Consider the following 57078-nt stretch of genomic DNA (forward strand, 5'->3'; position numbering starts at 1 on the left):
TGGGCGCGCATCACACCCTCGCCGCGACCGGCTACTTCGAGGAACATGAGGCGCCCTGGTTGTTCCGGCGGGTACACGCCGACGTGACCCGGATCGCCGAGTTCCCTCGCACGGCCGGAGACGTCGCCGACATCCTGGTGGAGTCGGGTGCCGGGCTGCCCACACCGCGCGCCGGGAACGAACTCCGGACCCGGCTCGCCCAACTTCTCGACCGGTACCCGGGCGGGCCGCGTACCGGCGACGCGCTGGACGACGATCCGGAACTGGTACGCGCGCTGGCCGAGGGCGGCTACCTCGAACTCGGCGTGGCCGATCAGGTCGTGCTGCAGGAGGAGATCGGGTACCGGCGGCTGCCCGCCAACGCCGCGCTGGCCGCCACCACCATGCTCGGCAACGCCATCGAGCGGCACGGCACCGCGGAGCAGAAGGCAGCGTTCCTGCCGCTGATCCGGCGCGGGCAGTTGCGGTTCTGCCTCGGGTACAGCGAGCCGGAGGCGGGCTCGGATCTGGCCTCGCTGCGTACCCTCGCCCGCCGCGATCCGGCCGGCGACGGCTGGATCATCGACGGGCAGAAGGTCTGGACCACCGGCGCGCACCTGGCCAACTACGTCTGGCTGGCCACCCGTACCGATCCGGAGGCCAACCCGCCGCACGCCGGCATCACCGTGTTCCTGGTACCGATGGACACGCCCGGCATCAGCCTCGTGAAGCACCGGGCCCTGTCCGGCGAGATTTCCTGCACGGTCACCTACCAGGACGTACGGGTGCCAGACACCGCCCGGGTCGGCGCGGTGAACGGTGGCTGGCCGGTGATCACCGATGCCCTCGCCGGTGAACGCGTCGTGATGGGCGGCATCGCCGCGTCCCTGCACCGCCAGCTCGATGACCTGATCGCCGCCGCCCGGGTGGATCCGGTCGCGGTCCTCGGGTCGCCGGGCAGCGCCGCCCGTGAGCGCTTGTCCGGGCTGGCGGTGCGGGTACAGGCGACGCGGGCGCTGGTCGGCGCGGCGGTGGAGGCGATCGAAGCCGGCGGCGGTACCCGCCTGGAAGCACCGATGGCCGCCGTACTCGGGGGCGAACTCGCCGAGGACTTCGGCGAGGCGGCATTGGAGATCCTCGGGCCGGCCGCGGCCCTGTCCGGGGCCTTCGAGTACGGGCTGCGATTGTCGATCATGTACGTGGTCGGCGGCGGGACGAACGACGTCCAGTGCGGCCTGATCGCCCGGGGCCTCGGCCTGCCCCGCTCGCGGTGACCTGCCCGACCGGTCTGGCTCGGCACGTCTGGCGCCGCGCGACGACCCAGACCAGTCGCCGACCGGGTCGGGTGCGACCACCCGGAGCGAGCGGGGCCATCCGCGAGCGGGCGGGATTGCCAGCGGAGCGGGATTACCGGCCGAGCGCGCCCAGCGCCTCCGCGATGCTCTCCGCCAACGGGATGGTCCGGCGGCCGATCAGCCGCGACAGGTCGCCGGGCCCACCGGACAGCGCCCCCCGGCTGATGGCGGCGTCCACGTCCACCAGAATGTCGGCGAGATCCTCGGGAGCACCGGCGCCGGTGAGGATGGCCTTGTGCTCGCTCGGCGAGACCGACTGGTGCACGATCCGCTTGCCGGTCTGCCGCGAAAGCTCCTCGGCGAACTCCCCGAACGTCCACTCGGTGTCGCCGCTCAGCTCGTACGCCTTGTTCAGGTGGCCGTCGTGGTTGAGCACCACCGAGGCCGCGGCGGCGTAGTCGACCCGCGGCGCGGTGGCCAGCCGGGCATCCGGGCTCACGCTGTTGACGATGGCACCGCGCTCGATGATGCCGGTGAGGCCGCCGGTGAACATCGAGGCGTCCGTGTACCAGTTGTTGCGCAGGAACGTGTACGTCAGCCCGGTCTCGCGGATCCGCTGCTCCGTTTCGCGGTGCTCGTCCGCGAGGCGGAAGTTCGCCTTCGGACCGCCGAACACGCCGGTGTACGCCAACTGTGCGACGCCCACCTCCCGGGCCGCGTCGATGACCGCGGCGTGCTGCGGCATGCGCCGGCCCACCTCGGTACCGGAGATGAGCAGCACCCGGTCCTTCGGCCCGAACGCGCCCGCCAACGTCTCGGGCCGGTCATAGTCCGCGACGTGTAGCTGAATGCCCTTCGCCACCAGATCCGCGGCCCTCTCCGCGCTGCGCGCGACGGCCCTGATCTGGTCCGCCGGCACCTTGGCGTCGAGCAGGTCCGCGATGATCATCCGGCCGAGCTGGCCGGTCGCTCCGGTGATGACGATGCTCATGTAATCGCTTCTTCCCAGTTTTGTGTCGTTTGCGCGAGTACTGCGGGTCTAACCCTAGGACTCGTACATGACTTGTAGTAAGTACCCACTTGTAAGTAAGGTACTGGTGTGGATGTAAGGGAACGAAAGCCGCTGGGAGACAGGCAGCCGCGCGGAGCGCAGCCGCCAAGAACTCAGCCGCCTAGAGCAGTCGGGCCGCTGTCGAGCCCGGACGTCAACCGTGCCGGGTGCCCCTCCCGGGCGGTGCTCGAACACGTGACCAGCCGGTGGGGCGTGCTGGTGCTCGCCGCGCTGCTGGAGCGGTCCTACCGGTTCAGCGAGCTGCGCCGGCATGTCAGCGGCGTGAGCGAGAAGATGCTCGCGCAGACCCTGCAGACCCTGGAGCGCGACGGCTTCGTCCACCGCGACGCCAAGCCCGTCATCCCACCGCGCGTCGACTACTCGCTCACCCCGATGGGGCACGACGTCGCGGGTCAGGTGTGGGCGTTGACCCGGTGGGTCGAGGGTCGGCTGGACGACGTCTTCGAGGCCCGTGCGGCCTATGACGACCGGGGGACCGGCACGCGGGAGGACTGACCTTCACCGGTAACGCTCGCCGAACCTGGTCGGGCAGAGCCGGGTCGGCCAGGACCAGATCGGGCAGGACCGGGGCAGGTGGGGCTAGGGCAGGTGGCCCAGGAACGGCACCATGTCGCGCAGGAAATCCTCGGTCGCGTGAATGTCCGAGAGCACCATCAGCGCGACGAGGCCGAGCAGCGCCATGATGACGGCGTGCCGGGGGCGGGCCGGCGGTGCCTGGAGCGCGGCGACCCGATCACCGATCCCGGTGCCGGAATAGGCGAACGCGGCCGGCGGGGCCGGCGCGTCCGCGGTGGCCAGCGCGGCGCGGGCCAGGGAGGTGGCCGCCAGCCGGCGGTCCCCGACGGTACGGGCGGCGATCTCGTCGGCCCAGCGCTCACACAGGTACCGGCTGGTCGCGCCGAGCGGGAACAGCAAGGGATTCAGGATGGCCGCCGCGCGTACGACGCCGGTGTGCCAATGGTGGCCGGCCGCCAGGTGGGCCTGCTCGTGGGCGATCAGCACCCGCCGCTCGGACACGCTCAGCGCGGCGAGCATGCCGCTACTGACCACGATGTGGCCGCCCCGGCCCGGTACCGCGAATGCCTGGGGCACCGGATCGGCGAGCACCACCAGTCCGGACTCCCGCGGCGCGCACAGCTGCCGCAGACCCCGGTGGATCGCGCGCCGGGCGCGCAGCTCGACGACGAGCCGCACGCAGCCGGCGATCAGCAGCCCGAGCGCCGCGAGACCGACGAGGTCGTTGACCGGATTCAGACCGGTTACGCCGAGCGCCGGGTATCTGTCCGGCAGGACATCATCGAGCAGGGTGGCCGACAGTAGCGCGAGGGACCAGACCGCGCCCGCGGCGCACAGGGCCGACCCGACGGTCAGCGTCCAGGCCCCGATGGCCGGCGGCAGGCGGCGGGCGGCGAGCGCCGGCCAGCCGACCGCGAACATCAGCGAGGCGAGCAGGGGAAGGTAGACCGCTACTCTCATCCGGTTCTCATCCGGGCGAATCTTCGCTCAGCGCCGCGCGCAGCGCCCGCTCGTCGGCCGGGCTCAGCGAGCTGACGAACTGGTGCAGGATCGCGGTGCGGTCGCCGCCCCGCTCCAGTACCGCGTGCATCTGCGTGGCGGCCCACTCGGCGGCGCCCTGGGCCGGCGCGTATGCCGGGTGGCCGCCCACTGTGGTCCGGACCACCAGGCCCTTCTCCCGCAGCCGGGTCAGGATCGTGTGCACCGTGTTGTATGCCAGGTCACCGCCCAGCATGCCGTGCAGTTGTGTCGGGGTCAGTGGCGCGCCGTCGGCCCACAGCGCTCCGAGCACCTCGGCTTCCAGCTCACCGGCGCCACGGCGCGGGGCCGGTGAGCCCTCCGCCGATCCGTGCGCGGTCAATCCCGCTGGTGCCGATTTCGGCGGTGTCGATTCGGCGCCGGCCCCTCGGCCGCCGGCCACTTTCGGCATCCCCTGCTCCTTCCCGAACCTCGGCCCCAGCCTACGGCAGGCCGCCGCCGCCCCGCCGTCGCCGAACGGTCCGCGATCCCGTCCGGCCGGCTGTCCGGCCGTGCCGCCACGAGCCGGCCGCCCCGCCACGCCACCTTGAGGCGGTTGTCCGGGCGCGCCGCCACCGGCCGGTCGGTTCCTGGCGCGGGCGCGCCGGCTCGTCCCGGCCGGCGCCGGGCCGGATCAGGCCGGCAGCCACCAGTTCGATCACGACCAGGACCGCGATCGTCTCGATCGCGAGCAGGCCGATCAGTACCAGCAACTGGGTCACCCCCGCCTGGACCGGGCTGGCGCCGCCGAGCAGTACTCCGACGAACGCGCCCGGCAGGGTGACCAGCCCAACCGTACGGGTCTGGTCGATAGCGGGCAGCAGAGCCTGGGCGGCTGCCGGGCGTACCACGTCCCGGCGCGCCACCCGGCCGGGGAAGCCTAGAGCGAGGCGGGCCTCGTATTCGCCGCGCCGCTGGCGCAGGTCGTCGAGTGCCCGGCGGCCACCCAGGCCGCTCGCGGTCATCGCGCCGCCGATCAGGATGCCGGCGATCGGCAGTACGGCGACCGGTCGGGTGGCCACCAGCCCGGTGCCGAGCAGCAGCCCCAGCACCGGCAGCACGCCGGCCGCGATCGCGAGGCCGGCCCAGCCGCCGCTGCGGTCCCGGGTCATCCGGCGGGCGGCGGTGAGCGACGCGATGACGTACATGATCACAACGAACGCGGCGGTCAGGCCGGCCGACCGCAGTACCGCCACGATGATCACCGAGACGGCGGTGAGCTGTACGGCGGCCCGCACCGACGCGGTGACCACCTGCCGTGTCAATCCGAGCCGGCCCAGACCGGCCACCAGGCCGGTCGCCAGTACCAGCACGCCGAGCACGGCGACCAGCAGCGGCCAGGACGCCGTGACCGTTCCGTTCACGCGGGATTCGCGGTCAGCGCAGCCCGAGCCAGGCCAGGCTGACGGCTCCGGCGGCGGCGCAGTAGATGGCGAACGGGGTCAGGGTACGGGTCTCGAAGTACCGGGTCAGGAACCGCACAGCCAGGTACGCGCAGACGAACGAGGCCACGCTGCCGGCCAGTACCTGACCGTGGATCCCCTTGCCGAGCGGCCCGAACAGGTCTGGAACCTTGAGCGCGCCGGCGGCCAGGATGACCGGGGTGGCGAGCAGGAACGCGAAGCGCGCGGAGTCCTCGTGGGAGAGCCCGGAGCGCAGGCCGGCGGCCATCGTCACGCCCGAGCGACTGATCCCGGGCAGCAGCGCGAGGATCTGCGCGGCCCCGATCAGCGTGGTCTGGATGAACGAGCGGGCCGCCACCCGGGCGTCGGAGGCGACCGGGTCGGTCGCGCCGGTCGGTGCGTCGTCCGCCGGGGGCGCCGACGATGAGGCGGAAGACGACGGGGCGGAAGACGACGAGGCGAAGCCGGCGGCGGTACCGGACCGGTCCGCAGACCAGTCTGGTTCGGCGCGTCTGATCGCCGCGCGACGACTCAGACCAGTCTCCAGCGCGGGTGCCGGCGGCAGGGTGGTCGCGGCGGCACGGCGGCGCAGCCGCTCGGCGCCGTACAGGATGCCGCCGTTGACGATCAAGAAGATCGCCGCCGGTACCGGCCGGCCCAGCACCGTCCGGAACGTGTGCTCCAGCGCGAGTCCGGCTATCCCGACCGGGATGGTGGCGAGGATGATCATCCAGGCCAGGCGCTCGTCGGCGGTGTGCACCCGCCGGTACCGGATCGAGGTGACGAACCCGGTGACGATCCGTACCCAGTCCCGCCAGAAGTACAGCACCAGAGCCAGTGCCGTGGCCACGTGCAGCCCCACGATGAACGCCAGGTACGGCGACTCGGGGGCGGAGACGTTGAGATCGGCGGCCCAACCCCCGCCGACCAGGGCGGGGAGGAGCACACTGTGCCCGAGACTGGATACCGGAAACAGTTCGGCGGCGCCCTGCAGCGCGCCCACCACGATCGCCTCCGCGAAGGTCAGGTGACCACTCACCGGACTGCCCCCTCTGATCCCTCTGGGTACGGTTCTGCCGAGTGCTACCGCCCGCCGCACCATAACCCTACAACTTGTAGGGAGGGCGCCTGGCCTCAGCGAATCCACAGCAACCGGACCTCTACGGGACCGGATTCCGACAGAGCGGACACCCGGGCACAATGTGACCCAGCCGATGAAAACTGGGTATCCGGCGGTCCTTGCGGGTAAGACTGGGGTCATGACCACCGATCCGACCCCACCGCAGAGTCATCTCGACCTTCTCGACCGACCGCTGTTCGCGCACCTCGCCACGGTGCGCCCGGACGGCGCCCCGCAGAGCAACGTGATGTGGTTCGCCTGGGATGGGCAGCGGATCCGCATGACGCACACCAAGCGCCGGCAGAAGTTCCAGAACCTCACCGCCGAGCCGCGGCTGTCGCTGTCTATCGCCGACCCGGACGACCCGTACCGGTTCCTCGAGGTGCGCGGGGTCGTCGAGAGCATCGAGGACGACGACGAGAAGGCGTCGTTCTACCGGTCGCTGCAGGAGCGGTACCACAACATGTACGACATCACCGACGCCCCGCAGCGGGTGATCGTCACGATCCGCCCGGAGGTCTTCGTGACGGTCAACGGGGGCACCGCCACGCGCCAGCGCTGAGCGGAATCCGGCCGGCGGCTCGGCGACGCGGAATCCGGCTGACGCGCCTCAGTCCGACCCGGCCACCGGGCCGCATCCCGCCGCCGGCGGCTCAGCCGTACGCCAGGCGGTTCGCCGCCCGGATCGCCGCCGCGTACACCGCGCCGAACCGGTCCCGGGCCAGCGCCGCCCGGGCCGCGTTCGCACCCGGGCCGCCGTGCACACCCGGGCCGGGATGCGCCGAGGCGCTCGCCAGGTACAGCCGGTCGACCGGCGTGTCGGCCCGGCCCAGCCCCGGTACCGGGCGCAGGAACAGCTGCTGGGACACCGCCGCCGTACCGCCGCCCAACGCGCCCCCGACGAGGTTCGGGTTCTCCGCCTCCAGGTCCTCCGGCCCGGCCACGTGTCGGGCCAGCACCGTGCCGCCGAACCCGGGTGCGTAGCGCTCCAACTGCGCCTCCATCCGCGCGACCACGTCGTTCACGGCGCTGGCCGGCCAGGACTCCCGGTGCGGCACGTGGGTGTAGGTCCACAGCGATTCGGTACCGGCGGGGGAGCGGCTGGGGTCGCACGTCGACAGCTGGCCACAGATCATGAACGGCTCCTCCGGTACCGAACCCGCCCCGAGGTCCGCCGCGTACCGGTGCAGTCCCGCCAGGTCCGCGCCGAGGTGCACGGTGCCCGCCGACGCCACCGCCGGATCCCGCCACGGCACCGGCCCGGACAGCGCCCAGTCCACCTTGACCGTGGCGGCGTCCATCCGGATCCGGTGCGCGTCGGCGAGCAGCCGGTCGGGCAGCGCGTCCGGCGGCACCAGGTCGAGGTAGAGCGCCCCGGCCGCGACGTCGGCGAGCACCGCCCGCCGCGCCCGGTACCAGTGGCCGTCGCGGGTACCCACGCCCAGCGCCCGGCCGTGCCCCACCACGATCCGCTCCGCGTGCGCGCCGCAGTGCACCTCGCCACCCCGGCCGCGCAGCCGGTGCACCAGCGCCGCGGTCAGCGCCTGCGCGCCGCCGCGCGGCACCGGGAAGCCGTACTGCTGGCCCAGCATGGCCAGCAGCCACCCGTACCCGCCGCCGGCCGCGTCGGCCGGCCCGACATCGGTGTGCAGCGCGCAGCCGGCCAGCAGCAGCCGTGCCCCGTCGCCGGTGAACTCCTCGGCGCCCAACTGCCCGACGGGCAGCACGAACCGGCGGGCCAGCCGCAGCGCCCGTGCGGTACCGGTCCGGCGCACCAGCGCCCCGGCCGCCCGTACCGGCGGGAACGGCGTGAACATCACGCGCAGCACGTCGGCCGCCACCCGCTGCCAGTCCCGGTACAGGTCGAGCCACCGCTGGCCGTCGCCGGCGGCGAACCGGTCGACCGACTCGGCGGTACGGGTCGGGTCCCGGGACAGCACCGCCGCGGGTCGGTCGGCGCAGACGTGGGCCAGCACCGCCGGGGCGTGCTCCCAGCGCAGCCCGTGCTCCGCGAGGCCCAGCCGGGCGATCGGGGACGGACCCGTCGCGAACGGGTAGAAGGCGCTACAGACGTCGTTGCGGAAGCCGGGCGCGGTCAGTTCGGCGGTGCGCACGCCGCCCCCTTCGGTGGCGGCGGACTCCAGTACCAGCACGTCCCAGCCGGCGTCGGCGAGCAGGTTCGCGGCGACCAGGCCGTTGGGTCCCGAGCCGATCACCACCGCGTCAACGCTGTCCGCCACTCTCCGATCATCCCGAATATCCGTGGCGAGCGCGCGGGGACCGATACCAAGATCTGACTCCGGTCCCGCGTAATTCGCGGTTCGGCGGGGACCATAGCCGCGTGCGGCGGCAGATGCTGGACCAGTCGGTCGCGCCGATTCTCGACGCGCTCGCCGAGCACCGCGAGCGCGCCGACGCCTCGTTCACGCCGCCCGGGCACCGGCAGGGTCGGGGTATCGACGAGCGGGTGATCGAGCTGCTCGGCCTCGACGTGTTCCTGGCCGAGGCGGTCGCCCTGGGCGGCCTCGACGACCGGCCGCCCGGACAGCGGGCGCTCGGTCTCGCCGAGGCGCTGATGGCCGAGGCCGTCGGTGCCCGGCACGCGCTGTTCTCCACGTGCGGCAGTTCGCTGTCCGTCAAGAGCGCCATGCTGGCCGTCGCCGGACCCGGCGACCGGCTGATCGTCGACCGCAACACACACAAGTCCGTGATCTACGGGATCATCCTCGCCGGCATCGAGCCGATCTGGATCGGGCCGGGCTGGGACGCCGACGCCCAGCTGCCGCACCCGCCCGGTGTCGCCGCGATCGGGCGGGCGCTGGACCGGGAGCCGGCGGCCAAGGGCGTGCTGCTGGTCAGCCCGACCGGGTACGGCACCTGTGCCGACCTGGCCGCGATCGCGCGGCTGTGCCACGAGCGGGACCGGGTACTCGTGGTCGACGAGGCGTGGGGCGCGCACCTGCCGTTCCACCCAGACCTGCCGCGCTGCGCCATGCACGCCGGCGCGGACCTCGCGGTCACCAGCGGGTACAAGATGGGCGGCGGGCTGGAGCAGGGGTCGGTCTACCAGTTGCGGGGCGACCGGATCGATCCGGCCGTCCTGAAGCTGCGCGCGGACCTGCTCGGTACCGGCAGCCCGTCGCCCGCCATCCACGCGGCGCTCGACGGCTGGCGGCGGCAGATGGTCGAGCGCGGGCGCGAACTGCTGGGCCACGCGCTGCGCCTGTCCCGGCAGGCGCGGGCCGGGCTGGACGAGCTGCCGGAGTTGGCGGTCGCCGGCCGCGATCTGGTCGGGCCCGGCCGGTCGGCCGACTTCGATCCGCTCCAGGTCGTCGTCGACGTCTCCGGCGCCGGGGTGGGCGGTGCGGATGCCGCCGGCTGGCTGCGCGAGCAGGCCGGGGTCGAGGTCGGGGCGGTCGACCACCGGCGGATCGTGGCACGGCTGACGTACGCGGACAGCGAACAGACCGTACGCCAGTTGCTGGCCGGGTTGCGCCGGCTGGTCAACGCGCGTTCGGCACTGCCCGCCGCGGTGCCGGTGGACCTGCCCGACCCCGCCGAGCTGGAGCCCGAGGTGGTGATGCTGCCGAGGGACGCGTTCTTCGGCAATTCCGCGATGGTACCGGCGAGCCAGGCGACCGGCCGGGTGGCGGCGGAGACCATCACGCCGTACCCACCGGGCATACCGGCGGTGGTTCCGGGTGAGCGGATCAGCGAGGCGGTACTGGATTACCTGCGCGCCGGGGTGGCCACGTCGGCGATGCGGATACCGGACGCGGCCGACCCGACCCTGGAGACGATGAAGGTGGTGTGCGCCTGAGCGTTACCGCCTAAGGGGCGCGGCGGGTCCGCTGCGGTACCACCGTGTACCGCGGATCGCGGGCCGAGGCGAGGCCGGCCTCGAACACGGCGAACCGGACGCACATCGAGCCGGCCAGCAGCGCCGCCCCGCACATCGCCGCGGCCGCCCGGTTGTCCCGCCCGAGCAGCAGCCCACCGAGCGCGCCCGCGACGGCCAGCCCGCGTGCCGCCCGCATCAGCCGCCCGGCCCGCCCGCGCTGGTAGGTCTCCGCGACCATGCCGAGCCGCTGGCGCATCAGCTTGCTGGCACAGACGTCGACGAGCACGCCGAACGCCGCGGTGCGCCGGGCCGGGCCGGCCTGGGCGACCGGTGCGCCGAGCATGCCGAGCCCACCGGCCGCGGCCGCCGCCGACCCGGCGAACAGGAACGGCAACTCCCGGTGCCCGTCCTGCCACGCCGGTATGGCGGTGTCGCCGATCAGCACGCTGGTGTACTCGACGACGACCGGCCCGAGCAACCCGGCGGTACCCGTCGCCAGCGCGCCCAGCCGTGTCGCCCGGCCGGTCAGCGCGCTGGCCGCCGCCACCACGGTCACCGGCGCGTACCCGGACAGCAGCCAGGATCCGATGCTCATCGGCGACGTCGGCTTGAGTACCCGCAGCATGTTCACGAAGCGGCCGGGCCGGCCCAGGTCGTGGACCAGCGCGGCGAGTGAGCCGCCGATCGCGACCGCCGCGCCGACCTTCGAGGTGCGCGCCAGCGCCGGCAGCCCGGCGGCGTGCGCACCAGCGGCGAGCACCGAGGACGCTCCGGCCAGGCCGCCCAGGAAGAAGTAGCTCGCGATGTCGACCGGCGCCCAGTTCGGCGCGTGCAGGATCGGCTGTCCGTAGTAGGACGCGAAGGCCGGCACCGTGGCGTCGCCGAGGCCGGTCCCCGGCCGCCCGCCGGTGAAGCGCCGCCGGGCGCCCCGCTCCGGCCGCCCGCCGTCGGAGTGCGCGCCGTCGAAGTGCCCGCCATTCGAGTGCCCGCCGTCGGAGTGTGCCCGGTCGCGGTCTGCCCGGTCGGGGTGCCCGCCGTCGGGGTGCGCACCCGCCTGGTCCGGTCCGGGGCTGGGAAGGCCACCGCCGTCGGGGTACCGGCTCATCCGGGCCGTCCCCGGGCGATGAAGCTGGCCGCCACGCCGGTGAGCAGGGTCAGCCCGGCCGTCGCCGCGTACTTCCACATCGACGGCAGGCGGCTGGTGCCCACCACCGGATCGGGGGGCAGCCCGTACACCTCGGGCTCGTCGAGCAGCAGGAAGAACGCGCCGTCGCCACCCACCCCGTCGTCCGGGTCGTGGCCGTACAGCCGCGCCCCGCTCACTCCGGCGGCATGCAGGGCATCGACCCGGGCGGCGGCCCGGGTGCGCAACTCGTCCAGGTCGCCGAACTGGATCGAGTCGGTCGGGCATGCCTTGGCGCAGGCCGGTTCCAGGCCGGTCGTCAACCGGTCGTAGCACAGCGTGCACTTCCACGCCCGGCCGTCGCCCTGCCGCTGGTCGATGACCCCGTACGGGCAGGCCGGAACGCAGTACCCGCAGCCGTTGCAGACGTCCTCCTGCACGACCACCGTGCCGAACTCGGTACGCAGCAACGAGCCGGTCGGGCAGACGTCCAGGCATGCCGCGTGGGTGCAGTGCTTGCACACGTCCGAGGACATCAACCAGCGCAGCTGTTCCCCCTGCGGGGCGTCCGGTACCCGCTGCTCGATGAACGCCACGTGCCGCCAGCTGTTCGCGTCGAGCTTGACCGTGTTGTCGAACGACATCCCGGTCAGCCGCAGCCCGTCCTCGGGTATCGCGTTCCATTCCTTGCACGCCACCTCGCAGGCTTTGCAGCCGATGCACACCGAGGTGTCGGTGAAGAATCCCTTGCGTGGCGGGTGCTGGTGATACCCGGCTTCGCTGGCCGGATCCCCGTCCCGGATCGGCAGCCGCAGCCCGGCGATGAGTTGCGCGGTCATGCCGTCAGACCTCCGTCCCGGTCTGTTCGGTGATGCCGGCCCGCCGGCGGTACTCCTCGACCAGCCGGAGCCGGTCCGCGCCGCGTGGCCGGCGACCCGGCCGGATGTCCGCGGTGAACGCCTTGTCCTCCTGGATGTGCACGTTGGGATCCAACGCGATCGGGGCGAGTTCGTTGGCCGCGTCGCCGGTGCTGTACCCGTTCGGTCCCCAGTGGAACGGCAGGCCGATCTGGTGCACCGTGCGGCCGCCCACCCGCAGCGGCGGCATCCGGTCGGTGACGATGACCCGCGCCTCGATGGCGTTGCGCGCCGTGACGATGGTGGCCCAGCCCAGGTGTCGCAGGTCGCGTTCGGCCGCGAGTTCGGGGGAGACCTCGCAGAAGAACTCCGGCTGCAGCTCGCAGAGGTAGGGCTGCCACCGGCTCATCCCGCCCGCGGTGAAGTGTTCGGTCAGCCGGTACGTGGTGACCACGTACGGGTACACCTCCGCGCCGGGCTCGTCGCCGCTCGGCGCGAACAGGTTGTCCGGGAACCGGGCGGCCGCGCGGCGCACCGGGTTGCGGGAGTGCTCCGGGTACAGCTCGTTGGGAAATGGCGACTCCTCCGGCTCGTAGTGCGCCGGCAGCGGGCCGTCGACCAGGCCGGCCGGCGCGTACAGCCAGCCCTTCCCGTCCGACTGCATGATGAACGGGTCCACACCGGACAGTGCCTCGACCCCGTGCGACCGCGGATCCGGCCGGTAGGAGGGCGCCCGGGTCGGCGGGAAGTCCGGCACGTCGTGCCCGCGCCAGCGCCCGCTCTCCTCGTCCCACCAGACCAGCGTCTTGCGGTCGCTCCACGGCTTGCCGTTTGGGTCGGCCGAGGCGCGGTTGTAGAGCGTGCGCCGGTTGGCCGGCCAGGACCAGGCCCACTCGCCGCCGACCCAGCTCTGCTGCGTCCACGGCTTGCGCCGGGCGGCCTGGTTGACCCCGTCCCGGTAGATGCCGCAGTAGATCCAGCAACCGCAGGTGGTCGAGCCGTCGTCGGTGAGCTGGTCGTAGCTGGACAGCGGAGAACCGTCGGCCCCCCGTCCGTTGATTTCGGCCAGTACCGCCTCGGCGTCCGGCTCGTCGTGCGGGCCGGACACCGGGTAGTCCCAGGTGAGGTCGAGCACCGGACGGTCCATCGGCTCGGTCGAGCCGGCCAGCTTTTCCCGGATCCTGCGCCCGAGGTGGTATATGAACCACAGGTCGCTGCGCGCCTCACCGGCCGCGTCCACCGCCTGATCGTGCCACTGCACCATCCGGTTGGCGTTGGTGAAGCTGCCCGCCTTCTCGGTGTGCGCGGCGGCGGGGAAGAAGAACACCTCGGTCCGGTTGTCCTGTGTGGACAGTTCGCCGGACTCGATCTCCGGGCCGTCCTTCCACCAGGTCGCGCTCTCGATCAGGTTGAAGTCGCGGACCACCAGCCAGTCCAGGTTGGCCATGCCCAGCCGCTGTACCCGGGTGTTGGCCGAGCCGACCGCCGGGTTCTCGCCCAGCAGGAAGTAGCCCTTGCACACCCCGTCGCGCTGGGCCAGCGCCGTGTCGTAGGTGCTGTGGCCGCCGGTGATCCGGGGCAGGTAGTCGAAACACCAGTCGTTGTCCGCGGTGGCCGCGTCGCCGAAGTACGCCTTGAGCAGGCTCACCAGGTACGCCTTCATGTTGGCCCAGTAGCCCTTGTCCGAGCCGTTGCGTGCCAAATAGCTGCGCAGGTCCTCGTGGACGTGCGCGTGCGGCATCGGCAGGTACCCGGGAAGCAGGTCGAACAGCGTCGGGATGTCGCTGGAGCCCTGGATGCTGGCGTGCCCGCGCAGTGCCATGATGCCGCCGCCCGGCCGGCCGATGTTGCCCAGCAGGAGCTGAAGCACCGAGGCCGCCCGGATGTACTGCACCCCCACGGTGTGCTGGGTCCACCCCACCGCGTACGCGAACGCCGTCGTCCGCTCCCGCCCCGAGTTCGCGGTCAGCGTCGCGCACACCCGGCCGAACAACTCCTGCGGGATGCCGCAGACGCGCTCGACCATCTCGGCGGTGTACCGCGAGTAGTGCCGGCGCAGGATCTGGAACACGCAACGCGGATCCTGGAGAGTGTTGTCGGCCCTCGGCTCGCCACGCAGTGCCGGCCCGAGATTGCCGTGAGCCTCGGGCTGGGCCGCCTCCGCGACCGTCTGCCCGTTGCCGTCGGTGCCGTCGAACTTGTGTTCCCGCTGGCCGATCGCCGCCGAGGCGACGACGCCCGCGTAGGTCCAGCCGTCCCACTCGTAGTGCGGGTGGTCGTCGCGCAGGCCGGAGAACACCCCGGCCAGGTCCTCGGTGTCGCGGAACTCGTCGTCGACGATGGTGCCGGCGTTGGTGTAGTTGAGGACGTACTCCTCGAAGTACGCGCCAGTCTCCAGCACGTGATGGATGAGCCCGCCGAGGAACGCGATGTCGGTACCGGCCCGGATCGGCACGAACAGGTCGGCCAGGGCGCTGGTCCGGCTGAACCGGGGATCCACGTGGATGACCGTGGCACCGCGCGCCTTCGCCTCCATCACCCACTGGAAGCCGACCGGGTGCGCCTCGGCGAAGTTCGAGCCCTCGATGACGATGCAGTCGGAGTTCTGGAGATCCTGCATGTACGTCGTGGATCCGCCCCGACCGAACGAGGTCCCCAAGCCGGCCACCGTCGAGCTGTGGCACACCCGGGCCTGGTTCTCCACCTGGACCACGCCCAGCGCGGTGAACAGCTTCTTGATGAGGTAGTTCTCCTCGTTGTCCAGCGTCGCGCCGCCCAGGCTCGCGATGCCCAGCGTGCGCCGGGTCCGTGCCCCCTCCTGGTCCCACTCCCAGGTGTCCCGGCGGGTCTGGACCACCCGGTCGGCCACCATGTCCATCGCGGTCGCCAGGTCCAGCGGTTCCCAGTCCGTGCCGTACGGCCGGCGGTACAGCACGTCGTACCGGCGGCCCGCTCCGGTGGTGAGCTGGAGGCTCGCCGCACCCTTGGGACACAGCCGGCCCCGGCTGATCACCGAGTCCGGGTTGCCCTCGATCTGGACCACCCGCCCGTCGCGGACGTAGACGTTCTGCGCGCAGCCCACCCCGCAGTACGGGCAGATCGATGGCACCACCCGGTCCGCGGTCGCGGTACGGGGGGTCAGCGCGTCCGTACCGGCGGACCTCGTGGCCGAGCCGCGGGCGAACGGGTCGGCGCCGGTCAGTTGCCGGTACACCGGCCACCTGCGAAGCCACGCCGAGACGCCCACGCTTCACCTCCCGACCGCCCTGCCGGCCGCCTGCGCAGCCTCTTCCCAGGCCCCGGGCTGACAAACGTGCCGCGCGGGCCGGGTTTGCCGGCGCGCACCCGAGGGTAGGACGGCGGTCATGGCTGATCCACGCCCCGCCGGCGGCCGCATTCCACGGATTGTCATCGTCGGGGCCGGCTTTGCCGGCTACCATGCGGCCCGTTCCCTGCTCCGGCGCGCCCGAGGCCGAGCCGAGATCGTCTTGGTGAACCCGACCGACTACTTTCTGTACCTTCCCCTGCTCCCCGAAGTGGCCACCGGAATCCTGGAGCCGCCGCACGCGTCCGTGTCGCTGCCCGGCACCCTGCCCGGGGTACGGCTGGTCCTCGGCGAGGCGATCGCGGTGGACGTCGACCGTCGCCGGGTCAGCTACGTCAACCCGGACGGCGGCCACGGGCAGCTCGGCTACGACCGGTTGGTGCTGGCGGCCGGCAGCGTCAACCGGCTGCTGCCGATTCCCGGGGTGGCCGAGCACGCGCACGGGTTCCGTGGCCTGCCCGAGGCGATGTACCTGCGGGACCACATGACCAGGCAGCTCGAGCTCGCCTCCGCCGCCAGCGATCCGGAGGAACGCCGGGCGCGCAGCACCTTCGTCGTGGTGGGTGCGGGGTACACCGGCGTCGAGGTGTGCGCGCACGGGCAGCTCTACACCGAAATCATGGCGTACCGGGCGCCGCAGATCGGTGAGCTGAAGCCGCACTGGATCCTGATCGACGTCGCGTCCCGGGTGCTGCCCGAACTCGACCAGCGGCTGTCCGTCACCGCCGACCGGGTGCTGCGCGGGCGCGGAGTCGACGTGCGCACCGGCACCTCGGTCCAGGAGGCGACGCCGACCGGGGTCAAGCTCTCCGACGGCGAATTCGTCGGTACCCACTCGCTGATCTGGTGTGTGGGCGTGCGGCCCGACCCGTTCGTGGACTCGCTCGGGTTGGAGACCCGCAAGGGCCGGCTCGTCGTCGACGAGTACCTGACCGTCCCCGGACACCCGGAGATCTACGCGTGTGGCGATGCCGCCGCGGTACCGGACCTCACCCGGCCCGGCGAAATCACCCCGATGACCGCGCAGCACGCCCAGCGCCAGGGCAAGACCGTGGCGCACAACGTGGCGGCCTCGTACGGCCAGGGCCGGCGGCGCCAGTACAAGCACCGGGATCTCGGCTTCGTGGTCGACCTGGGTGACTCCGCGGCGGCGGCGAATCCGCTGGGCATCCCGATGTCCGGTTTGCCGGCGAAGGCGGTCACCCGGGGGTACCACCTGTTGGCGATGCCCTCCAACCGGACCCGGATCGCGGTGGACTGGGCGCTGGACGCGGTACTGCGCCGGCAGATCGTCCAGGTCGGCCTGGTCCGGTCGGTCAGCGTCCCGCTGGACACCGCGACTCCGGAGCTTCCCGCCCGCCGGTAGCCTTGGCCGGTGGGCAGGCGTGGCGCGGCGGGGATCAGTGAGCAGGTCGACTTCGGTACGGCCGAACTGGTACCCGACGGCGACCGGCCCGGCGGCTGGACACTCCTCATCGATGGCGTTCAACACTCCTACGTGGACGCTGAGGATCCCCGGTACCTGGAATTCGAGTACGTGCGCCGGCTCGCCTCCGTCGTCGATGTCGCCGCGCTGCCCGGCAAGCCGCTGCGCGTACTGCACCTGGGCGGCGGAGCGCTGACCCTGCCCCGGTACGTGGCCGCCACCCGGCCCGGTTCCGTGCAGCGTGCGGTGGAGCGGGACGGTGCGCTGACCGCCCTGGTACGCCGGGTGCTTCCCCTGCCGCGCGGCGCCGACCTGCGGGTACGGGTGGCCGACGCGCGTGAGGCCGTGGAAGGCTCCGGCCCGGCCCGGCACGACCTGGTGGTGGCCGACGTGTACGGGGGGACGCAGATGCCGGCCCGGTTCGCGTCCGTGGAATTCGCCGAAGCGGTGTGCCGAGTGCTCCGCCCCGGCGGCTGGTACGCGGTGAACCTGGCCGACGCCGCGCCCCTGGCGTTCAGCCGCGGCCAGGTCGCCACCCTACGCGCGGTGTTCGACGACGTGTGCCTGATGGCCGAGCCCGGTGTGCTGCGCGGTCGCCGGTTCGGCAACCTGGTGCTGGTCGCCGGCGCCGGGCTGCCGGTCGCCGCGCTGGCGCGCTCGGCGGCCACCGAAGCGTTTCCGGCCCGGTTGCTGCACGGGGCCGACCTGGACAGGTTCTCCTCGGGCGCCCAACCGGTCACCGACGCGACCGCGGTGGCCTCCCCGGCTCCGCCCCGGGACCTGTTCGGCTGAGTCGCTGGTTCGATCCTCCGGTGATCGGCGGGACAGGGCCTACAGTCGAAGTCGTGAACAACCCGGAACCCGGACCGCAGACCACCCCGTACGACGCCGGAGTGGCCACCGTTCTCGACCCAGCCAGCGTTCTGCTCCCCGGGCACGATGTGCCACTGGGCCGTTACTCGACCGTACGGCGGCTGTTGCCCCAACGCAGCCTCCGCATGGTCGGAGCGTGGTGCTTCGTCGACCACTTCGGCCCCGACGACGTCGCCGGCCGGCCCGGCATGAGCATCGGGCCGCACCCGCACACCGGGCTTCAGACCGTCACGTGGCTCGTCGACGGCGAAGTCATGCACCGTGACAGCCTCGGCAGCGTGGCCCGCATCACGCCCGGGGCGATGAACCTGATGTCCGCCGGCCGAGGCATCGCCCACTCCGAGGAGTCGCCGACCGAGCACCCGCCGGTCATCCACGGGCTCCAACTCTGGGTGGCGCTGCCCGAATCCGCGCGGCACGGCGAGCCCCGCTTCGACCACTATCCCGAACTGCCGGTGCTCACCGGTGACGGGGTGCGCACCACCGTCGTCGCCGGAGAACTGGGCGGACAGCGGTCACCCGCGCTGGTCCACACGCCGCTCGTCGGGGCGGAGATCGTGCTGGACGCGGGTGCGGGCATGCGGTTGTCGCTGGAGAGTGGCTTCGAGTACGCGGTACTCGCCATGAACGGCACCGCGCAGGTCGCCGACGCCGAACTGTCTCCGGGAATCCTGCTGTACCTCGGGCGTGGCCGCACGCACCTGGACCTCAACGGCCGCGACGGTGCCCGGCTTTTCCTGCTCGGTGGCGAGCCGTTCGACGAGCCGTTGGTGATGTGGTGGAACTTCGTGGGTCGTTCGCACGAGGAGATCCTGCAGGCCCGCGAGGACTGGCAGGCGCAACGCCGGTTCGGTGAGGTGCACGGGTTCGGCGGCCCTCGCTTGCTGGCTCCGGAGATGCCGACCACTCGGCTGAAGGCGCGGACTCGGGACGGCGGGATCCTCTAGCCCCCGGCGGTTCTGCTGTCGGCGGACGACTGGTCTGGGTCGCCGCGCGGCGTCAGACGCGCCGAGCCAGACCAGTCGGAGAGGGCCCCATCGGACCCGCGACCGCTCGACCGTTACTGGACCGGGTTCCAGCCGTCGCTGCCGGCGAGGTACCGCTGAGGCGTGTACGTCGCCGCCTGCGAATCGGCCAGTTGCGGCCGGTTGCTGTTGACCGACGCGCCCGTTCCGGTGTCGTGGTACTCGGAGAACCGGGCGTCCTTCCACGAGAAGCCGGACATGTCCGTCCAGGGTGCGTCCTTGATGTGCGCGCCCAGTGTCGACTCGCGGTACAGCACCTGACCGATCGCGTTCGGGTCACCGCTCGGGTGCCAGGGCCGGCCCAGGTACACCGACTTGACCGCGGCCGGGCTGGTCAGTGTGCAGCGGTAGAACAGGAACCCGTACGGGTTGCCGATGTCCGTCGACGCGGCGGTCACGTACCCGTTGTTGCTCGACGATCCTCGGTTGAGCGAGTTGATCTGGCAGCCGTTGAAGACAGCGGTGCCCCGGCCGAAGATGAAGTCCACGTCGCCCTCGACATAGCAGGCGTGCAGGTAGACCCGCCCGCGTGTGGTGGTGGCCGCGCTGTTCAGGTACAGCGTGTCCTGGTTGCCGAGGAATCGTACGTTGTCGAACGTCAACCGGTCGGTACTCGTCAGCACGGCGACGGCCTGCTGGCTGGTGATCTCCGGGTGGCCGGCTTCGTTGAACGAGTTGGAGAACGTGAGGTTCGACGCGGTGAAGTCGTGGCCCGCGATGGTGACCGAGGCGCTGCCCGAGGTGCCGTACGTGCCGCCGCCCGGCTTGGGGGTGCCGCTGGCGTTGTCGTACGTGATGACGACGGCACTGGCGCTACTGCCGGCGCCGACGAACGAGATGTACGGCTTGTTCGACGGGATGTTGACGATTTCCCGGTACGTGCCGGCCTTGATGGTGATGGTGTAGCGGCTGGCGTTGTTCGCCGGTACCGCGTTCACGGCGGCCTGCACGGTGGTGTAGTTGCCGCTGCCGTCCTTGGCGACGACGGACGATGACGCGGCGGCTGCGGCGTGGCCGAAACCGATGAGGGCCGTGGCGGCGACGAGGGCCGTGGCGGCGATGGCAGCGGCTCTTCTGGGGGCGGCCGTTGCGGGGAGTTGTCGGTGTGCGGTGAGTGGGTTCATGTCTGACCTCGGGGGAGCGGGGTGGCCGGGAGTCGTGCGTGTGCGCGCATTGGCGGCGTCGGCGTTGCGCGCGCAGGCGCCGCGCCGCGTCGGCGCGCCAGTCGGAAAGCGGTTTCCGCTAGCTGAAGATAGCGGTATACATCGATATCCGTCAACGTCGTTCGCTATCTGAAGTGGTCTTGGTTGGGGGTCGGGTTGTGTCGGTGGGTCGGTTTAGGGTTCGTACATGCGTGCCAATTCCTGGGTTTCTATGGGCGGGAGTTGGGCTGTGCGGCAGGCGTTCCGGCTTGGTGGGGTGACCGGAGTGTCGTGACGGACAGAAGGACGCGCACGTGCTACCTCGTGTGGAAGTCGACCAAGATCTTCTACCCGAGGAGACACACGTGCGCGTCACTGCTGCGTTCAACCGTCTGTTGGGCTTTTCCGGAACGGTCGTGGAAAAGGTGGTGTTCAGCGCCGCCCAGATCCTGGTCAGCGTGCGGCTACGGTCCCGGCGACTGCGCCGCCCCTGCGGGCGCACCAGCCCGGCAACCTATGACCGGTCGCCACGCTGCTGCGTACCTGACCGCGCTGATCACCTTCCTAGACACCCTCGGCAAGGCTGGCCGCGAACGGATCCGGGCCATCAGCATGGACACGACCCGCATCTACCGGGAAGCCGCCCGAACCCACCTACCCCAAGCGGCGATCTGCTACGACCCCTTTCACCTGATCAATGGGCCGGGGAAGCCCTCGATCAGGTCCACCTAGCCACCCCACGCGACGGCACCCCGATCCAGGTCGACGGGCTGTCCCCAGCCAAGACCTGGCAGAAAGTCCGCGCCACCCTCCGCGCCGCCGCCGAGAACCTCGACACCACCGGCAAGGCCGTCATCGACCAACTACGCATCAAGCGAAAGCAGCTTCCGGGCCTGGAAGCTCAAGGAGAACCTCCGCGGCCTCTACCAAGGACTGACGGTGAAGGCCGCCGCCCGGCACCTGGACAAGTGGTGCCGCGCCGCCACCCGCTCCAACATCAACGCCTTCATGACCCTGGCTCGGCGCATCCGCCACCACTTCGACGGCATCATCGCCGCCATCACCCACCGGCTATCCAACTCCCGCATCGAAGGAATCAACGCCGGCGTCCGCCTCATCCAACGCTGCGCCAACGGCTACGCCAGCCTCGACAACCTCATCGAAATGATCTACATGTGCCACGGCGGCGTCCAGACCCGGCTGCCAACCCACCCATAGAAGCTCAGGGAGTGACTGCCCGGCCCTCAACTCCTCATGCAATGCGCGGGTCGACCGGTGTATCGAACGGCCGGAACCCGAATGCCTCTGGGGTCACGTCGGTACGCCGTCCGAAGGCGCGTAACACGGCCGCGGTGTCAGGGTTCGCGAATGACGCGGCTTCGTCGAAAATCTCGGCCGGAGCCAGCCCCAGTTGACGCGCGACGTGGTGATGTGGAGCGACCGTGACCATCAAATCCCGCGGATCGGCATTCGTATCCTCAAGCGCAATCGCGATGAGGCCGACCCTCAGTCGTGCCGGCGAGCTCTCGCGCAGGGCGACAGCGACGGACCGGGCGCCAAAACGGCCAAGGACAACGCGCTGACGGTGACCGAGCTCCGCGCGAAACCGCGCTCGCTGAGAGCTGGACGCACCAGCCAACGACGCGCATAGTGCGACCACCTCGCTCTCGGCCGGCCACGCTTCGGTCGCCGCTCCGGCGTGACGATGCGACGAAACGTCGTGGGCTACCGCAGCGGCAGCGTCGTTCATGAGCCTGTGCAATGAGTTCGCTTCCATGCCACCTCAGTCCAGGCCGGAACCGTCAGGTCGACGATGTCATAGCTGACCTTGTCGCACCAGGTCCCGTTCGTAGGTCTGACCCGTACTCTTTGAATCACCTAACGGCTGCCAGCGCGGGCGGTCCTGTCTCCAACACAACACTCCGGTCACCCCACCAAGCCGGAACGCCTGCCGCGCAGCCCAACTCCCGCCCAAAGAAACTGAGGAATTGGCGATGTGCCGCTTCCACCACACCCTGGTCCACGAAGGCCGCTGGCGCATCCATCTCGACGACCGCACCGGAAGCGTGACCGCGACCCGCCCCAACGGCACTCCCTACGAAATCCGGGACCACCGCACCGGACCCGGGCCCGGGCTCGGACCCAGCCCACCCACCTGAACCAACCCGCACCCCCCGCCCGGCGCCGTCAGGCCGACCCCGTCAGGCTGACCCCGTCAAGCCGACCCCGTCAAGCCGACCTCGCCGACCCCGTCAGGCCGACCCCTTCAAGCCGACCCCGCCGACGTCGTCAGGCCGACCCCGCTCGCCGACGATGTCCGCTCGCTGTCGAAGCGGCTGGCATCATCGGACGATGGTGATGCGGCAGGAGACGGTCGCACCGTGGTCCGGCATCGAACTCGTCCGGCCACTGGCCGGCGGTGCCCGCAACGAGGTGGTTCTCGCCGAGCGCGGCGGACAACGGTTCGTGGTACGGCGATCCACGCGGGCGCACCCGGCCCTGGAGTGGGAGCTGGACCTGTTGTCCTACCTGTCGAACCATGGCATCGGCGTGCCCACGCTGGTTCCCACCGATGACGGGCGACGCCACGTCGGCGGTGTGCTGGTCAACGAATTCGTCGACGGGCACCCACCGGCCGGTGAGGGCGACTGGCGGGACATCGTCCGGGTGCTGACCGCCGTACATGACCTCACGAGGGGCTGGCCCCAGCGTCCGGGATTCGCCTCCGCCCGTGAGCTGTCCGTGTCCGGTCGCGGCGGAGACGTACGCCTGGACGCGATGCCACCCGAGGCGGTACGCGCGGTACGCGCCGCCTGGCAACCGATCCTCACCGGTACGGAGTGTGTCAACCACGGAGACGTGGGAGCCGGCAACGCACTGATCAACGACGGCGGGGCGGTCCTCCTGGACTGGGACGAAGCACGGGTCGACGTCCCCTGGTTCGACTTCGCGTTGCTCCCGGAAGACGTACCCACCGGTGCTCCGGTCGACCGCGAGACGCTGGTGACGGCGGGAGTCGCGTGGGAGGCCGCCACCTGCTGGGTGGCCGAGCCGGAGTACGGCGCCCGCCGCTTGGAGGAACTCCGTCAGCGGTCGGGCTGACTCAGCTCCGTCTCCAGCGGGGTGCGGAATCGTGGCGTGATCCGGACGTCGCCGAGCCATGCCCCGGTCGCCGCCGCCGCCGCGTCGATCGCGGCGCGCGCCTCCCTGCCGACGTCCTCCAGCAGGCGTACCGCGATTTCTCCGTCCCCGCGCTGTGCCCAGCCGCCGACCACGTGGCCGTCCCACCACACGGTCGGACCGGCATTGCCGTTGCGGTCGAAGAGCACGGGCCGGTGTTCCCCCACGTACCAGTCCCGACCGGCCCAGCCCATCACGGTCGGATCGAGCGCGGGAAGCAGGACGGCCGACGGAGGTGCCACCGGTACCTCATCCGCGTCCTCCGCGAGTACCAGACCGGAAACCCCGTCCAGATCCACCTCGACGGTGTCCAGCCCGGCAAGCGCCCGCTTGACCTCGCCCATCGTCCAGCCCGTCCACCATTTGAGGTCGTCGGCGGTCCCCGGCCCGTACCCCGTGAGCCAGCGCCGGGCCAGCTCCACTCGGGCGTCGGCGGGCGACCACTCCGGCATCCCGGCGGGCACCCAGCGTTCGATCGGGGACCAGCTGTACTGGGTGCTGAGCCACGATCCGCGCGGACGGCCCCGGACGATCCGCCCCTGGGCGGCGAGGACGAGCAGGAGGCGACTGGTGATGTTGAAGGCGCCACCGTACGACTTGTCCGGAGAGACCACGACCTGGGTACGCAGCCGCGGCTCGTCCCGCGACAGCGTGGCCGCCGTCGCCTCGCCCCGGGCGGCCAGAGCCTTGACGGTGGCGTCCTCAACCTCGGCGAGCCAGGCTTCCGGATCCTCGGCGACGCCCGCCTCGGTGAGCAATCCGAGCAGCAGCTTGCGCTGCCGTGCCGCGATCGCCGGCATCGTCGACTCCTGCACGACCGCGACCAGATCGGTGGGCACCACGAAAACGGTGCGGCGCATGCCGAGCATGCGCATGAGTGTCCGATCCTCGTAGAGAGCACGCTCGATATCGGCTGGCGCGATCTGCGCTGGCTCCCGCACGGCCGGCTTCCGTACTGCCGGCTTCCGCGCGGCCGGCTTCCGTACGGCCGGCACCCGCATCGCCGGCGACCTCGCGGCCAGAGACAGAAACACCGTGGCCGGGTCGGTGCTGTGCAGCGCGACCAGATCCTCCGCGACCCGCGCGGCGAACGCGGCGCCGTCCCAGGCCGGCGCACCCGCCGCCTTGCCAGCCGAGCCCGCCGCAAGACCAGCCGCACCAGCCGGGCCTGCCGCAAGACCAGCCGTGCCGGTCCCGGCCTCCGCGCCCGCCAGATGGTGCCGCCACGCCAACCTCGCCCGGCGCTGCTCGACCGGTACCTGAGCCTTCACGCCACCTACTGTATGAGCCAGTCGATGGGGGTGGCGCCTTGCGGGGCGTACCGGATCACCTGCGGGCGCCTGCCGGCCGGAACCGCGAACACCACCCAGCCCCGCAGGCATTGGCCCGGCGCCAGGCTGCGCGGACTGATCGGGTACGCCGGCTGGGGGAATTGTGCGGCGGTGGCCCGAGTCGGAATGAGCGCCGTGCCGTCGGGGTAACTCAGCGACCAAGGCGCGTTACTGACCGTGGCCTGGAACACGGAACCCGTCTCGGCGCAGGTCTGGACGTCGGCGGCGGCCCATTCGTCGCCCGACCGGTCCGGAGGAACCGCGCCGGCGGTCGGCTGTTCGTAGGAGAACACGGTCACGGAGACGAAGCCGCTGCTCGACTGCGCGCTCTCGCCGAGGGCGTGGCCCTGAGGGGCCAGGCCCGGCACCATGCTCGGCTGGTCTGTCGCGACGGGGCCGGTCACTCCGGCGGAATCGGAGCCGCTCGCGCCGCTGCTGCAGCCGCAGAGGGCGAACGCGTTGAGGCACGCGACGAATCCGGTCAACAGCGCGGCGTATCGCCTCGCGTACCCTCTGTTGGCCGCAGGTCGTCCCGCCATGGCTAGATAATGCCTGTTCCCCCGTCGTGGTCAATGGCGGGTCGGATGAACGGTGGTCAGAACATTCGGACACGTCCGTGGCGGGCCGGGTGGCCCGCCACGGAACGCGTGCGTCAGGCGGGCTTCAGCGAGAAGTCCGCCGTCGTTGTGACACCCTTAGTGATCTTTATTGTGCGTACCTGCGGCTGGAACCCGTCCTTGGCGACGATCAACTGGAGCGGGTTGTTGCGAACGTCGAGCCACAACGCGTACTGGCCGTTCTTGTCGGTCTTCAGCGTGTAGCTCGTCGCCCAGGTATCGATCTGGACGGTCGCCCCGGCGATCGGTGCCCCGGTCGCCGACGTGACGGTACCGGCGATCTTCCCCCACGTCTTCGGGGGATTGACCGTCATCGTGACGTCCACGGGCGCCAGCGTGTACGGCGTGTCCGAGTCGAACGCCAGCTTCGCGGTGAACGTACCCGGCTGGGTGATGTCCGGGACACCGGCGTTCAGCGTCACGGTCACCGTCGCGCTCGCGCCCGCCGCCAGCGTCAGGCTGGTCGGGTTCGCCGACAGCCAACTGACATCGGACGCGCCGCTGGCACAGTCGACGAACCCGGGCAGTACCTCGGACTTGGCCACCGGCGGCACGAACTGCCCGCCGGGGTTACCGCCGATCTTGTAGAAGCCGCAGGCGCTGCCGCCGCGGTAGAGCGAGTTGTTCGAGTTCGGCAGCGCGGCCCACTGCCCGGTGGCCGGGTCGTAGGCGTATCCCTGGTTGGTCACCGTCGCGCTGTCGTCGGTGACGCCGCCGGAGACGAGCAGCTTCCCGCCGGCCGTCGTGGTGCCCGAGCCCCACAGGTCGATCGGCAGATCGGCGATCGGGGACCAGGAGTCGCCTGCCGGGTCGTACACGTACGCGTGCTTGATGCTCGCGTCGTCGGTGGTACCGCCGGCACAGTACACCTTGCCGGAGATGCCACCGCAGGACTCCCACGCGGTCGCCTCCGGGTAGGCGGCGGCACTGGCCCACGAGTTGGTCGCCGTGTCGTACACCTCGACATCGGTGTTGCCGCAGGCGTTCGCGCTGCAGCCGCCCACCTGGTACAGCTTGGTGCCGAGCACCGCGCTACCCGCGGCCGAGTACGGCTTGGGGTTGTTCGCCCCGGTCGACCAGGCGTTCGTGGCCGGATCGTAGATCTCCACCTTGGCGTCCGGGGCACCGCTGATGCCCCAGCCTCCGGCGGCGATCAGCTTGCCGTTGATGAACCCGCCACCCGGGTGCTCCCGGGTGTCCGTCGCGCTGGCCAACTTGGTCCAGCTACCGGTGTCCGGGTCGTACGCGTACAGGTCGGCCAGGTCATCGCCACCGTTGTAGCCGAACGCGGAGTAGAGCTTGCCGTCGAAGAGGCCGACCAGGTTGTCCTGGATGGTGACCGGGTAGTCGGCGATCGACGTCCACGGCGCGGCCGCCGGCGATGCGTCGGCCGGTGCCTTGCCGGCCGCCTTCATCCCCTTGACGGCCGCGGCCATGGATCCCCGGCTCACCGTGGTGTGAACCAGGTTCAGCGGCGCCCCGCCCTGAGTCAGCAGCTGGAATCCGCCGGCCTGTTCGCTGATGTTCAGCGTGGCGGGCTGACCGCCGGTGTTCTTCACGGTCAGCGTCGCGGTGGCCGAACCCTGCCACGGCAGGGTCTTGTCGATGCTGGCCGGGGTCACCTTGAGCTGGCCCGCGGTCAGCGCGAAGTTCGCCTTCGTGGTGAAGTTGGCGGCCACGTTCACCGACTTGGTCAGCGAGGTGTAGCTCTTCTTCGCCGCGGTGAACTTGTGCGCCCCGGTGACCGGGGAGTACAGCCAGTAGAAGCCGTCGCCCAGGTTCGGGTCATCCGGGGTGGCCGCGCTGGTACCGTGCGCCGCCGCCGAGTCCGAAGTGGACACAGTGGCACCGAGGATGCCGGCCTTGGTGTTGGCGTCGGTCACCTGGCCGAGCACCAGGCCACCGTGCACCGGGTCGCAGCTGCGCGCACCCAGGAACACGTCGTCGACCTCCCACCAGTACGCCCATGTACCGGCGTAGTGGAACCGCACCTGCACCGCGGACTTCCCGGCGGCCTGAGGCAGCGGGATGTCCACGTGCGCCGGCCCGGTGACCGAGTCGTTGGTGTGGTGCCAGAGGTTGGTCCAGGTCGCACCGCCGTCCACGGTGACATCGACGTTGGCGTACCCGTTGGTGAACGACTTGTAGTCGGTGTCGAAGCTGACGTCGGGAGCGCCGGACGCGGAGCCGGAGAAGTCCGTCACGGGCGTGGTCAGCGTGGTGTCCTCGGCCTTACCCGAGCCGAGGTAGTCACTGTCCACAATGGCGAAGTGCCCGGTGCCGCCGGTGTTGTTTCCTCGCGGCTCGGGATCGTCGAACTCCCAGCCACCGTTGGCGGTCGCGTTGCTCACCGTCCAGCCGGCCGGAGTCGACGTGGTGTCGAACGTCTGGGTGGTACCGGTGAACGAAGGCTGGTACCCGGGCGCGTTGCAGCTTGCCGAGTCGACGGGTACCGCGACGTTGGCGACCACGTCACCGGCGCCGACCGTCACGTCGTGCGTGACACCGGAGTACCCGGGATAGTTCGCTGTCACGTTGAGGTGGTAGGTCTGCCCCTGCGGCAACTGGATGCTGTAGTGCCCGGTGTACGGATCGGTGAACACCGGCCCACCGGGCACGCCGTCCACGGTGATCTTCGCGTACAGCGGCCAGCCGTGGCCCGAGCCGTCGGTGACGGTACCAGTGACCGTCGAGCTGGGGATCGCGGTCAGCGACACGTTCTCGGTGACGGTCGCGCCGTCGGCGACCGCGACGCCGGTCACGGTCGAGGTGCTGTAGCCGTAGGCGGACACGGTCAGGGTGTAGCTGCCAACCGGCACGACGATGTCGTAGTGGCCCGCCGCGTCGGTCGACGCGGTGCCTGCCGACGTGGACACCGCCGCGCCCGCGACGGGTGCGCCGGTTGCCGCGTCGGTGACTGTGCCGACGATGTCGCCGTGTGGCGTGGTGGCGAACGCCGTGATGCCCTTGGGGGTACCGAGTCCGGTCGGCCCGTCGTAACCCGCCCCGGCGGTGCACAGGTACGTCGGACTACAGGTGCCGTTGGAACCGGTCGTCACGTCGTTGAGCGCGCTGGGCGTCAGGTACGGGTAGGAGTTCGGGTAGCTGCCCGCCACCGGGGTCCCGGCAACCGCGTACACGCCCGCGATGATGGGCGACGCCGCACTGGTACCGCCGAAGATGTCCCAACCGCTGTCGCCGTAGGTGTCGTACACCGCGACCCCGGTCTCCGGGTCGGACACCGCGGACACGTCGGCCTCGGTGCGCTTGGCGCACCCGGTGTCGTGCTGGAACGCGGGCTTCGGCTCGTACAGCGAGCAACCGCTGCCCGGGCCACCGTGCGAGTTGTGCCACACGGTCTCGGACCAGCCCCGTGCGCTGGAGTCGCGGACCAGCGAGGTGCCGCCGACCGCGGTCACGTACGGCGACGCGGCCGGGTACGACACGCCGTAGTCGTCGTCACCCGTGCTGGCCACCACGGCCACACCCGGGTGGTTGTAGTGCGGGTCCATCACCGTCGGGTCGGACGGGTCCTCACCGCTGCCCGGGGTGCTGGTGTAGCCCGTACCGTAGCTGTTCGACACGTACTTCGCGCCCAGCGCGACCGCCTCGTCGACACCGTCGGCGAGGTTGATGTCCTGGTTGTCGTCGGCCTCGACGAGCAGGATGTGCGCGGCCGGCGCGACGGCGGAGACCATGTCGAGGTCGAGCGTGATCTCACCGCCCCAACCGATGTCGCCGGGCGGGTAGTTGGTGCCGCCACGCTGATCGACCTTACGGAAACAGCCATTGGCGGTCGTGCATGCCGGCAAACCGTACTGCGCGCGGTATACAGCCAGGTCGGCTTCGGCGTTCGGGTTGTCGAACGCGTCCACGATGGCGACAGTCGCGCCGGCTCCACCGCCAGCCGGCAACTGGTAGGCGCTGGCCAGATCGGCCGGACCGAAACCGTCCGGTGTCACCGCCGGCTGGATCCCCTTGGCGTGCTTGGCATCCAGGCGCCGCATCGCGAAGCAGGTGGCCTCGCCCTTCTCCGGAGCCGGGCACAGCGCCTGGACGTTCGGCTTGGTGGACTTACCCGTGCCGCCGCCCGCCGCGGCCTGACCGGCACCGGGAAGCCCGAACACCGCGATGGCCAGCGCTGCCGCTGCGGCGAGCACTCCTCTCCTGACTCGGGAACGTTTCCTCATCTGCGAAAGTGAATTCAGATTCCGGGGATTGTGCATCAAGGTCCTCCAGCCTCGTTGCACTGAGCCGACTCTTGGCCAGGGTCGACAGCGAGTACTACATGCATCGCTGTCATTACCCTGCGAACAGATACGCAATGGTGTCAATGAATGTCGTGGGCACAATTACGTCAAGACCGCGACGCGCCCGGAAATCTTCCGGCGGTTCGTGGGTGCTTCAGACATTGCGGACGGGACATCGTCAGACGCTCGCTCCACCTGACCGCCGACCGGGCCGGGTCGAACCGGCGGACGCCCGGCCGCGTGGTGGAGTAAGAATGACGGAGTACCCAGCCAGAAAGGATCGCTCATGTCCCTGGAGCGTGGCACCGCACCAGACCCGTACGACATCCTCCCGCCCAAACCGACCTTCACCTTGAGCAGTAACGACATAGCCGATGGGCAGCCGATGGATCCGCGGTTCGCCCACCAGAGCGTCGGCGGCGAAAACGTGAGCCCGCAGCTCGCCTGGTCCGGCTTTCCGGCTGAGACCCAGGGCTTCGTGGTGACCTGTTACGACCCGGACGCCCCGACCGGAAGCGGATTCTGGCACTGGATCCTCGTCGGCCTGTCGGCCGGTACGGTCGAGCTGCCGTCCGGTGCCGGTGCGGCCGGCATGCTGCCGCCGGGCGCCTTCCACGTACGCAACGACTACGGCACGCAGGAGTACGGCGGCGCGGCCCCGCCGGCCGGCGACGTGGTGCACCGTTACGTGTTCACGGTGCACGCGCTCGACGTCGCCGACCTCGGCCTCAACGACTCGGTGAGCCCGGCGTACGTCGGCTTCAACCTGGCGTTCCACACCTTGGCCCGGGGCATCCTGCGGCCGACGTTCCAGGTGAAGTAACCGCTCCGCCGCGGCGTGGCTTCGCTGGCGTGGCTTCGCTCAACGCCGTTCACTGCACGGCCTGAAGCGACAGGGCCCGAAGCGACAGGGCCCAAAGCGACAGAGCCTGAAGCGGCGCGGCATGAAGCGACACGGCATGAGGCAATGCCGACCGGCGGTCCGGCCGCTGCCAAACCGGACCGCCGGTGGCGGCTTCATCGGAAACCCTGACGCACGGCGCCGCTGGACCACGGCATCGGTCAGGAACGCAGCGCCGGCAGCAACTCCTTCTCCGCGAAGTCGAGGAACGCCCCCTGGCTCTCGCCGCCCACCTGAGTCAGCGCGACGTGCGTGAAGCCCGAGTCGATGTACTTCCGCACAGCCGCCACGTGCTGGTCTAGGTCCGGGCCACACGGGATCGTCAGCGCCACCTGGTCCTCGGTCACCGCGCTGCTGGCCTTCGCCATCGAGACCGGACTCGGCAGCTCCGACATGACCGGCCAGCCCAGCCCGAGGTACGCGAACTGCTGGTGCGCGGTGCGCCGGCAGCGACTCTCGTCCTGTCCGTAGCAGATCGTCACCTGCCCGTACCGGGGCCGGCGGACACCGCCCCGCGCCTCGAACTCCTGCACCAGGTCCGCCCTCGGTTCGGCGGCAATCATCGCGTCCCCGTACGCGGCGGCCAGCTCGCACGAGTCCGGCCCGGACACCGCCACGCCGATCGGTACGCCCTCGACCGGCCGGTCCCACAGCCGCGCCTCGGGCACCTCGAAGTACTCGCCGTCGTGATGCACGGTCTGGCCGACCAGCAGGGGCTGGATGATTTGCAGCGCCTCGGCGAACATCCGGTGTCGTGCGGTCGCGTGCGGCCAACCGCCGACGACATGCTCGTTCAGGTTCTCACCCGCGCCGAGCCCCAGCGTGAAACGGTTCTCGGACAGCAGCGCGATGGTGGCCGCCTTCTGCGCGACGATAGCCGGGTGGTACCGGCGGGTGGGGCACGTGACGAACGACATCAGTCGCATGTGCTCGGTCGCGTGCGCGACCGCACCGAGCACCGCCCAGGCGTAGGGGGAGTGTCCCTGCTCCTCCACCCAGGGGTAGTAGTGGTCCGAGCTGACCGCGAAGTCGAACCCCGCAGCCTCGGCACGGACCGCGTCCTCGACCAACCGTCGTGGCCCGCGCTGCTCGCCCAGCAGGGTATATCCGAACTCGGTCATGGTTCTCCGAACACCTCCCCTTTCCGCCTATGGCTGGATAGCCGACCAAGAGATCAACTAACCTGTTCACGGGCACCGGTCGGGTCTGGTAGAGGAGGATTCGGCGGCCGCCCGAAAGGCTCGATGGCTGTCCAAAAGGCTCGGCGGCCGCCCGAAAAACGCTGCCGGGGGACGCCGCTGGCCGACTCGGACCAAGGGAATGGGACGACGGGTACCGGCCATCCGGGCCGTTCCGGCGCAGTGCGCCGACGCCGGAGAGGTCGCGCGCGCCGGCCCGACCCGGATTCGGTCGCGGCCGGGCGGCCGGCCTGAGTCGAGCCGAAGCGCGGCTGACCGGCGGCGGTTAGCGGTCCGCCGAGCCTGGGTAGCGGATCGGGGTGAACGAGCTGGCGTGGCTGGGGGTGGCCCGCCACGGCCAAAGCGCCGGAAACGTGGCCGCCCAGCGGGCCGAAGCGGACGGCGCCGAGACCGTCGACCTGCCGGCCGGCGGTGCCGACGTGCCGCTGACCGGGACCGGCCGGGAGCAGGCCGCCGCGATCGGCCGCTGGATAGCCGCCCTACCCGCCGGAGAACGCCCGCACCTGGTGGTCACCTCGCCGTACCGGCGGGCACGGGAGACCGCCGAACTGGCCGTCGCCGCCGCGGCCGAATCGCTCTCGAACGCCGAATCGCTTCCGAACGCCGAATCGCTTCCGAACGCCGAATCGCGTCCGAACGCCGGACCGCTGGCAAACGCGGCGGACCGGGCGCCGCGGTTGCGGGTGGACCACGGGCTGCGCGATCGCGAGCAGGGCGCCCTCGACCTGCTGACCAGCCGGGGCCTGGCGGTCAGGCTGCCCGAGGAGGCCGAGCGCAAGCACCGGCTGGGCAAGTTCCACTACCGCCCGCCGGGCGGCGGCGAATCGTGGACCGACATGGCGATGCGGCTGCGCGTCGTACTGGACGGGCTGCGCGAAGAGTGCCCCGGTCAGCGGGTACTGCTGGTGTCCCACGAGTCGGTCATCTTCTTGTTCCGGTACATCATCGAACGGCTGAGCGAGGAACAGATGCTGGAACTCGTCCGCTCGACGACCCTGTCGAACGCCTCGCTGAGTTCCTGGTGCTACGAGAACGGGCGGCTGCGGCCGGAGGGGTTCAACTCGGTGGAACATCTGCGGGTCCAGGGTGTGCAGCTCACCCAACAGGCGAAGGTTGGCACGCCGAGCCCGTCACGGCACACCTAGCCGGCACCTAGCCAGCACGCAGGCCGGACCCCGGAGCCTGGAGGTGGGCCCCGGGGTCCTGGGACGCTGATCCGGGTTACCCGGTCGCGTCCGCCTGGTGTTCGGTTCGGTACCGAAGCGCGGTACCGAAGCGCGGTACTAGAACACGCTCACGCCGTACGCGCTCAGTGCCTCGGTGACCGGCTGGAAGTACGTCGTCCCGCCGGAGGTGCAGTTGCCACTGCCGCCCGAGGTCAGGCCGACCGCGACCGAGCCGGCGAACAGCGAGCCGCCGCTGTCCCCGCCCTCGGCGCAAACGTTGGTGCGAATCAGACCGCTGACCCGGCCCTCGGCGTAGGTGACCGTGGCGTTGATCTGTGAAACCGTGCCGCTGTGTACGTGGGTGGTGCTGCCACTGCGCCGGACGGCCTCACCGACGTACGCGTTGGCTGCCGAGGTGATGTCCTGGCTGCCGCTGTACAGGTCGACGCTGCCGGCCGGGGTGCCGCTGCCGGTCCACCGGACGATCGCGTAGTCGTTGCCGGGGAAGCTGCTGCCGGCCGTCGTACCGATCACGGTGGTGTGGCCGGAGTTGCTGTACCAGGTCGACGCGATGTTGCCGCAGTGCCCGGCGGTCAGGAAGTAGTAGGTGCTGCCACTGCGCACGCTGAAGCCCAGCGAGCAGCGGTACTGTCCGCCGTAGATCGCGTCACCGCCGGCGATTTCGGTGCGGAACGCGCCCGAGACGTGCTCCAACCGTGCCGTGTCTCCGAGGCTCGCGACAAGTGCGTTGACCTGGGCCAGTTTGGCGCCCGTGACGGTGCTGTCGACGGAGACGATGACCTGGTTGGTGACGGGGTCGGTCGCCCACGCGGTACCGGCGATCTCCGGCGAGCCGTTGAGCCTCGAGGTGGCCTGAGCCAGTTGGGCGGCGCTGTGCGTGACGAGTCGCGGCTGCGCGCCCGCCGACCGTACCGTCTGGGCCAGGGCGGGGTCGCTGATGTTCACGACCATCTTGCCGGTGGCCTGGTCGAGGTAACTGCCCGCGGAGCGGGAACCCAGCTCGGTGGCGAGCGCGGCGGCCGATTGGGGGGTGGCCGCGGTGGCGGCTTGAGCGGTGCCGGGCACCAGCATCAACGCGCCCGCGAGCAGGGAGACCGCGCCGGTAGCCAGCGCGGTGTGCCGGTAGGTGGACCTTGTGAGTCTCACGAATGCCTCCCGGGGAGTGAGACAGCATCGGCGGTCGCCGATATCACCGGATGCTGCCAAACTCGGGAAGCATAAACAAGCGTCGATTAACGCAATCAATCGGAATCAGCAGATCCGCAGGCCGGGACGCCCGTCTAGAACGCTGTCTGAGACGCCGCTCGAAACGCGGCTCAAGACGCCGCCTGAAACGTCACCTGAGACGCCGCCCGAGACACGACTGCCCGGCCGGGGAACCGACCGGGCAGTCGTGCTGGTTTGCGGTGCCGGCCGATCGGGTGCTGCCGGCTCAGCGGGTAGTGCCAGTGTCAGTGGGGGAGGGCGCTCTCCACGGCCGCGATCAACTCGGGCGACTCCGGCGTTACCCGCGGGCGCAGCCGAGCCATCACCTGGCCGTCGGTACCCACCAGGAACTTCTCGAAGTTCCACTGCACGTCGCCGGCCTCGCCCTCGCCGTCGGACGTCTCGGTGAGCAACTGGTACAGCGGGTGCCGGTCCGGCCCGTTGACCTCGACCTTTTCCGTCATCGGGAACGTCACGCCGTAGTTGGCGTCGCAGAACTCGGCGATCTCGTCGGCCGTACCCGGCTCCTGGCCGCCGAACTGGTTGCACGGCACGCCGAGCACCACCAGGCCACGCCCCTCGTACTCGGTCGCGAGCTTCTGAAGCCCGGCGTACTGCGGGGTCAGTCCGCACTGAGACGCGACATTGACGATGAGCAGCGCACGATCGCGATACTGCGCGAGGTCGGCCTGTCCGCCCTGCAGCGAGCCGATCTTGACGTCATAGATGTTCACGATGGACAACCTACGCCGCGCCAGGCGCCGACCGGGCGACCGGGTGCCGGCAGCGCCGACGACCATGGTTCTTCACAGCTCACGACACGCCGTAGCGGGTTATGGTTATCCCATGCAAATGATCAAGTACACCCACGCCTGTGTGCGCCTGGAGGACGGCGACCGGAAACTGGTCATCGACCCCGGCCTGTGGAGCGAGGTGGAGTCGCTCGCCGGGGTCACCGACGTGCTGATCACTCATGAACACTACGACCACGTCGACAGCGAGAAGCTCGCCGACGCGAAGTCGGAGAACCCGGACCTCAGGGTGCATGTGCCGCCTTCGGTCGCGCAGCAACTCGCCGGGCTCGGCGACTCCGTGATCACCGTGAATGTGGGCGACACGTTCACCGCCGGGGGCTTCGAGGTACGGGTGGTCGGCGGGGACCACGCGGAGATCTACGAGGGGCTACCCGGCATCGCCAACGTCGGGTACATCGTCGAGGGCAACGTCTACCACCCGGGCGACTCGCTGTTCCGGCCGGACGCCGCCGTCGAGACCCTGCTCCTTCCGGCGTCCGCACCGTGGCTCAAGCTCGCCGAGGCGCTGGACTTCGTCCGGGACGTCAAGCCGCAACGGGCGTTCCCGATCCACGACGCGCTGCTCAGCGAGATCGGTCAGAGCGCGTTCGACAATTGGGCGAACCTCCGGGGCGGCACCACCTACAACCGCCTCCAGATCGGCGAGCCGGTCTCCTTCTAGAACCGGCCCTGCCCAAAGAACTCAGCCCAGCGAACCCAGCCCAAAGAACTCAGCCCAGCCAACTCAGCGCACCAGAAACGGCGTCAGCAACTCCGGCGTCGCGCTGTCGACCAGCGATGCCGAGGCGTTGACGTCGACGTCCGGCAACGTGTATCGCTGCCGACCGGCGGCCGTGGTCGCGATGACCGTCACGAGACCGGCCCGGCGCTGGAAGACCGACTGGTGCAGGTGCCAACCGATGATGCCGTCGCGAGCCAGCGCACACCGCCGGCGTACCACCGAGCCCTGCCGCACCACCAGGTGCCCGGCGGTGAGCGCGTGGCCCAGGCTGCGGTACCGGTCGGCCGCCAGCAGCGCACCGGCCGGCAGCGTCAGCAGCCCCACCAGCGGCGCCCACCCCGGCCAGTCGGCCAACCCCCAGAGCAGCGCCAGCCCGGCCGGCACGATCGCGGCGAGCGTCAAAGCCCGGATGTAGCGGCGGCGCCGCGCGCGGGGTCCGTGAGCGCGCAGCGTGACGGTCATTGGCTCGGCGTCGCCCAGCACCGCGGTCGCCACGCGTCGCGCCTCCCGTACCGGCGCAGGCGGCAGCAGCAGCGAACCGCCCCGCTCGGCGCCCCGGCCCACGCGCAGGCCGGTGGCGATCGCGATGCACCGGCCACCGCGTACGGCGCGGAGCAGCAACGGTTCGCTCAGCTCGACGCCCCGCAGCCGGCGCTCCTCCAGCGTGGTGGCCCGCGTGGTGAGCAGGCCCCGGGCCACGTGCAGCGTTCCGCTGTCCTGGCGGCTGAGCCGGAAGGACCAGAAGGCGATCACGTACCCGAGGGTGGAGGCGACCGCGACCAGCACGATCGCGGCGAGCACGACCTCGGTGACGGCGACCCCGAGCGGTACCCGCTGAAGCTGGTGACCGATCGCGCGCAGCGGCCCCAACCGCCCCGGGTCGAGATGCGCCTCGCTGACGATCCGGTACAGGAATCCGAAGACGATACCGATCGTGACCAGACCGGAGAGGGTGAACGGGCCGTACCGCACCCAACCGGGCCGCAACGACGCCAGTACGGTCTCGCCGGGCTCCCACGGCGTGGACGCCGGGACGGGAACCCCGGAGAGCGCCGGAGCAGGTGAGCCCAGAGAGAATGAGCCCGGAGCGGATGAGTCCGGAGTGCCGGATGCCGCGGTCTGCTGGGCGGGCACCGGCGGGACGGCGGGCGAACCAACGCGCGAGGGAGCCGACGACCCGGCAGAGGGCCGGGCAGTGGGCTGAGCCGTGCGGTGCAGCAGTTCGGTGCGCAGCCGGACGGCCTCGTCGCTCGTCAGCCCGTCCAGCCGCAGCCCCTCCTTGCGGTCGGACTGCCCGGTGCCGATGGTGATCCGGGACAGCCTGAGCAGCCGGTGCAGCGGGTGGGCGGTCAGATCGACGGTACGGACCCGGTCGCGCGGGATCGACACCACCCGGCGGCGGAGGAAGCCACGCCGCACCTGAACCTGGTCGGCGGAGACCTGGTAGCTCGTGGTGGCCCAGCGCAGGATGCCCAGTCCGACGGTCACCGCGACACCGGCCAGCGCCCACGGCGCGGAGTGCCCACTGCTCCTGCCGGCGACCAGCACGGCGAGCAGGGCGGGCAGGGCCCGCAGGGTCTCCTGCACCGGGTGCACGGCCAGCATGCGCGGGCTGAGTCGTCGCCACTCGGGCCCGGGGCGCGCCGCGGCGACCGGTCCGGTGCCCGCGGTGGCGGCGTGCCCGGCGTCATGGCCCGGGCCGATGCCGGTCGGGCCGGTCGGGTTGGGCTCGGTCGGGTCGGCCTCGGTCGGGCCGGTCGGATCGAGGCCCGTCGGATCGAGGCCGGGCGCGGTCGTCGCCTCCGCGCCACCGCCCGTCGGGGCGGTCACGTCGCGTCACCCGGATTCGCCTGGGTGGTGGTCGTCAACTCGTCCACCAGCCGCTGAGCCGTCTCGTGATCCAGCCCTTCGATCTTGAGCGGGCCGGCGGCGGACGCCGTGGTCACCGTGATGTTGCTCAGGCCGAGCAACTGCTCGAACGGGCCCCGCTCGGTGTCCACCGTCTGAATCCGGGAGACCGGCGCGATGCGCCGGCTCTGGTTGAGCCAGCCGGACTGCGTGTAGACCGCCTGCGGTGTGGTCTCCCAGCGGTGGACCCGGTACCGCCACTGCGGCATGATCCCGACATGCAGCGCCGCGACGACCACCGTCACGGCGAGCCAGATCACGTGGGTGACGAGGTTGTCCAGGTCGGCCACCAGCCAGACGATCTCGACCGCCAGCGGTATCAGCCAGCCGAGCCCGGCCCGCAGCGACCAGTACCCGATCGCGCGGCGGCTGACCCGGTGCTGCGGATCGCGCAGCCGCAACGCGGCGGCCGTCGCCGCCGCATCTTCCAGAACCCGTGCGTCCGAAGACGTCGTCGCATCCACCCCACCACGATGACAGCTTGTGGCCACTGTGGCCCAGTGCGGTCCGTACCCGATCGGGTGGGACAAACGTACCGGCGCTGTTTATCACGTATGTGAGGTTTCATCGTCTTCCCGGGTCACGGGTCGGGTACAACCGCCGCGGACTGGGTACCACCGGGGCATGCCTATCGGTCCACAGCCCAGGGGCGCGCAGGGTACCGCTGGGCACCCGTACAGCGCGCTGAACCTGCGGCTCGCCCTCGCCAGCTTCGGGCTGGTCTTCCTCGTCGCTCTCGCGGCCGCTCTGTTCGCACTGGGTCACGTGGTCCTCGGCGCGGTCGCGGTGGCGCTCGCGGCGGTGACGGTCGTCGACATCGTCGTGATCCAGCTGCGCCGCCGCCAGCGGAAGCGGCTCGACCGGCAGCGCCACGGTCTGTTCGAATAGCTGCGATAGCACACCGGCGGCGTGCCGGAAGTAGAGCATCACCACAGCGGCCACCGGTCGCGTCCCTGAGCGGGGCCGCCATACGTCGGCTAGCGTTGGCATCGTGAATGGCCTGCCCGATCGGATCCGCGCTGCGCTGTTCGACCTCGACGGGGTGCTGACCCCGACCGCCGCGGTGCACGCGGCGGCCTGGAAAGAGATGTTCGACGCCTTCCTGCGGACGCGGGAGGGGCCGGGCTTCCGGCCGTTCGACCAGAATGAGTACAACGAGTACGTCGATGGCCGGGCGCGCGCCGACGGTACCCGATCGTTCCTCGCCTCCCGGGGCATCACGTTGCCGGAGGGCGCAGTCGGGGATCCGGCCGACGTCGACACGGTCGAGGGGCTCAGCGAGCGCAAGGACGAGATCTTCCGGCGCATGGTCGAGCGGGGCGGGATCCAGCCGTACCCGGGATCGGTGCGGTACCTGCGAGCGGTACGGGCGGCCGGGCTGCGCACCGCCGTGGTCTCGGCCAGCCGGCACTGCGCTCAGATCGTGCGCGCGGCCGGGCTCGACGACCTGCTGGACGCCCGGATCGACGGGATCGTGGCGGCCCGGGAGCGGCTGACCGGGAAGCCGGCACCGGATACCTACCGGGCAGCGGCCGGCCTGCTGAACGTCATCCCGACCCAGGCCGCGGTGTTCGAGGACGCGATCGCCGGGGTGTCGGCCGGGCGAGCCGGCCGGTTCGGGTACGTGGTGGGCGTGGACCGCATCGGTGACCAGGGCGAGCACTCGCACGCGGCGGACCTCAAGGGCCACGGCGCGGATGCGGTGGTCCGGGACCTCGCCGACCTGCTGGACGAGTCGTGATCAAGCATCACGCCTACTCCGTCGAGCCGTGGTCGATCCGGGAGACCGAGCTGGATCTCGGCATGATGGCCCAGTGCGAATCCCTTTTCGCGCTCGCCAACGGGCACATCGGACTGCGCGGCAACCTGGACGAGGGTGAGCCGCACGCGCTGCCCGGCACGTACCTGAACTCCGTCTACGAGCTGCGACCGCTGCCGTACGCGGAGGCCGGGTACGGGTACCCGGCCTCCGCGCAGAGCGTCATCAACGTGACCAACGGCAAGCTGATCCGCCTGCTCGTCGACGATGAGCCGTTCGACCTGCGGTACGGGCAGCTGCACCGGCACGAGCGCGTGCTGGACCTGCGCGACGGGGTACTGCACCGGACGACCCAGTGGACGTCACCGGCCGGCCGTACCGTGGAGGTCCGCTCCACCCGGCTGGTCTCCTTCGCGTACCGGTCGATCGCCGCGATCTCCTACGAGGTGCGGCCGGTGGACGGGCCGGCCCAGGTGGTACTCCAGTCCGAGCTGGTCGCGAACGAACCCGGGCCGCAGGTTTCCGACGATCCCCGCGCGGCGGCGGTCCTGGAGGCGCCGCTGATCGGCGAGGAGAACGCGGCGGAGGAGGCCCAGGCGCTGCTCATCCACCGGGTCAAGCGCAGCGGGCTGCGGATCGGCGCCGGCATGGACCACGTCATCGACGGGAGCGAGAGCGAGCTGGTCGGCACCCGCAGCTACCAGGACTCGGCCCGCACCACCGTCACCTGCCAGCTGGCCGCGGGCGAGTCCCTGCGCATCATCAAGTTCCTCGCCTACGGCTGGTCCAGCGAACGCTCGCAGCCGGCGATCCGGGCGCAGGTCGAGGCGGCGCTGATCGCCGCGAAGGCCACCGGGTGGGCGGGCCTGTGCGCGGCGCAGCGGCAGTACCTCGACGAGTTCTGGGCCCGCGCCGACGTGGAGGTGGACGGCGACCCGGAGGTGCAGCAGGCGGTCCGGTTCGGGTTGTTCCACGTGCTGCAGGCCAGTGCGCGGGCGGAGCGGCGGCCGATCGCGGCCAAGGGACTGACCGGCCCCGGGTACGACGGCCACGCATTCTGGGACACCGAGACGTTCGTCCTGCCGGTACTCGCCTACACCAACCCGGAGGCGTCGGCGGACGCGCTTCGCTGGCGCCATGCCACCCTGCCGATCGCTCAGCAGCGCGCCCGGCAACTGCATCTCAACGGTGCGGCATTCGCCTGGCGCACCATCACCGGCGAGGAGTGCTCGGCATACTGGCCGGCCGGGACGGCCGCGTACCACATCAACGCCGACATCGCCGACGCGGTCATCCGCCAGATCGACGTGACCGGCGACGCCGACCTGGACCGCGAGATCGGGGTGGACCTCCTGGTCAACACGGCCCGGCTGTGGATGTCCCTCGGTGCGTTCGGCGACGACGACCGGTTCCACATCGACGGGGTGACCGGGCCCGACGAGTACAGCGCGATCGCGGACAACAACGTCTACACCAACCTCATGGCACAGCGAAACCTGCGCGGTGCGGTCGACGCGGTGGCCCGGCACCCGGATCTGGCCCGGAATCTGGAGGTCAGCGGCGAGGAGGTGCTGGACTGGCGTCGTGCGGCGGACCAGATGGTGATCCCGTACGACGAGCGGCGCGGCGTGCACCCGCAGGCGGAGCGGTTCACCGATCACGCCAGGTGGGACTTCGAGCACACGCCTCCGGAGCACTACCCGCTGATGCTGTACTACTCGTACGGCGACCTGTACCGCACGCAGGTGGTCAAGCAGGCGGACCTGGTGCTGGCGCTGTTCTCGCGCGGCGACGCGTTCACGCCAGAGGAGAAGGCCCGCGACTTCGCGTACTACGAGGCGGTCACGGTACGGGACTCCTCGCTGTCCGCGTGCGTCCAGTCGGTCATCGCGGCCGAGATCGGCCAACTCGACCTCGCGTACGACTACCTCGGCGAGGCCGCGATGATGGACCTGGCCGACCTGGAGCACAACACCCGCGATGGCATCCATGTCGCGTCGCTGGCCGGCGCGTGGATCGCGTTGGTCGCCGGGCTGGGCGGGATGCGCGACCACAACGGCAGGTTGTCGTTCGCGCCACGCCTGCCGACGGGGCTGCGCGGGCTGTCGTTCCGGGTCTGCTGGCGGCGCCAGACGTTGCGGGTCTCGATCAACCACGAGCAGGCGTGCTACGAGGTGGCCGACGGCATGCCGATGAACATCGTCCACTTTGGACAAGAGGTGACGGTCGAGCCGAGTGAGCCGCTACGGCTGGACATCCCACCGATCACACCGGGCCCGCGCCCGACCCAGCCGCCGGGACGTGAGCCGCTGCACCGCGAGCCGCCGGAAATCGAGCAGTGAGCCGGTGGCCGGTCAGACCGGAGCCGCCTGCCGCGGCAGCGCGCCGGTCGTCTCCAGGATGATCCGGGCCACCAGGTCGGGTGCGTCGCTCATCGGGACGTGACCGCAGCCGGGCAGCGCCAGGTGCCGGGCGCCGGGTAGCCCACGCCGCGCCCGGTTGGCCTGGCGGGGGAACAGGATGCGGTCCTTGACGCCCCAGGCGACGGTCACCGGAACCTCCGGGTCGCCGGTGAAGCGGTACCCGCGGGCTGCCCGCGCGACGGGCGGGAACCCCGGACAGTCCCGGAGCGCCCGGGCATCGGCCACGGCGACATCGGGGTCGAGCAGCCCGGGCCGGGCCACGATCATCCCGAAAGCCAGCATGCGCAACCTCGGCGAACGCGCCACCCGGTGCAGCACCGGATCGGGTACCCGCGCGGTGAACCGGTGCATCCGCAGTGTGCCGAGTGCCCAGCGCACCTCCCATGGGGTGGCGAACCCGGCCGGCGACAACGCGGTCACGGACGCGGCCAGGCCGGCCGCCGCCAACTCCAGCGCGATGGCGCCGCCCAGGCTGTTGCCGGCCACGTGCGGGCGTTCGACGCCCAGGCCGGTGACGAACGCGTGCAGCCGCGCGACGGTGTCCCGCATGCCCACCGGCCCGTCGGGGAGCGCGGACGCGCCGAAGCCGGGCAGGTCGACGGCGAGGACATCGTGGTGCTCGGCGAGCCGGTCGAGGACGGGCTGCCACGCCTGCCACCGGTGACCGATGCCGTGCAATAAGAGCAGTGGCTCACCGGTACCGACCCGGTGAGACGCGATCACGACCGGCCTCCCCGGTCGGCGCGGCCGCTGTCGCTCGCTACCGGCGCTCCGGCGCTGTGCTCACCGAATGGCCGGCCGAGGGCGAGGGCTTCGGCCTCCAGCAGCGGTACCGATGTCCGTGCGCCGCCGCGCAGCACCGCGTCGCCGAACGGGCTCAGGACCACCGTGCGCAGCGCCTGGACCAGACCGATCGAGCGGGGCACGTAGATTCGCCGTCGCCGCCGCGCCATGCCGTCAACCAGCGCCCGGGCACATTCGCCGACCGATACCACCGTGCCGACCGGCCAGGGCAGCTTGCCCAGGGTGGCGCCGAACGTGGGCAGGTCCCGACGCGCGTCGCGCACCAGGTCGGTGTCGATCCAGATGGGATGCGCGGTGCCGACCCCGACGCCCCGGTACGCGACTTCCAGGCGGAGCACGTTCGCGTACTGCTCGACTCCGGCCTTGGACGCGCAATATGCGGCCATTCCCGGCAGCGCGGTGAACGCGGCGGCCGACGAGACCATCAGGAAGTACCCGCGCCGCCGCGCCACGTGCGGCATGGTGGCGGCGACGGTGCGCACCACGCCGACCAGGTTCACGTCGATGGTCCGGGCCAGTGCCTCGACCGGGGTGACCTCGACCGTGCCGTAGCTGGCGATGCCGGCGTTGGCCACCACGATGTCGATCCCGCCGAGGGCGTCCGCGACGTGCGCGACGGCCCGGTCGAGGCTCGGCTGGTCGGTCACGTCGCACTCCGCCCAGGCATGCGCGGCCTGAGTTTGGGCGGCGCCGGCGGATGCCGGGTGGGCGGCGTTCAATTCGGCGGCGAGTGCGGCGAGCCGGTCCGGCTCCAGGCCGATCAGCGCGACCCGTGCGCCCCGCGCGGCGGCCAGTCTCGCGGTGTGCTCACCGATGCCCCGGGCCGCGCCGGTCACCAGCACGACCTTGCCGGCAAGGCCCCGGGGCCGCTTGCGGCTGGTTTCGCGGTCGCCAGCGGCGCCGAGGGACGAGGTGTCGCGGTCAAGCGGCCGCTTGCGGCTGGTTTCGCGGTCGCCAGCGGCGCCGAGGGACGAGGTGTCGCGGTCAAGCGGCCGGTTTTTACGAGTCATGCCGGTACCTTGGCGGCAACCGTGCGGTAGGCCCCCGGATCAAACCGGCGTACCCGCTGCCGGTACCGCCACGTGCTGCCCGGCCAGATCGCCGCGTTGCGGCCGGTGGCGTCCTGGTACCAGCTGTGGCACCCGCCGCGCCCCCAGACCGTACCGGCCATCTTGCGATCCACGGCCGTGACGAACTCCTCCTGCGCCCGCGCCGTCGGCTCGACCGCGGTGATTCCGTTGGCCCGCAGGTAGTCCAGTGCGCTCATCAGATAGTCCAGTTGCCCTTCCATCATGAACACCACCGAACTGTGTCCGAGGCCGGTGTTCGGGCCGAGGAGCAGGAACAGGTTGGGAAAGCCGGCGACGGTGGTGCCGAGGTAGGCGCGCGGGCTGCCCTGCCAGACCTCCGCCAGGCTCGTGCCGTCCCGGCCCCGGATCCGTTCGGCGATCGGGGTGTCGCTGGTGTGGAATCCGGTCGCGAAGATGATCGTGTCCACCCCGTGCAGGGCGGTGCTGTCGTCGCCCGTTCTGGTGACCACTCCGTCCGTCCGGATCTCGGTGATCGGGTCGGTGACGACGTTGACGTTGTCCCGGTTGAGCGTCGGCAGGTAGGTGTCGGACAGCAGTATCCGCTTGCAGCCCATTCGGTAGGTCGGCGTGAGCCGGGCGCGCAGCGCCGGATCGGCAATCGTCCGGCGCAGATTGCGCTCGGCCATTCGCTGGGCGATCCGCATGACGGACGGGTGCAGGAAGCCGACCGCGGTGCTCTCCAGCGTCAGGTACACGCCGGTGCGGAACAACCGCTGCACCGGGGGCGCCGCCCGGAAGAGCCGGTGCTCCAGCGCGCTGATCCGGCGGTTCGCCCGCGGCAGTATCCAGGGCGGAGTGCGCTGGAACAGTTCCAGCCGGTCCACCCCGGATGCGATCTGGGGAACGAACTGGATCGCCGACGCGCCGGTGCCGATGACCGCCACCCGACGGCCCGTCAGGTCGTGATCGTGGCGCCAGCGGGCCGAGTGGAAAGTGGTACCCGCGAACGAATCCAGGCCGGGCAGGTCCGGTACGGACGGGTCGGCCAGCGGGCCGGCGGCGGAGACCAGGACATCGGCGGTCAGCGTGCCACCCGTCGTGTCCACCACCCAGCGGCCGTGCTGCTCGTCCCAGGCCGCCTCGCGTACCTCGTGGTGGCGGCGCAGGTGCGGCTCGATGCCGTACCGGTCGACGCAGCCACGCAGGTATGCCCAGATGTCGCTCTGGCCGGAGTAGCTCTGTGGCCAGTACGGGTTCGGCTCGAACGAGTACGAGTAGAGGTGCGACGGTACGTCGCAGGCACAGCCCGGGTACGTGTTGTCGCGCCAGGTGCCGCCGACGTCACCGGCCCGTTCCAGGATCACGAAGTCGTTGATGCCTCGGTGCTTGAGCCGGATCGCGGCGCCGAGCCCGCCGAAGCCGGCTCCGATGATCGCGACGCGCACGTGCGTCGCCTGTTCGTGCGTCGCTTGTTCGTGTGTCACTTGTGCGCGGGGCGCTTGCGTGTGAGGTGCGTGCCTGAGTCCGTCCACGATCACCATCCCTGGTTACCCGTGGGTAACACGTTACCGCCGTACCGCTGGCGCGTCGATATGTCTTCCGATCGGTCTGGCTCCGATCGGTCTGGCTCCGACGCGTCTGGCGCCGCGCCGCGACCCAGACCGGTCGTGGCCGATGCCTCGCGTCGATGTTTCGATGTCCGGCGCGCCGCCTGGGCGAGCGGTTCGGCGAGTGCGGGAAGCGGTTCGGGACAAAGAGCGGCGAGGCGGGCTAGGCGAGCAGTGCGAAGACGACCACGCCGATCAGGACCAGCACGACCACCGCGACCGTCACCGACGCCCACAGGAAGGCGCCGGACCGGTGCCGTGCAGTGGGTCCGTCGACAGCGGCGACGATCGGTGCGTCGAGCGTCGGCGAAATGATCGCTGGCCAGGCGTGGGTGGGGGTGGTCAGCGCGGGTTGCTGCGCCCCGAATTGCTGAGCCCCGAATTGCTGCGCCTCGGGCTGCTGCGCCTCGCGCCGCCAGATCTCCGCGGCCACGGAGTCGGGATCGCCGAGGCGGTCGAGGACGGCGGGCATCGTGGCGCCGCTGGCCGTGTGCTCGGCCGCGATGCGTTCGCGCAGATCGTCGAGCACCGTTCTGCGGCGCTCCCCGGGCAGTCCGACCAGGGCGCGGTCGACCGCCGCCAGGTAGTCGCGGACGAGTTGGTCGGGGGCGATCGGGCTGCTCATCTCGGGGTCCGCTCCGACGGTCTGGTCGAGTGTGAGGGGAGGCGCCAGCCCAGACTGTACTGCTCGCCACCCCGGCGAGTGAACGTGCCAGGGTCCTGTCCTGCCGATCGTTCGCCGGCCTGCGGCGGGCCCAGTCGCTGCCCGGCTGCTGTCCAGGAGTCCTGCGAGCCCTTCCACAAATTCCCCGGCCGCTTGACCGCGGCGCCTCGCCAGCCAGCCCCGGACCGCTTGACCGCGGCGCCTCGTCCCTCGGCACCGCTGGCGGTCCGATGTCCCTCGGCGCCGCTGGCGGTCTGATGTCCCTCGGCGCCGCTGGCGGTCCGATGTCCCTCGGCGCCGCTGGCGGTCCGATGTCCCTCGACACGGCTGGCGGCCGAACGACGGATCGACGCCTGGACCTCGCCTCGGCTCGACGAGATCGACAGGACAGGACCCGAGTCTCGAAACGGGCTCGACGGATGCTGAGTCGCAGAAGTAGACTCAGCGCGGACCTACGTTCACCAATGGAACTCAGGGGGGCCGATGGCACGCTTCCTGATCCGGCCCTGGCAGGACGGCGACGAGCGGCTCCTGGTCCGTTCCGCTACCGGGATCTCCGCGACCAGCCTGCGATCCCGGTTCTTCGCCGGAGTGCCCCGGCTCCCCGAGACGTACCTGCGATACATCTCGTCCGCGCCGCGCTGCGAGTGGGACGCGCAGGTCGCGCTGTGCGGTGGCCGGCTCATCGGCTGGGCGGAGTTCACTCGCACCGGCAGCCCGGCCGAGGCCGACATCGCCATGCTCGTGCTGGATCGCTGGCAGCGCAGGGGAGTGGGCACCGCGCTGGCACGCTCGATGCTGCGCCGCGTTGCCGATGCCGGCGTGAAGGTTCTGCACGCCGACGTCGAGCTGGGCAACGAAGCGGTCCGGCGGTTGCTGACCACAGTGCTCGGCGAAACGCGGGTGCTCGGCGAAACGCGGGTGCTCGGCGACGCTCGAATGCCGGGCCAGACGCGGGTGCCCGCCGGATCCGATCCCGAAGGACGCTTGTCCGCGAAGATCCAGGATGGTTTGCTGCACTACATGATGCGCTTGGATGGACAGCTGTGAGCACGGTCGCCCGGCGGATGTGGGGCCTGTTCGAGCCGGTACACGCCATCATCTACGCCCCATCCGCGCGCCCGATGCTGGAAGAGGCCGGCCTGCGCGGCTTCTGGCGCGGATACTTCGCCTGCCGGTGCGCGCCTCTCGGGGCGGTCGGGCCGGGGCCGGTGCTGGCGTCGTTTTTCGGCTTCGCGCCGAGCGTCGTCAACCGTGCGCTGCCGGATGTCTGGCAGCGGATCACTCCGGAGCGGACGCTGACCGTGCGGGAGCGGGCCGCCGCCGAGGCGTTGCGCACGATGGGGGCGCCGCCGGACGAGGCGGGGGTACTGCTCGGTGAGGCCGCCGCCGCGGCGGAGCACTCCGGCCGGGTCCTCAGCGGGGCCAACGCGGCCCTTCCGGTACCCGATGAGCCGGTGGCCCGGCTCTGGCACGCGGCGACGGTCCTGCGCGAGCATCGCGGAGACGGTCACTTCGCGGCCCTGGTCGTGGCGGGCGTGTCGGGCATCGAGTCGCTGGTGCTGCGCAGCGGTCTCGACCTGTCCCGTGACATCCTCCAGCCCGCCCGGGGCTGGACCGACGAGCAGTGGCAGGCCGCCGCGGCCGGGCTGGTCGAGCGCGGCCTGCTCGATGAGGCCGGGCGGGCGACGGCAGCCGGCGTCGAGTTGTACCGCGACGTCGAGGACGTGACGGATCGCTGCGCGACGGGACCGTGGCGGGCGCTGGGCACGCAAGCGACGGACCGGCTGGCCGAGATGCTGGCCCCGTTGGCGTCGGCGTGTCTCGCGGTCTCGCCGGTGCCCAACCTGCTCGGACTTCCCGGGTGGGTCCAGAACTCCAATACTCTCGGCGTGTCGGGCTGAGGGAGCAGGTCACTCTCGCGGCAGATCAGTCTCTCGTCAGCCCAGTCTTTCGTCAGCTCAGCCTCTCGGCAGCGCAGTCCGCCAGCAACTGCGCCATGATGGCGAGCAGGTGGCCGTCCGGATCCTTGAAGAAAGCCATCCACTCCTCCAGTCCAGACTCGTGCCGGAAAATCAGGTGCGGCGCCCCTTCGAACTCGACGCCTCGTGTGCGCAGTTCCTGGTACGCGGCGTGCATGTCGTCGACCCGGAAGTAGAGCACCGACGGTTCGCCGACAGCGGTACCGGACTCGGCGCTCAGGAACAGCCGCACTCCGCCGCAGTCGAAGAACGCGAGGTCGCCGTACGTGTAGAGGTGCGGCAGGCCGAGCACGTCCCGGTACCACTCGACCGCCCGGTCGATGTCGCCGACCGGGCGGGAGACCTGACCGATGGCTCCCAGGCTCAGGCTTCCTGACATCGTCGTCTCCCTCACTGCCGGGCGGTGCAGTGCACGATGCGGTGCGCTGCCCGCCGGTACCCCGGTCCAGGATCGCAGCGCCGCCCGGCCGTCGAGGCCGAGCTTGGCCACCGCGTTGGCGACGTGGAACTTGACCGCGTCGAGGCTCACGCCGCCCCGCGCCGCGATCTGCCGGTTGGTCAACCCATGCCGTACGGCGTCTACGACCCGCCACTCGGCCGGGGTCAACACGTCCGGATGGCGCGGCCGACCGCGGCGCCGTCCACTGCTCACGCGCTCACGCTAGACGCGCGACAGCCGAATTACCCTCCCCCGAAACGAACCGGCCCCGAGAGTCCGAGGGCGGTCGGGGGATCGAGGGCGCGGGGCGGGACGAAGAGCGCTTCGCACGCGCGAGGGTGGGCGACCGGAGGCCACCCACCCTCGACGGACGCGTTGCCGTAATCAGAGACCGAGCAACCGGTCCAGCAGGTCGCGATACCGGCGTACGGCGACCCGAAGCTCCTCGGTGTCACCCGCCTGCCCGGACTGCCACTCGCCCAGCGAGCCGATCCGCTCGTTGAGCGCGTCGTGCAGCGCCGAGACGACGTCATCGGTCAGTACTCTCGCCTCGTCCGCGGCGCCGCGCGGGTTGTCCACGAAGCGCATCTGTACCCGCTGCCAACGGTCGCGGAAGCCGTCAGCGGACGAGCCGTCGAACAACGGCCTCGCCGGTTGCTCGGGTACGTCGCCCGGCATCAGCTCGCCGTCGCCCTCCCGGCCGCCCGGCTCGCCGGCCGCCGCGTCACTCATGGCCGCGTCACTCACGGCCGCGTCATTCACGGCTGCGTCGCGCGCCGCGTCGTCGCCGGCCGCGCGGTCGTCAAAGGCGGCGTCGTCAAAGGCATCGTCGTCGGTCATGTTGTAGTCGGTTGCGGTGGCGTCGCGCGCCGCGTCATTCATGGCGGCATCCCGTGCCGCGTCGCTCATGGCGCTGTCGCGTGCGGCAACGTCGTCGGCTCCGCGGTCGTCGGCTGCGCGGTCGTCGCGTGCGGCGACGTCGTCGGCTGCGACGTTGTCGGCTGCGCGGTCGTCGGGTGTGCGGTCGTCGGCTGCGCGCTCATCGGTGCCGGCCTCCGAGTCGGGAACCTGCGCCACTCCGACGGCGGGTTCACCGGGCATGTGGCTCGCGGCGTCGACGTCCGGTGACGAGGTCGGGGCGTCGATGTCGGGCGAGCCGGCGACGTCCGTGCCACCGGCCTCCGGCGAGTCCGCGGGGGACGCGTCGCGCTCCGGAGCCCAGCTGGTGTCTTGGCGGGAGTTGTCGGTTGGGACGGCGTTGTCGGTCGGGATGGCGTGGTCAGAGTCGTCGTCGGCCGGCTCGCGCGGTGTGGGCATCGTGCCGGTGGCCGACTCGGTCGCGTCGTTCGATCGGTGTTGCCAGGCATGCGGCTGGTCACGCATCAGAAGAACCTCCTCGTTCGCCAGGTACGCGGGTGGGCCGCTGGCGGTCAGCGGGTGGGGGCGTCAGACCGAGGCCCATCGGTCTGCGGTACGTCGGTCCGAGCGGCAGGAACCTCGGGCTCCGTCTCGGGCTCCCGGGCCTGGACAGGCTCGGCGGTCTCCGGTACCGGCTCGTCGCCCAGCAACTCGCCGAACAGGGCCCGGTAGTGCACGAGAGCCTGGCGCAGCTGTTCGGTGCTGGCCTGACCGCTCTCGTTGCGCAGGGAGATGTCGTGCGCGTCGCGGTAGTGGCTCAGCGTCCGGGCGTGCTCGACGGACAGCGTGGCCAACCGCTCCTCGTAGTCGTCGGTCGGGTACCCGATCTCCCGTACCAGCCGGGTGACCAACTCGTCGCCGGCGCGTACCGCGTCCTGCGGCGAGTCCACGAACCGCGTCTGTACGTCGGCCCACTCGGCGGCGTAGCCGGCTCGCGAGGACGCGGAGAGCGGGTGGAGATCCAGCTCGGCGTGCTTGCGTTCGCGCTCACGCAACTCGTGCTCGGCGGCGGACCGGCTGTTCTGCTCGGCGACCAACCGCTCGTACTCGGGTCCGAAGCGCTCGCGTAGGGCACGCCGCCGGGAGTACGTGACCGCGAACGCGATGAGCGCGGCGACGACCACCACGACGATGACGAGGATGACTATGGCAGTAGTGGTCATGGCGACCTACCTCCTCCTTTCGTGGAGGTATTCCCGTTAGGGCGGTCAATCCAAACTGCGGTCGCCCCCGCGTCGCGTATCGTCACCGGGTGCGTGAACTCGTCGTGCTGGGGACAGCCAGCCAGGCCCCGACCCGGATGCGCAATCACAACGGGTACCTGCTGCGCTGGGACGACGAAGGGATGCTCTTCGATCCCGGCGAGGGCACCCAGCGGCAGATGCTGTTCGCCGGGGTCAGCGCGACGGACGTGACCCGGATCTGCCTGACCCACTTCCACGGCGATCACTGTCTCGGAGTGCCGGGTGTGGTCCAGCGGTTGTCGCTGGACCGGGTGCAGCGGCCGGTCTACGCGCACTATCCGGCCTCGGGGCGGGACTTCTTCGGCCGGCTGCGCTACGCGGCGTCCTTCTACGAGACCGCCGACCTGCGCGAGGAGCCGGTCGAGACGGACGGGCCGGTGGCCAGCGGTACGTTCGGCACGCTGTCCGCGCTCCGGCTGGAGCATCCGGTGGATTCCTACGGGTACCGGCTGGTGGAGCCGGACGGCCGGCGGATGCTGCCGGACCGGCTCGCGGAGTACGGCATCGCCGGCCCGGACATCGGCCGGCTCCAGCGCGAGGGAAGCATCAGCGTCGGCGGTCCCGGTGCGGGTGGCGCAACCGTGGCGCTGGAAGACGTGAGCGAGCACCGGCGCGGGCAGCGCTTCGCGTTCATCATGGACACCCGGCTGTGCGAGAACGTGTTCGCGCTGGCCGATGGCGTGGACATGCTGGTCATCGAGTCCACGTTCCTGGCGGCCGAGGCCGAGCTCGCGGAGAGTTTCGGCCATTTGACCGCGGCGCAGGCCGGGCGGGTCGCCGCCGAATGCGGGGTACGGCTGCTGGTGCTCACGCATTTCTCCCAGCGCTACACGGATCCCGCCGCCTTCGGCGCGGAGGCCGCCCGGCACTTCGACGGACCGATCGTGGTGGCCGAGGACCTGGCCCGGGTACCGGTGCCCAAGCGCTGAGCAAGCGGGCGCTGGGCACCGGTCCCCGGGGAGCACGCCAGGAGCTAGGCGGCCTCTTCCTCGCGGGGGCGCTTCGGCAGCAGGAACGCCGCGGCGAACGTGACCGCCAGCAGGCCGATCTCGATCCACAGGGTGACCTGCATGCCGTGCTCGACGGTCGCCGGTACCGGCCCGGTGCGCCCGACCTTCAGGATGTTGAAGAAGACCGTACCCAGGATGGCGATGCCCAGCGCACCACCGAGCTGCTGGACGGCGTTCAGCGAGCCGGAGGCGGAGCCCATCTCGTGCTCCTCGACACCGGCCAGGATAAGGTCGAAGAATGGCGCCATGAGCAGGCCGGTACCGATGCCGGTCACGGCCAGCGCGGGTGCCACGTGCCACGGCGACACACCGGCGGTACCCGCCGCGTGCACGATGACCGCGAACAGCGCGACGCCGGCGGCCATGACGACGAGCCCGATGTGCAGAAGCCGGCGACCGAGCCGCGCCGTCAGTCCGGCGCTCGCGGCCACGAAGCCGATGACCATGCCCGCTGCCTGCGGCACGGCGGCCAGGCCGGTCTTCAGCGGCGAGTCGTTCAGGCCCAGCTGCAGGTAGAGGCTGAACACCAGGCTGAAGCCGATCATGCCGGAGAAGAACGCGCCGCCGGCCAGCAGCCCGCCGGTGAAGGCCCGCTTCCGGAACAGCGACGGGGTCACCAGTGGGTCGCCGCCGCGTCGCTGCACCCCACGGGTGTACTGCGTGAACAGGCCGAACGTGAGGATGCCGGCGGCGATCAGCAGGTACGTCCACAGTGGCCAGCCGAGTTCGCGCCCCTGGACCAGCGGGTAGATGACCATGAAGGCTCCGGCGGACAGGATCGCCACTCCGCCGAGGTCGAGCCGGGTGGCGCCGGTTCTCCGCGAGGCCGGCAGGACCGCGGCGGCACCGGCCACCGCGAGGATGCCCAGCGGTAGGTTGATCAGGAAGATCATGCGCCAGCCGAGCCCGAAGTAGTCCGCGGTCACCAACCAGCCGGCCAGAATCGGGCCGCCAACCGCGGACAGGCCCATGACCGGGCCGAACGCGCCGAACGCACCGGCGAGTTCCTTGGCGCTGAACATCTCGCGGATGATTCCCAGCCCCTGCGGGAGCATCAGCGCGCCGAACAGGCCCTGGGCCACCCGAGCGCCGATGAGCATGCCCGGGCTCTGAGCGAGCGCGCAGACCGCAGACGAGGTGACGAAGCCACCCGCGCCGATCATGAACATCAGCCGGCGGCCGAACAGGTCGCCGAGCCGCCCGCCGGTGACCAGGCCGACGGCCATGGCGAGGGTGTAGGCCGCGCCGAGCCACTGGATCAGGCTGTCGGCGCCACCGAGGTCGGTCCGGATCGACGGGCCGGCGATCGTGGTCACCAGCGCGTCCAGCAGGTCCATGACCTCGGCGGCCAGGATGACGAAGAGGCCGAGCCAGCGCCATCGGTAGGGCTGGGTGGCCGGAAGGTCGGGCGCCTCGACGGGCGTGGTGGTCGTGGTCATTCGTCAGTTCCCCGTTTCTGCGTACGGTGTTCGTTAGCGCGAACACCGTACCCTGAACGAACGCCGTTCGTCCAGGGAACACCGTTCGCGACGGAGTACAGTGACCGACATGGCCGAAGATCTGCCCGTACCCGCGTGGAAGCCCACGCGGCAGCCGGCGCGCACGCGCCCGCAGCTCAGCCGCGAGCTGATCGTGGAGACCGCACTGCGCCTGGTCGACGCGGACGGCCTCGACGGGGTGAGCATGCGGCGGGTCGCCGAGGAGTTGGGCACCGGTCCCGCCTCGCTGTACGCGCACGTGGCCAACAAGGAGGAACTGCTCGACCTCGTCCACGACCGGGTGATGGGAGAGGTTCCGGTGCCGCCACCCGACCCGGAGCGCTGGCAGGAGCAGTTGCGCGAGGTCGCGTTGCGGGCGTTCCAGGTGTATGCCTCGCACCGGGACATCTCGCGGGTGAGCCTGGCCAACGTACCCACCGGGCCCAACGCCCTGCGCCTGGCCGAGGGCATGATGGCCCTCATGCTCGCCGGCCGGGTACCGCCGCTGGTGGCGGCGTACGCGATCGATCGGCTGGCGTTGTACATCGCGGCCGACGCCTACGAGGGGACGCTGTTCTACAAGCGCCGCGTCGAGGCGGGCCAGTCGCACGAGGAGTTCACCGAGGCGTACTTCGACAGCGTGCGGTCGTTCTTCACCAGCCTGCCGCCGGACCGCTTCCCGCTGCTGTCCAAGCACGTGGACGCGCTGATGTCGGGCGACAGTGCCCAGCGCTTCGAGTTCGGCCTGGACATGCTGATCCGCAGCCTCGCCACCTACGTCGAGACTGACGCCGCCGTTGACACAGACGCTGCCGTCGAGACGGACGAGGGCGACACGGCCGGCGGGACAGACAGGTAACCGGCCGGGCCGCTACCGCCGCTCGGCGTCCCGGCCCAACTCGTCGGCGGCCACCTGCGCCTCGATCGCGGCGTCCACAGCCTCCTGCGTACACGCCGTCGCTGCCACCTCCGCGACGTGCAGCCGCTCGCCGGCCACCCGGGCCGCCGCGACCGCGATGTCGTACCCGCGCCGGACCTCGCTCTCCCGCGCGGCGAGCCGCTCCGCTTCCTGCGCCAGGGCCTCTCGATCCGGATCCCGGTCGCCGGCCCGGGCGAAGACGGCACGCAACTCGTCGATGGACAGTTCGCCGCGCCGGTACGCGGCCAGCGCCGCGCTCTCCACCTCGTGGCGGCGCTCCCGCTGCTCCGGGGTGGGCGGCTCCGGCTGGCCTGCCCGTACGGCGCGCAGCGCCTCGGCGTACGCGAGCCGGGCCGCGTCGTACTCCGCCTCGACCGTGTCGCGGTGCGCCTCGGCGGCGTCGTACTCCGCCCGGGCCGTGTCCACGTCGGCCATTGCCCGCTCGGCCCGGCCGGCCGCGGCGGTCGCGTGAGCCGCCAGTTCCTCAGCCTGCCCGCGCAGGTCGGCGGCCGACGGCACCCGCTCGCCGTCATCCTCGCCGTCGTTCCGAATGCGATCGTTCTGAGTGCGGCCATTCCGAGTGCCGCCATTCTGAGCGCGATCATTCCGAGCGCCGCCATTCCGAGCGCCGCCATCGGGGGCGCCGTCGGTCTGAGTGCCATCGTTCGGAGTGCCGTCATTTTCGGGGTCGCCGTCGGCGAGGTCGGCCTCGGCTGTGGCGTTCTCGGCAGCGGCGCCCCGCACCACGCGGTCGCGCTGGGCCCAGGTGGTCAGCCCGAGCGCGACCACTAGCGCGACCGCGCCCGCGCACACGGCCAGGACCACGACGACGACATCGGCGATCACGCCGGCTCCCCAGTTTGCCCGATCCGGCGACCAGGCGTGCTGGCCGCCGCGACAGCCCGGCCCGACCCCGGTTGGCGCCGGGCATGGCCATCCGCGACGAGCCTACGCAACGCTCCCGGCGTCGAGCGGTCGGCTATTCCCCGAAGTGAGCGGCGTCCAGTGCGGCCTGAAGCGACTGCACGTAGCCATCGCTGGTGATCGTCGCGCCGCTGACCGCGTCGATGTGGGCGCTCTGCGCGGTCAGCACCTCCTGCCGCAGGCGGGGAACCGCGTACGAGTTGATTTCCTGGTCCCTGGAGCTCTGGCTCGGTACCTGGAGCGCGATCACGTCGGCGATCTTCCCCGCCGCGATCGTCACCTGGACCTGTACCGGTCCCCACACGGTCTGCGACACCGTGCCGTTCGCGACCGTTTCCGGGGCGGCACTGGGTGGGTTGGCACTGGGCGGGTTGGCACTGGGCGAAGCGGGCACGGGCTGGCCGGCCGGCGCCTGACCGAGGAGGGGCGCATCGCCGGTGGGTGCCTGGCCGGTGGGCGCGTTCGTAGGCCCGGACACGATGCCGGGCGGGTTGGAGCCTTCCGCGCCGGGCCGGGCGGAATTGCCCGGGTTCAGGCTCGTCTTGTAGCTGAACAACAGCACCACCACGACGACGGTGGCCACCAGCCACAGGGTTATCCGCCGCATGTCCCGCACTGCCTTTCCGTACGGCCGTTCCCCCCGGTCACCAGCTGAACCATTCGAGCCGCAGGTGCTCCTCGGGCACCCCGACGAGCCGGGCCGCGTTGGCGGCCGCGGTCATCCACTGGTCCGGGCCGCAGACATACACGTCCTGTTCCGCGATGTCCGGTACGAGTTGGAGCAGCAGCGACTCGTCCCCGAGCGGTGGTGATCCCCGCTGCCCGGGTACGCGCGCCGGTGCCCAGGACCCGTCCGAGGCGCGCGGGCCGGGCAGGTATACCACCCGTACCCCTCGCCGGGCGGCCAGCGCGTCCAACTCGGCCCGGAACGCGAAGCCGTCCGGGGTACTGGCCCGGTAGATCAGCGTCCCGTCACCCGGCCGGTACGGCAACTCCTCCAGCAGCGCGCGCAGCGGGGTGATGCCTATGCCCGAGGCGATCATCGTGAACCGGGGCCGGCGTCGGCCCGCCCCGGCCAGTTGCCCGTACGGTCCCTCGATCAGCACCCTGGTACCGGGCCGCAACGCGCCCGCTCGGGCACTGTCGTCACCCAGGTCCTTGACGGTGATGCGCAGGAGGTCCGGCCGGGGCGCGGCGGACAGCGAGTACGGGTGCGCCCGGGTCCAGCCGGGGCCGGCCAGGAACCGCCAGTGGAAGAACTGCCCGGCCCGTACCCGCAGCCGATCCAGGTGCCGCCCGCGCAGGTACACCGAGACGATGCCGGGCGCCTCCGGGACGACGTCGCTGACCACCAGGCGGTACCGTGCGCTGCGCCACAGCGGCAGACCCAACCGGAACACCAGTACGCTGCCCGCCGCGACGGCGTAGACCGTCCACCAGTAGGCGGTGGCCGCGGCGTCGCCGATGAAGTCGGTACCGGTCCACAGCTCGTGCGGGATCGCCAGCCCGGCGCCCAGATATGCGTACAGGTGCAGCAGGTGCCACGACTCGTACCGCAGCCGGCGCCGGGCCGCCCGCAGCGAGGTGACCACGACCAGGATCAGCGCGACCGTGCCAGCCAGGGCGAGCAGCATGCCGGGGTAGGTGAGCACAAGATTGATAAACTCGCGCACCACTCCGCTGTGGTCGGTACCGGCGTACCCGAGCGTGATCAGCAGGACGTGCGCGAGCATCAGGTCGAACGAGGTGAAGCCGACCACCCGGTGCCAGCGGGCCAGCCGGTCCTGGCCGAACGAGCGCTCGACCGGCGGTACCCGCGCCATCAGGAACACCTGGATCAGCAACAGGTCCGCGGAGGCCAGCCCGGTCAGCCGGCCCAGGGAGTCCAGCCCGGTGGTCGAGTCGACCAACTGCTGGAGACCCTGGTTGTGTACCCACAGGGCGACCACGACCAGCATGCTGAACACGGTGGCGGCGCCGATCAGGTCCGGCCACCAGCCGCGCGTCCGGCTACCGGGCGCGGCCCGGTGCCGGATGTTCAGCGTGCCTGCCGTCATGGGTGCCCATCATGCACGCGAAATCTCAGCCAATTCTTTGCTCGACCTGTGCTCAACCTGTGAGCCGGCTGGACACCGCCTCTGCGGGGTGCCAGACGCGCTCACCGGCCGGGATCCGGCCCGTGACCCGGTTCTCCTCCGGGGCGAGCGGGCACGCCCAGCGGTCGTCGTAGGCACAGCTGGGGTTGTACGCGTAGTTGAAGTCGAGCCTCACCCGATCGGGGGCCAGGACGACCAGCCCGCGGCCGAACGTGCCCTTGACGGTGTCGGTGAGGTACCGTCCGCCGCCGTACGAATCGGCCGCACTCGTACCGTCGCGGAACGGCAGGAACAACCCACCGCCGTACGCTTCGATCCACCACAGGGTCAGCGGTCCCCACGGCGTACCGGCGACGGCCACCCGGCGGTAGCGCACCACGCCGTCCGGTCCACCGGTGTCGATCTCGATGCCGCCGTCCGCAGGGGTCAGCGGTGCCTCGACGACCGCCTC

At 71.1% G+C, this 57078-nt stretch carries 51 protein-coding genes and 1 pseudogene (2 of these 52 only partly in view); 21 read left to right on the top strand and 31 right to left on the bottom strand.

Going from position 1 to position 57078, the window contains the following annotated elements; translation table 11 throughout:
* Window positions 1-1253, top strand: partial view of an acyl-CoA dehydrogenase family protein gene (locus Raf01_RS23035; protein WP_203920037.1) — the 3' portion only. It extends 826 nt beyond the left edge of the window; only the last 1253 of its 2079 coding nucleotides appear in the window; the start codon falls outside the window, past its left edge; its stop codon occupies window positions 1251-1253.
* A gap of 133 nt (window positions 1254-1386) precedes the next feature.
* Here the strand turns inward: Raf01_RS23035 and Raf01_RS23040 are convergent, their stop codons facing one another.
* Window positions 1387-2265, bottom strand: a complete 879-nt coding sequence (locus Raf01_RS23040) for an SDR family oxidoreductase (RefSeq protein ID WP_203920038.1) — start codon at window positions 2263-2265, stop codon at window positions 1387-1389.
* Between the two features lie 255 nt (window positions 2266-2520).
* Between Raf01_RS23040 and Raf01_RS23045 the strand changes: the two genes are divergently transcribed.
* Window positions 2521-2841, top strand: coding sequence for a winged helix-turn-helix transcriptional regulator (locus Raf01_RS23045; protein ID WP_308442662.1), 321 nt, complete (start codon window positions 2521-2523; stop codon window positions 2839-2841).
* Window positions 2842-2925: 84 nt separating this feature from the next.
* On the opposite strand, the gene Raf01_RS23050 is transcribed toward Raf01_RS23045, so the two are convergent.
* From Raf01_RS23050 to Raf01_RS23065, 4 genes are read right to left on the bottom strand one after another with little or no spacing between them, the layout of a single operon-like run.
* A complete protein-coding gene (locus Raf01_RS23050) occupies window positions 2926-3822 on the bottom strand; it encodes a M56 family metallopeptidase (RefSeq protein WP_203920039.1) in 897 nt (298 codons plus the stop codon).
* 7 nt (window positions 3823-3829) lie between these two features.
* Window positions 3830-4291, bottom strand: coding sequence for a BlaI/MecI/CopY family transcriptional regulator (locus tag Raf01_RS23055; RefSeq protein WP_203920040.1), 462 nt, complete (start codon window positions 4289-4291; stop codon window positions 3830-3832).
* A gap of 31 nt (window positions 4292-4322) precedes the next feature.
* Complete coding sequence (locus Raf01_RS23060; RefSeq protein ID WP_239133834.1) at window positions 4323-5243, bottom strand: ABC transporter permease; 921 nt, start codon at window positions 5241-5243, stop codon at window positions 4323-4325.
* Between the two features lie 13 nt (window positions 5244-5256).
* On the bottom strand, window positions 5257-6321 hold the full coding sequence (locus Raf01_RS23065) for an undecaprenyl-diphosphate phosphatase (protein WP_203920041.1): 1065 nt from the start codon (window positions 6319-6321) through the stop codon (window positions 5257-5259).
* Between the two features lie 220 nt (window positions 6322-6541).
* Between Raf01_RS23065 and Raf01_RS23070 the strand changes: the two genes are divergently transcribed.
* Window positions 6542-6964, top strand: a complete 423-nt coding sequence (locus Raf01_RS23070; RefSeq protein WP_203920042.1) for a PPOX class F420-dependent oxidoreductase — start codon at window positions 6542-6544, stop codon at window positions 6962-6964.
* A 91-nt stretch (window positions 6965-7055) separates the two neighbouring features.
* Here Raf01_RS23070 and Raf01_RS23075 read toward each other — a convergent pair whose 3' ends face one another.
* On the bottom strand, window positions 7056-8642 hold the full coding sequence (locus Raf01_RS23075) for a phytoene desaturase family protein (RefSeq protein WP_203920043.1): 1587 nt from the start codon (window positions 8640-8642) through the stop codon (window positions 7056-7058).
* Between the two features lie 101 nt (window positions 8643-8743).
* Between Raf01_RS23075 and Raf01_RS23080 the strand changes: the two genes are divergently transcribed.
* Window positions 8744-10222, top strand: coding sequence for an aminotransferase class I/II-fold pyridoxal phosphate-dependent enzyme (locus tag Raf01_RS23080; protein WP_239133835.1), 1479 nt, complete (start codon window positions 8744-8746; stop codon window positions 10220-10222).
* Window positions 10223-10232: 10 nt separating this feature from the next.
* Here the strand turns inward: Raf01_RS23080 and nrfD are convergent, their stop codons facing one another.
* The 3 genes from nrfD to fdh are packed head-to-tail and all read right to left on the bottom strand — an operon-like array spanning window position 10233 to window position 15470.
* Window positions 10233-11348 (bottom strand): NrfD/PsrC family molybdoenzyme membrane anchor subunit, encoded by a 1116-nt coding sequence (gene nrfD, locus Raf01_RS23085; RefSeq protein ID WP_203920044.1) that lies wholly within the window; start codon window positions 11346-11348, stop codon window positions 10233-10235.
* Complete coding sequence (locus Raf01_RS23090; protein ID WP_203920045.1) at window positions 11345-12205, bottom strand: 4Fe-4S dicluster domain-containing protein; 861 nt, start codon at window positions 12203-12205, stop codon at window positions 11345-11347. Before Raf01_RS23090 ends, nrfD begins: the two co-directional genes overlap by 4 nt.
* A 4-nt stretch (window positions 12206-12209) precedes the next feature.
* Window positions 12210-15470: a formate dehydrogenase gene (gene fdh, locus Raf01_RS23095; protein ID WP_203920046.1), complete on the bottom strand. Its 3261-nt coding sequence runs from the start codon at window positions 15468-15470 to the stop codon at window positions 12210-12212.
* Between the two features lie 118 nt (window positions 15471-15588).
* Here fdh and Raf01_RS23100 point away from each other — a divergent pair, with 118 nt between their 5' ends.
* Genes Raf01_RS23100 through Raf01_RS23110 form a run of 3 tightly spaced genes read left to right on the top strand, consistent with a single transcriptional unit; the run spans window position 15589 to window position 18794 of the window.
* Window positions 15589-16914, top strand: coding sequence for an NAD(P)/FAD-dependent oxidoreductase (locus Raf01_RS23100; protein ID WP_203920047.1), 1326 nt, complete (start codon window positions 15589-15591; stop codon window positions 16912-16914).
* A gap of 9 nt (window positions 16915-16923) precedes the next feature.
* A complete protein-coding gene (locus Raf01_RS23105) occupies window positions 16924-17766 on the top strand; it encodes a spermidine synthase (protein ID WP_203920048.1) in 843 nt (280 codons plus the stop codon).
* Window positions 17767-17819: 53 nt separating this feature from the next.
* Entirely contained in the window at window positions 17820-18794 is a 975-nt protein-coding gene (locus Raf01_RS23110) for a pirin family protein (RefSeq protein ID WP_239133836.1), read from the top strand.
* 113 nt (window positions 18795-18907) lie between these two features.
* On the opposite strand, the gene Raf01_RS23115 is transcribed toward Raf01_RS23110, so the two are convergent.
* Complete coding sequence (locus Raf01_RS23115; protein ID WP_203920049.1) at window positions 18908-19996, bottom strand: pectinesterase family protein; 1089 nt, start codon at window positions 19994-19996, stop codon at window positions 18908-18910.
* A gap of 534 nt (window positions 19997-20530) precedes the next feature.
* On the opposite strand from Raf01_RS23115, the gene Raf01_RS23120 reads away from it, so the two are divergent.
* Together Raf01_RS23120 and Raf01_RS23125 are read left to right on the top strand one after the other, a co-directional pair.
* Window positions 20531-20746 carry a transposase gene (locus Raf01_RS23120; protein WP_203920050.1) on the top strand — a complete coding sequence of 72 codons (216 nt, stop codon included), beginning with the start codon at window positions 20531-20533 and terminating at the stop codon, window positions 20744-20746.
* A 147-nt stretch (window positions 20747-20893) separates the two neighbouring features.
* Window positions 20894-21232: pseudogene (locus Raf01_RS23125) on the top strand (ISL3 family transposase); the annotation flags it as partial.
* Window positions 21233-21266: 34 nt separating this feature from the next.
* On the opposite strand, the gene Raf01_RS23130 reads toward Raf01_RS23125, so the two are convergent.
* Window positions 21267-21791: a hypothetical protein gene (locus Raf01_RS23130; protein WP_203920051.1), complete on the bottom strand. Its 525-nt coding sequence runs from the start codon at window positions 21789-21791 to the stop codon at window positions 21267-21269.
* A 217-nt stretch (window positions 21792-22008) separates the two neighbouring features.
* Between Raf01_RS23130 and Raf01_RS23135 the strand changes: the two genes are divergently transcribed.
* On the top strand, window positions 22009-22173 hold the full coding sequence (locus Raf01_RS23135) for a hypothetical protein (protein WP_203920052.1): 165 nt from the start codon (window positions 22009-22011) through the stop codon (window positions 22171-22173).
* A gap of 193 nt (window positions 22174-22366) precedes the next feature.
* Complete coding sequence (locus tag Raf01_RS23140; RefSeq protein WP_203920053.1) at window positions 22367-23116, top strand: aminoglycoside phosphotransferase family protein; 750 nt, start codon at window positions 22367-22369, stop codon at window positions 23114-23116.
* Here the strand turns inward: Raf01_RS23140 and Raf01_RS23145 are convergent.
* The 3 genes from Raf01_RS23145 to Raf01_RS23155 all read right to left on the bottom strand — a co-directional run bounded on the left by Raf01_RS23145 (window position 23101) and on the right by Raf01_RS23155 (window position 29302).
* Window positions 23101-24465: a winged helix DNA-binding domain-containing protein gene (locus Raf01_RS23145; protein WP_203920054.1), complete on the bottom strand. Its 1365-nt coding sequence runs from the start codon at window positions 24463-24465 to the stop codon at window positions 23101-23103. The genes Raf01_RS23140 and Raf01_RS23145 overlap by 16 nt on opposite strands.
* A gap of 5 nt (window positions 24466-24470) precedes the next feature.
* Window positions 24471-25064: a hypothetical protein gene (locus tag Raf01_RS23150; protein WP_203920055.1), complete on the bottom strand. Its 594-nt coding sequence runs from the start codon at window positions 25062-25064 to the stop codon at window positions 24471-24473.
* A 113-nt stretch (window positions 25065-25177) separates the two neighbouring features.
* The gene (locus Raf01_RS23155) at window positions 25178-29302 is read right to left on the bottom strand and encodes a carboxypeptidase regulatory-like domain-containing protein (protein WP_239133837.1); all 4125 of its coding nucleotides are present in this window, start codon (window positions 29300-29302) and stop codon (window positions 25178-25180) included.
* A gap of 376 nt (window positions 29303-29678) precedes the next feature.
* On the opposite strand from Raf01_RS23155, the gene Raf01_RS23160 reads away from it, so the two are divergent.
* The gene (locus tag Raf01_RS23160) at window positions 29679-30215 is read left to right on the top strand and encodes a YbhB/YbcL family Raf kinase inhibitor-like protein (RefSeq protein ID WP_203920057.1); all 537 of its coding nucleotides are present in this window, start codon (window positions 29679-29681) and stop codon (window positions 30213-30215) included.
* 239 nt (window positions 30216-30454) lie between these two features.
* Here Raf01_RS23160 and Raf01_RS23165 read toward each other — a convergent pair whose 3' ends face one another.
* Window positions 30455-31414 (bottom strand): TIGR03557 family F420-dependent LLM class oxidoreductase, encoded by a 960-nt coding sequence (locus Raf01_RS23165; protein ID WP_203920058.1) that lies wholly within the window; start codon window positions 31412-31414, stop codon window positions 30455-30457.
* Between the two features lie 377 nt (window positions 31415-31791).
* On the opposite strand from Raf01_RS23165, the gene Raf01_RS23170 reads away from it, so the two are divergent.
* Window positions 31792-32637 carry a histidine phosphatase family protein gene (locus Raf01_RS23170; RefSeq protein WP_203920059.1) on the top strand — a complete coding sequence of 282 codons (846 nt, stop codon included), beginning with the start codon at window positions 31792-31794 and terminating at the stop codon, window positions 32635-32637.
* Window positions 32638-32775: 138 nt separating this feature from the next.
* On the opposite strand, the gene Raf01_RS23175 is transcribed toward Raf01_RS23170, so the two are convergent.
* Together Raf01_RS23175 and Raf01_RS23180 are read right to left on the bottom strand one after the other, a co-directional pair.
* Window positions 32776-33825 carry a S1 family peptidase gene (locus Raf01_RS23175; protein WP_239133838.1) on the bottom strand — a complete coding sequence of 350 codons (1050 nt, stop codon included), beginning with the start codon at window positions 33823-33825 and terminating at the stop codon, window positions 32776-32778.
* Between the two features lie 305 nt (window positions 33826-34130).
* Window positions 34131-34619, bottom strand: a complete 489-nt coding sequence (locus Raf01_RS23180) for a glutathione peroxidase (protein WP_203920060.1) — start codon at window positions 34617-34619, stop codon at window positions 34131-34133.
* Between the two features lie 112 nt (window positions 34620-34731).
* Here Raf01_RS23180 and Raf01_RS23185 point away from each other — a divergent pair, with 112 nt between their 5' ends.
* Window positions 34732-35361, top strand: coding sequence for an MBL fold metallo-hydrolase (locus tag Raf01_RS23185; RefSeq protein WP_239133839.1), 630 nt, complete (start codon window positions 34732-34734; stop codon window positions 35359-35361).
* 63 nt (window positions 35362-35424) lie between these two features.
* Here the strand turns inward: Raf01_RS23185 and Raf01_RS23190 are convergent, their stop codons facing one another.
* Window positions 35425-37251 (bottom strand): PH domain-containing protein, encoded by a 1827-nt coding sequence (locus tag Raf01_RS23190; RefSeq protein WP_203920061.1) that lies wholly within the window; start codon window positions 37249-37251, stop codon window positions 35425-35427.
* Entirely contained in the window at window positions 37248-37793 is a 546-nt protein-coding gene (locus tag Raf01_RS23195) for a PH domain-containing protein (protein ID WP_239133840.1), read from the bottom strand. The genes Raf01_RS23190 and Raf01_RS23195 overlap by 4 nt, the downstream gene beginning before the upstream one ends.
* A gap of 160 nt (window positions 37794-37953) precedes the next feature.
* Here Raf01_RS23195 and Raf01_RS23200 point away from each other — a divergent pair, with 160 nt between their 5' ends.
* The 3 genes from Raf01_RS23200 (at window position 37954) to Raf01_RS23210 (ending at window position 41430) form a co-directional block, all read left to right on the top strand.
* Window positions 37954-38217, top strand: a complete 264-nt coding sequence (locus tag Raf01_RS23200; protein WP_203920062.1) for a DUF6343 family protein — start codon at window positions 37954-37956, stop codon at window positions 38215-38217.
* 103 nt (window positions 38218-38320) lie between these two features.
* Window positions 38321-39070, top strand: coding sequence for an HAD family hydrolase (locus tag Raf01_RS23205; protein WP_203920063.1), 750 nt, complete (start codon window positions 38321-38323; stop codon window positions 39068-39070).
* Window positions 39067-41430: a glycoside hydrolase family 65 protein gene (locus Raf01_RS23210; protein ID WP_203920064.1), complete on the top strand. Its 2364-nt coding sequence runs from the start codon at window positions 39067-39069 to the stop codon at window positions 41428-41430. Before Raf01_RS23205 ends, Raf01_RS23210 begins: the two co-directional genes overlap by 4 nt.
* A 12-nt stretch (window positions 41431-41442) precedes the next feature.
* Here the strand turns inward: Raf01_RS23210 and Raf01_RS23215 are convergent, their stop codons facing one another.
* From Raf01_RS23215 to Raf01_RS23230, 4 genes are all read right to left on the bottom strand, one after another.
* Window positions 41443-42234 carry an alpha/beta fold hydrolase gene (locus tag Raf01_RS23215; protein ID WP_203920065.1) on the bottom strand — a complete coding sequence of 264 codons (792 nt, stop codon included), beginning with the start codon at window positions 42232-42234 and terminating at the stop codon, window positions 41443-41445.
* A complete protein-coding gene (locus Raf01_RS23220) occupies window positions 42231-43325 on the bottom strand; it encodes an SDR family oxidoreductase (RefSeq protein WP_203920066.1) in 1095 nt (364 codons plus the stop codon). The genes Raf01_RS23215 and Raf01_RS23220 overlap by 4 nt, the downstream gene beginning before the upstream one ends.
* Entirely contained in the window at window positions 43322-44791 is a 1470-nt protein-coding gene (locus tag Raf01_RS23225; RefSeq protein ID WP_239133841.1) for a flavin-containing monooxygenase, read from the bottom strand. The genes Raf01_RS23220 and Raf01_RS23225 overlap by 4 nt, the downstream gene beginning before the upstream one ends.
* Window positions 44792-45116: 325 nt before the next feature.
* Window positions 45117-45578, bottom strand: coding sequence for an HAAS signaling domain-containing protein (locus tag Raf01_RS23230; protein ID WP_203920068.1), 462 nt, complete (start codon window positions 45576-45578; stop codon window positions 45117-45119).
* A 522-nt stretch (window positions 45579-46100) separates the two neighbouring features.
* Between Raf01_RS23230 and Raf01_RS23235 the strand changes: the two genes are divergently transcribed.
* Window positions 46101-46667, top strand: a complete 567-nt coding sequence (locus Raf01_RS23235) for a GNAT family N-acetyltransferase (RefSeq protein WP_203920069.1) — start codon at window positions 46101-46103, stop codon at window positions 46665-46667.
* 17 nt (window positions 46668-46684) lie between these two features.
* Entirely contained in the window at window positions 46685-47521 is an 837-nt protein-coding gene (locus tag Raf01_RS23240; protein ID WP_203920140.1) for an SCO6745 family protein, read from the top strand.
* A 52-nt stretch (window positions 47522-47573) separates the two neighbouring features.
* Here Raf01_RS23240 and Raf01_RS23245 read toward each other — a convergent pair whose 3' ends face one another.
* The 3 genes from Raf01_RS23245 to Raf01_RS23255 all read right to left on the bottom strand — a co-directional run bounded on the left by Raf01_RS23245 (window position 47574) and on the right by Raf01_RS23255 (window position 50119).
* A complete protein-coding gene (locus Raf01_RS23245) occupies window positions 47574-48251 on the bottom strand; it encodes a VOC family protein (RefSeq protein ID WP_203920070.1) in 678 nt (225 codons plus the stop codon).
* A gap of 171 nt (window positions 48252-48422) precedes the next feature.
* Entirely contained in the window at window positions 48423-49421 is a 999-nt protein-coding gene (locus Raf01_RS23250; RefSeq protein ID WP_203920071.1) for a hypothetical protein, read from the bottom strand.
* Window positions 49422-49468: 47 nt separating this feature from the next.
* Complete coding sequence (locus tag Raf01_RS23255; RefSeq protein ID WP_203920072.1) at window positions 49469-50119, bottom strand: hypothetical protein; 651 nt, start codon at window positions 50117-50119, stop codon at window positions 49469-49471.
* Between the two features lie 137 nt (window positions 50120-50256).
* Between Raf01_RS23255 and Raf01_RS23260 the strand changes: the two genes are divergently transcribed.
* Entirely contained in the window at window positions 50257-51129 is an 873-nt protein-coding gene (locus Raf01_RS23260) for a ribonuclease Z (RefSeq protein WP_239133847.1), read from the top strand.
* A 44-nt stretch (window positions 51130-51173) separates the two neighbouring features.
* On the opposite strand, the gene Raf01_RS23265 is transcribed toward Raf01_RS23260, so the two are convergent.
* Window positions 51174-52649 (bottom strand): MFS transporter, encoded by a 1476-nt coding sequence (locus tag Raf01_RS23265; protein WP_203920074.1) that lies wholly within the window; start codon window positions 52647-52649, stop codon window positions 51174-51176.
* Window positions 52650-52758: 109 nt separating this feature from the next.
* Here Raf01_RS23265 and Raf01_RS23270 point away from each other — a divergent pair, with 109 nt between their 5' ends.
* Window positions 52759-53547, top strand: a complete 789-nt coding sequence (locus tag Raf01_RS23270) for a TetR/AcrR family transcriptional regulator (protein WP_203920075.1) — start codon at window positions 52759-52761, stop codon at window positions 53545-53547.
* Window positions 53548-53559: 12 nt separating this feature from the next.
* Here Raf01_RS23270 and Raf01_RS23275 read toward each other — a convergent pair whose 3' ends face one another.
* The 4 genes from Raf01_RS23275 to Raf01_RS23290 all read right to left on the bottom strand — a co-directional run.
* Window positions 53560-54453, bottom strand: a complete 894-nt coding sequence (locus Raf01_RS23275) for a hypothetical protein (protein WP_203920076.1) — start codon at window positions 54451-54453, stop codon at window positions 53560-53562.
* Window positions 54454-54586: 133 nt separating this feature from the next.
* Window positions 54587-55138 carry an FMN-binding protein gene (locus Raf01_RS23280; RefSeq protein WP_203920077.1) on the bottom strand — a complete coding sequence of 184 codons (552 nt, stop codon included), beginning with the start codon at window positions 55136-55138 and terminating at the stop codon, window positions 54587-54589.
* 37 nt (window positions 55139-55175) lie between these two features.
* Complete coding sequence (locus Raf01_RS23285; protein WP_203920078.1) at window positions 55176-56588, bottom strand: ferredoxin reductase family protein; 1413 nt, start codon at window positions 56586-56588, stop codon at window positions 55176-55178.
* A 52-nt stretch (window positions 56589-56640) separates the two neighbouring features.
* A protein-coding gene (locus Raf01_RS23290; RefSeq protein WP_203920079.1) for a DUF1684 domain-containing protein crosses the window boundary here: on the bottom strand, window positions 56641-57078 show its 3' portion. 279 nt of this gene lie beyond the right edge of the window; only the last 438 of its 717 coding nucleotides appear in the window; the start codon falls outside the window, past its right edge — the gene reads right to left on this strand; the stop codon is at window positions 56641-56643.

The organism is Rugosimonospora africana (assembly GCF_016862975.1).
Lineage (GTDB): Bacteria > Actinomycetota > Actinomycetes > Mycobacteriales > Micromonosporaceae > Rugosimonospora > Rugosimonospora africana.

Excerpts from the sequence above, each read along its gene's own strand:
- Raf01_RS23040 (WP_203920038.1), bottom strand. The coding sequence starts at position 2,265 with ATGAGCATCGTCATCACCGGAGCGACCGGCCAGCTCGGCCGGATGATC.
- Raf01_RS23050 (WP_203920039.1), bottom strand. The coding sequence starts at position 3,822 with ATGAGAGTAGCGGTCTACCTTCCCCTGCTCGCCTCGCTGATGTTCGCG.
- Raf01_RS23055 (WP_203920040.1), bottom strand. The coding sequence starts at position 4,291 with ATGCCGAAAGTGGCCGGCGGCCGAGGGGCCGGCGCCGAATCGACACCG.
- Raf01_RS23070 (WP_203920042.1), top strand. The coding sequence starts at position 6,542 with ATGACCACCGATCCGACCCCACCGCAGAGTCATCTCGACCTTCTCGAC.
- nrfD (WP_203920044.1), bottom strand. The coding sequence starts at position 11,348 with ATGAGCCGGTACCCCGACGGCGGTGGCCTTCCCAGCCCCGGACCGGAC.
- Raf01_RS23090 (WP_203920045.1), bottom strand. The coding sequence starts at position 12,205 with ATGACCGCGCAACTCATCGCCGGGCTGCGGCTGCCGATCCGGGACGGG.
- Raf01_RS23100 (WP_203920047.1), top strand. The coding sequence starts at position 15,589 with ATGGCTGATCCACGCCCCGCCGGCGGCCGCATTCCACGGATTGTCATC.
- Raf01_RS23115 (WP_203920049.1), bottom strand. The coding sequence starts at position 19,996 with ATGAACCCACTCACCGCACACCGACAACTCCCCGCAACGGCCGCCCCC.
- Raf01_RS23120 (WP_203920050.1), top strand. The coding sequence starts at position 20,531 with ATGACCGGTCGCCACGCTGCTGCGTACCTGACCGCGCTGATCACCTTC.
- Raf01_RS23130 (WP_203920051.1), bottom strand. The coding sequence starts at position 21,791 with ATGGAAGCGAACTCATTGCACAGGCTCATGAACGACGCTGCCGCTGCG.
- Raf01_RS23135 (WP_203920052.1), top strand. The coding sequence starts at position 22,009 with ATGTGCCGCTTCCACCACACCCTGGTCCACGAAGGCCGCTGGCGCATC.
- Raf01_RS23140 (WP_203920053.1), top strand. The coding sequence starts at position 22,367 with ATGGTGATGCGGCAGGAGACGGTCGCACCGTGGTCCGGCATCGAACTC.
- Raf01_RS23150 (WP_203920055.1), bottom strand. The coding sequence starts at position 25,064 with ATGGCGGGACGACCTGCGGCCAACAGAGGGTACGCGAGGCGATACGCC.
- Raf01_RS23160 (WP_203920057.1), top strand. The coding sequence starts at position 29,679 with ATGTCCCTGGAGCGTGGCACCGCACCAGACCCGTACGACATCCTCCCG.
- Raf01_RS23165 (WP_203920058.1), bottom strand. The coding sequence starts at position 31,414 with ATGACCGAGTTCGGATATACCCTGCTGGGCGAGCAGCGCGGGCCACGA.
- Raf01_RS23185 (WP_239133839.1), top strand. The coding sequence starts at position 34,732 with ATGCAAATGATCAAGTACACCCACGCCTGTGTGCGCCTGGAGGACGGC.
- Raf01_RS23200 (WP_203920062.1), top strand. The coding sequence starts at position 37,954 with ATGCCTATCGGTCCACAGCCCAGGGGCGCGCAGGGTACCGCTGGGCAC.
- Raf01_RS23220 (WP_203920066.1), bottom strand. The coding sequence starts at position 43,325 with ATGACTCGTAAAAACCGGCCGCTTGACCGCGACACCTCGTCCCTCGGC.
- Raf01_RS23230 (WP_203920068.1), bottom strand. The coding sequence starts at position 45,578 with ATGAGCAGCCCGATCGCCCCCGACCAACTCGTCCGCGACTACCTGGCG.
- Raf01_RS23235 (WP_203920069.1), top strand. The coding sequence starts at position 46,101 with ATGGCACGCTTCCTGATCCGGCCCTGGCAGGACGGCGACGAGCGGCTC.
- Raf01_RS23240 (WP_203920140.1), top strand. The coding sequence starts at position 46,685 with ATGTGGGGCCTGTTCGAGCCGGTACACGCCATCATCTACGCCCCATCC.
- Raf01_RS23250 (WP_203920071.1), bottom strand. The coding sequence starts at position 49,421 with ATGCGTGACCAGCCGCATGCCTGGCAACACCGATCGAACGACGCGACC.
- Raf01_RS23255 (WP_203920072.1), bottom strand. The coding sequence starts at position 50,119 with ATGACCACTACTGCCATAGTCATCCTCGTCATCGTCGTGGTGGTCGTC.
- Raf01_RS23260 (WP_239133847.1), top strand. The coding sequence starts at position 50,257 with ATGCGCAATCACAACGGGTACCTGCTGCGCTGGGACGACGAAGGGATG.
- Raf01_RS23265 (WP_203920074.1), bottom strand. The coding sequence starts at position 52,649 with ATGACCACGACCACCACGCCCGTCGAGGCGCCCGACCTTCCGGCCACC.
- Raf01_RS23270 (WP_203920075.1), top strand. The coding sequence starts at position 52,759 with ATGGCCGAAGATCTGCCCGTACCCGCGTGGAAGCCCACGCGGCAGCCG.
- Raf01_RS23280 (WP_203920077.1), bottom strand. The coding sequence starts at position 55,138 with ATGCGGCGGATAACCCTGTGGCTGGTGGCCACCGTCGTCGTGGTGGTG.
- Raf01_RS23285 (WP_203920078.1), bottom strand. The coding sequence starts at position 56,588 with ATGACGGCAGGCACGCTGAACATCCGGCACCGGGCCGCGCCCGGTAGC.